Raw genomic sequence first — 57671 nt, forward strand, 5'->3', positions numbered from 1 at the left:
CCGCTCGGCCGGAACGTCGGGGTGGCCGATGGTGTACGCGTGCAGCTGCCGTGCCTGGTCGCGCAGTGCCTCTTCGCTCTTCGCCGACAACAGCCAGGGGAGAGCGGGGAGTTCGGCTTCCGCCGGTTCGGGTGCGTCCGGGGCCTGCTCGATGACGACGTGCGCGTTCGTCCCGCTGATCCCGAAGGAGGACACACCCGCACGGCGCGGTGTGTCGTCCGCGAGCCACGGACGGTCCTCGGTCAGCAGACGTACCGTGCCGTCCGACCAGTCGACGTGCTCCGTGCGCCGTTCGGCGTGCAGGGTCCTCGGCAGCCGGCCGTGGCGCAGCGCCATCACCATCTTGATGACGCCGCCGACTCCGGCCGCCGCCTGCGCGTGGCCGATGTTCGACTTCAACGAGCCGAGCCAGAGCGGGCGCTCCGCGTCGTGCTCCCGGCCGTAGGTGTTGAGCAGGGCCTGCGCCTCGATGGGGTCGCCCAGCCGCGTGCCCGTGCCGTGCGCCTCGACGGCGTCGACCTCACCTGCCGTCAGGTCCGCGTCCGCCAGGGCCTGGCGGATCACGGCCTCCTGGGAGGGGCCGTTGGGGGCCGTGAGACCGTTGCTCGCGCCGTCCTGGTTGACGGCCGAACCCCGGACCACCGCCAGCACCGGGTGCCCGTTGCGTATCGCGTCCGAGAGCCGCTCCACCAGCAGCAGGCCGACGCCCTCGCTCCAGCCGGTTCCGTCGGCCTCGGCCGAGAACGCCTTGCAGCGGCCGTCGGGGGACAGCCCTCGCTGACGGCTGAACTCCACGAACATGCCAGGGCTCGCCATGACGGCCGCGCCGCCCGCCAGTGCCAGCGAGCAGTCCCCCTGCCGCAGAGCCCGCGCTGCCAGGTGCAGGGCGACCAACGACGAGGAGCAGGCGGTGTCCACGGAGATCGCCGGGCCTTCGAGGCCGAGGGAGTAGGCGATGCGGCCGGAGGCGACGCTGCTGAGCTGTCCGGTCAACAGGTAGCCGTCGACTCCCTCGGTGGCTTCCGCGAGCCGAGGACCGTATTCGAGACCGTACGTGCCGGCGAAGACGCCGGTGTCGCTGCCGCGCAGCGATGTCGGGTCGATGCCGGCCCGCTCGAACGTCTCCCAGGCCGTCTCGAGCAGGAGACGCTGCTGCGGGTCCATCGCCGTCGCCTCGCGCGGGCTGATCCCGAAGAAGCCCGCGTCGAACTCGCCCGCCCCGTGCAGGAACCCGCCGCGTGCGGTGGTCGACCTGCCGACGGCCTCCGGGTCGGGGTCGTACAGGTCCTCGTCCCATCCGCGGTTGTCCGGGAACGGGCCGATGGCGTCGGTCCCCTCGGTGACGAGGCGCCACAAGTCCTCGGGCGAGGCGACCCCGCCGGGGTAGCGGCACGCCATGCCGATGATCGCGACCGGCTCGCCGGGGTCGGCCGGCGCCCGCCGTGCGGTCTCCCGCGGAGTTCCCGTCTCGTAGAGCAGCGCGTGCAGATGTGTGGCCAGCGTCTCCGGCGTGGGGTGGTCGAAGGCGACGGCCACCGGCAGGCGTACGCCCAGGGCCTGGGCCAGGCGGTTCCGCAGCCCCACGGCGGCCGAGGACTCCATGCCGAGGTCACGGAAGGTGCCACCGGGCGATCCGGCCGTGCTGCCGGCGGCGGCCCCGAGCACGCCCGCCGTCTGCTCCCGTACGACTTCATGCAGGCGCCGGAGGCGCTCGGTGGGTGCCAACCCGTCCAGCTCCGCCCGGAGTTCGGTCACCCGGCCGGTGGCACCGGCGGCGTCACCGGTGGTGTCGTAGGCGGGAAGCTCCAGCCGTACAGGCCCGGCTGTGCCCGCGTCCACGTCGTCGCTGACGCCCGCCGCAGCCTTCGTCCCGGGGGCCAGGGGCCCCGCCACGCCGCCGGTCGCCCGTGCCAGGTCGACGGGCAGGCCGTGCGCCCACAGCTCGGCGAACGCCGCCGACATGGCCCGGACGCCGTCCCGGTCGCGTACCAGCGACCCCGTCACCACGGTGCTGTCCACCAGGCCCGCGTCCTCGACGATGTCCTCGACAGCCATCTTGAGCACCGGGTGCGGGCCGGCCTCCAGGAAGGCCGTGTGGCCGTCGGCCAGCAGCGCGCGCACCGCCGCCTCGAAGAGCACCGGACGGCGCAACTGGCCCGCCCAGTACGGGCCGTCCAGCTCCAGGGTGTCCAGCAGGGCGCCGCGCGCCGAGGAGTAGAACGGGATCCCGGACGGGGCGGGGCACACCGTCCGCAGTCCCGCGAGCAGCCGGTCCGCGATCGTTTCCACCTGGCCGACGTGGACGGGGAAGTCGGCCCGGATCCGCCGGGTCCGCACCCCTTCGTCCGCGAGTGCGGCCAGCAACTCGGCCAGCGCGTCCTCGTCGCCCGACACGGTCACCGAACCCGGTCCGTTGACCGCGGCAAGGCCGAGCCGGTCACCCCACGGAGCCAGCCTCGCCCGCATCTCCTCGGCGGGCAGCAGCACGGCCACGATGCCGTGGCGGCCCGAGAGCTCCTCGGTCAGAGCCGCACCCCAGACCGCCGCGATCCGTAGCGCCTCGGACCGGGGCAACGCCCCGCAGGCGTGCGCGGCCGCCATCTCGCCGATGCTGTGCCCTACCACCGCGACCGGCTCGACGCCGCGGGAGCGCCACTCGGCGGTCAGCGAGATCATCACGGCCACCAGCGCCGGCATCACCACCGCCGCGGACTCCAGCGGCGGAGCGCCCTCGACGCCTCGCAGGACATCGGTCAGATCCCAGTCCACCAGCGGGCGCAGCTCCTCGGCGCAGGCCTCGACGCTCTCCCGGAACACCTCGGAGCCGTCCAGCAGATCGACGGCCATTCCGTCCCAGTGCGCGCCGAAACCGGGGTAGACGAAGACGGCGCCCGGCGCGCCGCCCGCCTGCGGTACCCGGCCCTCGTGCAGCCCTTCGGCAGCCTCCTCGACGCGGCCGACGGCGACCGCCCGCAGAGCCGCGAGCAGCTCGTCGCGGTCCCGGCCGACCAGCACGGCACGGTACGCGGCCGCTTCGTCGGCGGCCCTCAGCGCTGTGGCGGCCGACGCCGGCGTCAGGCCGGGGAGAGCGTCGAGCCGCTCCGCCGCGGCGGCGGCACGCGCCCGCAGCGAGGCCGGTCCGGGCGCCGAGACCGGCCACAGTACGACGGGGTGGGGTGCAGCAGTCATCGTCTACCGTCTCCGAGTTTCGGTTGCGCGGGATTCAGGTGGAACAGGTCGTACGAAGGGGAGATGAGCGCCGGACGCCGAGGCGCGGCAGGAGCGGGGCGTCGCCCTCCACCGCCCCGACGGGGTCGCGGTGCGGCCCTCAGGACCGGGCGGCGTACTCGGCGGCGAGCAGCGAGGAGATGAGCCTGAGCATGATCGTGGGCGCCGACCGGTGGAAGAAGTGCCCGCCGGGCAGGTTGAACACCCTGAAGTCAGCCGAGGTGTGGCGCGCCCATCCGGCAGCCAGCCCGGGCGTCACCAGCGGGTCGCTCGACCCGGCGAACACCCGGATCGGGACCGGCAGCGGCTCCTCCCCGGGGCCGGGGCCGGGCGCGCGGCCGTGCGCCAGGCGCAGGTCGTCCCGGAGTACGGCGACGGCGAGCCGGAGCCACTCCGGATAGCGCAGCACGAGCTCCGGCAGCCCGCCCAGACCGGTCATCCAGGCCGTGAGTTCCTCGTCCGTGACCCGGTCGGGCGCGATGTCGCCGCGAGGCGCGTGCGGTGGCGGGCAGGCTCCGACCAGCAGCTGGCGGGGCGGTGTCCGGCCCTGGGCGAACCGCCGCCGGGCCATCTCGTAGGCGACGATGCCGCCCATGCTGTGCCCGTAGAAGGCGTAGGGCGCGTCCATCAGCGGGTCGAGCGCCTCGTCCAGTTCGTCGAGGAGCCGAGCGAAGTCGTGCAGCCGGGGCTCGCGGGCCCGGTGCTCCCTGCCGGGCAGCTGCACCGGTACGACCGTGACACCGCCGCCCAGGCGCGGCTGCCAGCCGGAGAACGAGGAGGCCGACCCACCCGCGTGGTGGAAGCAGAACAGCCGCAGCGGCGCGCCGGCCGGATCCGCCTGCCGGGGCAGCAGATACGGCGAGGGGGTGCCACCCGCGGTGGTCTCGCCCGGCCGGCGGCCGCGCGGGCCACCCGGGCCCCCGGCGGCCGGATCCGCCGGGGTGCTCATGGCTCGACCGTCTGCGCCGTGAGCGCGTAGATGTCGCGCAGGCTGGTCGACTCCAGAACCTGCGCCATCGGCACTCTTCGTCCGGTCTCCCGTTCGATCGCGGTGAGCAGGGTCAGCAGGAGAAGCGAGTCCCAGCCGGGCAGTTCGTCGAAATCGGCGCCCACCGTGCTGGGTGTGAGCGACAGACCTGTCTCGGAGTGGACGAGGGAGAGGAAGTCGTCGAGGCTCTTCACTGGTGCAGCCCTCCCAGGCTCAGGGTCAGCCGGATGTGATCCGGCGGCGCGGGGATCTCCGCCAGGTCATGGCGGTAGAGGGTGGGGGCACCGTCGGTGCCGCCGCCGGCCGGCCGGAAGCCGTTGCCGGGGTAGAAGTCCTGGACCTTGCCGTTCTTGGCCGACGGCCGGTAACCGGCACGGACCGAGCGCAGGCCCTGGTCCCGGGCGTGGCCGAGGACGGCCGACAGACAGGCCTGCTCGATGCCGCGGGCGAACACCCGGCAGCTGAGCAGGAAGTTGTCGATGACGAGTTCGTCGCCCTCGCGGTGGGCGAGGACGGCGCCGACGACGCCGTTGTCGCCGAACCGGTCGCCGGAGCGGATGGTGAGGACCAGGGAACCTGGAGCGGCGGCCCGCTCGGCCACCTCGGACTGCTGGAGACGCTCCGTCGTCAGGTTGAACTGGTTTGTCCGCAGCGTCAGTTGGGAAACCCGGGCCAGCTCCGCCGGAGAGGCGTCGGCGAAGCGCACCTGGACGTCCAGTTCGCGCAGGTAGTCGTCGAGCGAGGAGAAGCCGTGCAGGAAGTCCTTGCGGTCCAGCTCCTCCCGGTACCGCTCGGGACGCTTCAGATCGTCCACGGTGATGTCCCGTACGTCGAACCAGCCGTCCCGCAGCAGCTTTTCGACGTGCAGTGCCGGCTCCTCGTCCAGTGCCACCACGGCGACGTCCGGGAGTTCGCGGACGACGAGCCCGCACTCGTACGGACTGTCGTCCGCGAACACGAAACTGTCCACCCCGAGATTGAGTTCGGCGGCCAGCTCGCGCAGATTGTCGTGCTTGGGACGCCAGTTGGCGACGACCCGGACGAAGTCGTCCTCGCGTAGCGTCATGTCGGGGTGCGACCGCAGTACCTCACGCACCGGATCCAGGTCGTTCTTGCTGACCGCGGCGAGCAGCACCCCCTGTGAGGCGACCTGGCGGGCGGTCCGCTGCAGTCGGCGGAACGCCTCGCCCCGGTAGGAACCGGCGACCTCGATGCCCTCGATCCCGTCGTCCCCGAGGATTCCGCCCCACACGGTGTTGTCCAGGTCGAGGACCAGGCACTTCTTCGCGCGGCCGGTGGCCGCGCGGAGCAGGTGGGCCACGTCGCGCGCATAGGCCGCGTGCGCCTCGGGCGAGAACTCCGTGTGCGTGTAGACGCCGAGCCGGTCGTCACGGAGCGGCAGGTCCGCTCCGAGCAGCGGGTCGAAGTCGAGCACGGTCAGGGCGGGATGGCGGTCCATCAGGCGGAGCAGGCGCGCGTTGGCCTCCCGCCACACCGCCCCGAGCCGGGCCCGGTCGCGTACGCCGATCAGCTGCGCCGTCCACTCGCGCGGCAGCGGCAGGGTGTTGAACACCAGCGTTCCCTGTCCCGCGCCGGCGAAGGACGTCGCGAGACCGTCGAGCAGCGTCAGCTTCTCGTCGAAGATCCGGCGCACGTCCTCCGGCTCCCAGGGCACAGGCACCTCGTCGAAGACCACGGAGGCGTCCAGCAGGCACACCACCGCGTCCGGCTTCGCCGAGTACAGCTCGCTCGCGGTGTCCGACAGGTCGAAGACGTAGCCGTCGAAGTCGGACACGTGCGGGCGGAGCAGCAGACCGTGGCGCGCCAGCTCGGCCGTGACCGGCGCGACCAGTCCGGACACGGTGCTGTGGCCGGTGAAGGCCACCGACACGACCGGGGTGTCGGGGTGTTCGGCGAGTACGGCGTCCGCGCCGATGCGGGCCAGCAGGTTCCCGGCCCAGCGTGTCTCGGCGACGCCGGCCCCGCGGACCAGGCCCCGCACCCGCGGATACTCGGCGGCCACACGGCCCCGCTCGTGGAGCGACCGCAGTGTGTCGTCCGTCTTCTCGACCATTCCCAGCTCTCCCCGTGCGTCGGGTACGACGCGGCCATGCTTGGCGAGCCGTCTAAAGCGGCCCTAACAGCCGCCTAGAGCCCGGAGACGCGGGAGGCACAGGGGCGGCGGGGCCCTTCGGCCCCGGGAATTAGGGCCCCTTAAGGGGCGGTTTGGAAGGCCCCCCTAGATCTTCCTCCGCACCACGGCGTGATCGGTGACCGGCGGACCCGGCCACCGCAGCGACCGCGATTCCACGGAGGAACAGCATGACAACAGCCCTCACCGCAGAGACGGATTTCGACCTCGACCTGGACCTGGAGGTCGTGATCCAGGATTCGCCCGCGATGGAGGCCAAGTCCTTCACGGGCACCGGCACCTGTCTCTCCTGCCCGGTCACCTCCTGGCACTGCTGATCGCCCGTGAGGCCGATCGGCTGACCCGCTGACCGGGCGCCGGGCGGCGCGGCCCTGACCGGCTGTGCCGCCCGGCGCACCCATGCCACCACCACGCACAGAACGGACCGGGGACGGACACGTGACGGACAGCGACATCTTCGACGCCGCCGATGTGGTGCTGCTGCGCGCCGCGGCTTCCCGCATGCCGCCCGCGGCCGGCGCACCCGTGGGACCGCCCACCGGTCCCACCTCCGAGACGGCGTTGAGGACCGAGGTGGGACGGCTCGCGGCGGACCCCGCGTTCCTGGCCGCTGTCCGACTGGCCAGCCCCAGCCTGGCCGACGAGGTGGAGAAGGTGCGGACGGGCGTCCCGCTCAAGCGCAGGCGACTGAACCGGGTGCTCGTCTCCCTGACCAAGTACCACCTTCGGATGACGTATCGGCCCACCCCTTTCGGACTCTTCGCAGGTGCCGCCCTGGCAGGTACGGGCCCGGCGCCCGTAAGGGAGCTGGGCGGCGCGCACCGGAGCCTGAGCCGCCCCGACGCGGCCTGGCTGCACGGCGTCCTCGAGGACGAAGTGGTCACCACCCCCGGCCTCCGGGAGCGCGCGGCCCTGACCGCCAACCCGCTGCGCACCGTCCGGGACGGCCGCGTGGTCCTCGTGGACCACCACGACCCGTCCGGGAAGCGGCAACTGGCACACTCGGTACGGCTCACCGCAGTCGTGGCGTACGTCCTCGAGCGAGCTGCCGAGCCGGTCACCTGGGACGAACTGGCCGAAGCGATGGCCGACCGGTTTCCCGGGGCTCCGGCCACGACCGTGGAGCGGACCGTGGCACAACTGGTCGGCAGTGGTTTCCTCCTGAGCGACCTGGTTCCGGCACCCGACCACACCGCCCCCCTCGACCACGTGCTGAAGCGGCTGGCCGGCACCGGCCACCCCGTGACCCGTGCCCTCGTCGCGGTACGCGACGGACTCGCCGCCCTGGACGACTCCCCGCCCGCCACCCGGGGCCGGGCGCTCGCCGAGGCCACCACCCGTATGGGGGAACTGCGCCGGGCCGACGACGTGATCCAGTCCGACCTGCGGCTCGACGCGCGCCTCGTCCTGCCCGTCGAGGTCGCCCGGGAGGCCGCGCGGGCAGCGGCCGCCCTGTGGCGGACGACGGCCACCCCGTCGGGCATGCCGCACATGCGGGCGTACCACCTGGCCTTCCTGGAGCGGTACGGCACCGACCGGCCCGTGCCGTTGCTCGAACTCCTCGACGAGGCACGGGGCCTGGGCCTCCCGGAGAGCTACCGCGGGCCCGTCGGCGCGGACGGCGCGCCGACCGCGCCGACGGACGCGGACCGGCGCCGTGACCAGTTCCTCGGGGAGCTGGTGCACGGCGCCCGGCCGCACACGGGCGTCGGCGAAGTCGTGCTCGACGAGGAGACCTTGAACGCCCTCGACGCCACGGTGGCCACCGGGCCCGCCAGGCCCGCTCCGCCCGGCGGAGCTGACCTTGCGGGCAGGGGGGACGGGGCCGGCGGCCCGGGTTCCCCCCGCCGAGTCCCGGCGTCCCTGGAACTGGGCGCCGAGCTCGTCGCCGGCAGCTGGGAAGCGCTGTGCGCAGGGGAGTTCAGCCTCGTCCTCGGCGCGAACCCGGGCTCCCCCCGCGCCGGTGCCACCTTCGGCCGCTTCGCACCGCTCCTGGGCGGGGACACCGGGCCGGTCGGCGCGGTGGTCGCGCGCGCCGAGGAAGCGGCCCACGCCGTGGCGGCGGCCGGGGAGGTGACGGCCACGGTGGCCTACCGTCCCCGGGTGGCCCGCTCCGCGAACGTGGCCACCGTGCCCCAGTGGCTCCCGTACCGCATTCCGCTGGGCGTCCCGCGGGCCGCCCGCGACGGTGTCACGGACCTGTGTCCCGAGGACCTCGCCGTCCAGGCGGACCTGGACCGCCTGCGGGTCGTGCACACACCGACCGGCCGCCCGGTACGACCGGTCTCGTACTCCATGCTGAACCCCGGCAGCGGTCATCTCCCGTACGTGGCACGCTTCCTGCTCGACCTCGGCTACGAGGGCCAGGACTGGTGCACTCCCTGGAACTGGGGATCCTGGGCCTCCGCGCCCGCACTGCCCCGGGTCCGTACGGGCCGCACGGTGCTGGCACCCGCCCGCTGGCTCCCGGACCGCACGCTCCGAGAGGGTGCCGCGGAATCCGACGGCACCGGTCCGGGCTGGCGCGCCGCGGTCGCCGCATGGCGCCGGCGCCGGTGTGTTCCCCGCTACACACTGCTCACACGGGTGGACAACCGGGTGACCGTCGACCTCGACGATCCGCTCCATCTCCTGGTTCTGCACGACGAGGTGAAGCGGCCCCAGGGCCTGGTGATCACCGAGTGGTACGGCGGCCCCGAAGGAGCCGGCTGGTTCGCCGACGCCGGCGGCCCGCACGCCTGCGAACTGGTCTTCCCCCTCTTCGCCCGGCACCCGGCCACCACGGTGCCCCCGGCGCCGGCGGCAGCCCCGGGGGCGGCCACCCCAGCCCCCAACGCCTCCCCGGCACCGGTGGGCACGACGGCCGCCGGTGGGCCGGACCGCGCACGGTGGGCGGCTCTGCCCGGGGGCGAGTGGCTGTACGCCAAGGTGTACGTCCCCGACGCCCTGCACCAGCAGGTCCTCGGCCGGCACCTGGCGCGGCTCGTCGATTCCCCGGTACTGCGCGCGGCAGGCGCCGACCGATGGTTCTTCCTGCGTTATGCCGACCCCGACGCACACCTGCGCCTGCGTTTCCACGGCAAGCCGGAGAGCCTGTGGCCGGTGCTGCTGCCTGCCGTACGGGAATGGGCCGAGGAACTGCGGGAGGCAGGGCTCACCGACCGGCTGGTGCTGGACACGTACGACCCCGAGATCGAGCGCTACGGCGGACCGGCTGCCATCGAGCACGCCGAGCGGGTCTTCCACACCGACAGCGCCGTCGTCCTCGCACAACTCGCCGCGCCCGCCGACCCCGCCGTCCCGCCGGTCACCCGGGCGGCGCTCGGGATACTCGACCTCCTCACCGGGCTGGGCACCCCGCAGGAGACCCTCCGCTGGCTCGGCGACCCCCGGTTCCTCGCCCGCCGCTCCGAGGTGGCGCGCGCTACGAAGGAGGCGGTCGCGGACCGGCTGGACGGGCGCCCCGCGGGCGGCCGCGCCCCGGCGCGAGCGCCCGGACCCGCCGCCCCGTCGGCCGGGCGCAGTGCCGCGCTGGCAGCACTGCGCGAGATCCTGGCCCCCGGCCCGGCCGGAACCGGGGGGTCGGGAGACAGGCGGGCCGCGGTCGCGATGAGCCTCGCCCACATGCACTGCAACAGGCTCCTCGGTCCCCGCCGCGAGGAGGAGATCCTCGCCCATGTGACGGCCCGCGAGGGTCTCGCTCTCAGTCTCAGCAGGAAGAGGCACGGCCGATGAATCCCGTCCACGACGCCCGGGTCGCGGCGCTGGAGACCGCTCACACCGTGGCGGAGCGGCTCCGCGACCCCGCCCGGGTCGCCCGGATCACGGCCGACGCGTTCGCCGAGGTGCCCGCCGACCTGATGCTGCCCGGCTGGCAGCCGGCGTCCGTGCTCCTCGGCCACCCGGGCGTGGGCCTGCTGCACGCCGTCTGCGCGGAGGACGACGAACAGTGGTCCGAGCCTGCCCACGCGCATCTGGCCGCCGCCGCCGCCACGGCCCCACAGGCAGGGCCGGCGGCCGTCGGGAACCTCGTTCTGCCCGCTCTGGTACGGGCCGAGGGCACCGGCGGGTACGCACGGCTGCTGGACCGGAGCACCGGCGTACTCGCCGACCACAGCCGCGCACGCGTCGCCGCCCTCCGGGACCGCCGTGACGCAGGGCTTTCCTACCTCGACTACGACGTCGTCGCGGGCCTCACCGGCCAGGGCAGGACGCTGCTGGCCGTGGCGGCCCGGGGCGACGAACGGGCGGCGGACGCGCTGACGGAGATCCTCGCCCTGCTGATCGAGCTCACCCGGCCGTCACGGGTGCACGGCGTGGACGTCCCCGGATGGTGGTGCGCGCCGGACCGCTATCCGGTTCCCCAGGACCGCACCGCCTACCCGCGCGGTGACTTCAATGTGGGCGTCGCCCACGGCGTCTGCGGCCCGCTCGCGCTGCTGTCGCTGGCGCACCGGGCCGGCCACCGGGTGCCCGGCACCCTGGACGCGGTCCGGAGGCTCACCGAATGGCTGCGAGGTCACGCGTACGACGACGGGCGGGGCGGCGTGTCCTGGCCCGCGCGGGTGGCCTTCGACGAGGAGACCGGCGAAGTCTCGCCCGTCCGGAACACGGCCGCGCGGGCAGGCTGGTGTTACGGCACCTCCGGGATCGCGGGTGCCCTCCACCTGGCCGGCACGGCGCTCGACGACGAGGCGACCTCGCAGCTGGCCGTGTCCGCGCTGTCCGCCCTCCTGCGCCGGCCGGTATCCGAACTCGTCCGAGGCGACCCGGGTTTCTGCCACGGTCTCGCGGGCGTCCTGCACGCCGGGGTCCGTCTGGCGGCGCGGACGGGCGACGCGGAACTGTGGCGCGGCGCCGACCGCCTGGCGGTGGGGCTGACCGCCCTGTACGACGCCGGCTCCGCCTTCGGCTACCACCAGCTGGTCCGCACCTCCACCGGCCCGGTCATGCTGGAGAGTCCCGCCCTCATCGACGGCGCGGCCGGGGTGGCGTTGGCCCTCCTCACGTATGCGAGGACCCGCGACGCGGCCGCACGGGAATCGCCGCGCACGCAATGGGACGCGGTCTTCCTGACCTCGTGACCGGCCGATGCCGTTCTCGTCTCGAACGGCATCCAACGCGTGCCACGACGGGCCCTCCCGCACGTCGGCGGACCGGTACGGACTGCGGATCGGCCACCGCTGCCGGCGTTCTCGGGTGCCGCAGGCCCTACCAGTCATGCCCTTCCGGCAGGTCGGGCAGTCCGGGTGCGGACAGGTGCAGCACCTCGTATCGCTCGGTGGCTTCCTCGTCAGGGTCTGCTCCGTCCGCCCACAGGACGAACCGCATCAACTGCCAGTCGTGCGGGTCGAGGCCCAGGGCGACGGTGTGCACGTCCTTCCGGTGGGCGATCCGGCGAAGCTCCTCGACTTCCCGTCCGATCAGCGCGGTCAGGCCCAGCCCGGTGCCGTCGGGGTCGGAGCCGGCGGGAATCGGGGTGAGGCGACGCGAGGCCGTCCGGGGGGACGTCGCGCGGGCGCGTCCGGCGTGGCAGGCGATGCCGGTCCAGTGACGTGCGGCCGGACGCCCGAAGTCCCGGATGATGTTCTGGAACCCTCCGCCGCCGACCAGGAAGTGGGCCATCGCACCGGTGTCGTTCCAGAGGTAGAAGGGTGCGTACTCGTTGACCGGCGAGCCGTCCACGCCGCGTTCGCGGATGACGTACGCCTTCAGCCCCAGTCCGGCGCGGTCGTCGAGCACATGCCCGCCGTCGGCCACTCGCGTGCGGATGACCTGCATGTCGTAGTCGGCGGGCAGGGTGATCTCGTACTGCTTGGCGTACACGAAGGGGCTGCCTTTCCCGATGGACCGCCGAAGAGCCGACGGTGGTGAATGGACGAGGTGCGTGGTGCGTGCGGTGCCCGGCCCCGAGAAGGCGGTGCCACCCGGTGCGGACCCGGGCACGAAGTGGACGTCCTCGACCCGGACGGGCGGAGGACCCTCGGCTTTCCGTCCGATCCACGGGGCGCAGCCGGTCTGCTCCGGGCGGCGGACCGTGGAACGCGTGACACGCGCACGGAGGCCCCGGGTCCCCTCTACCCGCGGGCGGTTGACGCGTGTGCGGACAGCAGGCTCAGCACACCGGTGATCGCCTGGTCGAACGGGGCCACGGAGTCGACGGCGCGGGCCAGCACATAGCCGCCCTGCACGACCGCGACCACCGTCGCGGCGGTGGCTCGTGCGTCCAGCGCGGCATCCAGTTCGCCGGACTCGCGTCCCTCGGCCAGGATTCCCGCGAGGCGATCGCACAGCCAGGCGAAAGACTCCTCGACCGGTGCCCGGAGCGTCGGGTCGGCCATGACGTCCGGGTCCTGGGTGAGGCGCCCCACCGGGCAGCCCTTGAGCACCTCCCGCTCGCGGCGCAGGTACGCGGTGATCCGCTCGACGGCGGTCCCGGGCGCGGAGAACTGTGTCTCCGCCGCGGCCCGCATCTCCTCGACCGTGCGACTGATCGCGGCGAGCGCCAGATCCGGTTTGCCCGCGAAGTGGTGGTACATGCTGCCCTGCCCGGCTCCGGCCCGCTGCTGGATGGCCTTGGGACTCGTGCCGGTGTAGCCGCGTTCCCACAGCAGTTCCCGAGTGCTCTCGATGAGGCGGTCCGCAGTACTCATGCCACCTAGTGTACATACTGGTAGGTACAGAAGTTCGCTGCCGCTCGACCAGCCGGGACCTTCCTCCGTTCGGACAGCCGCCCCGTCGAAGAAGCCCGGCCTCCTGTGTGTCCGGTCGCGTGCCCTGGAGCATCACACCGACCGGGGTGGGTGTGCACGGCGGGCCCGCCACACCGTGCGTACGGAAGACACGCCGGCCGGCCCACTCCGCCCCTGACGCCCGGCACATGGCTCTCCGTCATGGCGGACCCCGACCTCTTGCTTCGACGCCAGGCCGGGGGGCGGGCGCACCCCCCGCTTGACCTGCGGCTCCGGAGGGGACGCGCCGTCCACGGCGACACCGGTGCGGCTCCGGGCCCGGCCCGCATAAAGGCTCCCATCGCGGGAATCCGACGGGTCCAGCACTTGGAGGAAACATGACCATGACTGAGCAGCGGACCGGCCCGGGGACGGGGGAGAAGCTCTGCGTTGCCTGCGCGTCAGCAGAGACGGGCTCCGAGCCGGAACGTCCGGAGACTGCTCGGGAGCGGGTCAACCGCCGGTGGAACGAGCTCCTCCAGGAGACGCGGGTTGCCCAGACGGGTGTGCAGATCCTGTTCGGCTTCCTGCTGAGTGTGGCCTTCACACCTCTGTTCCAGGACCTGGGCACGTTCGAGCGCGCCGTCTACGTCACGACCGTCGTGCTCGGGGCGACGGCCACCGCCTCGCTGATAGCCCCGGTGTCCATCCACCGCTTCCTGTCCGGGCAGCGCATGAAGGACGAGGTGGTCGAGGCCGCCGGCAGGCTGATGATCTGCGGGATGGTGCTGCTGGCCCTCACCATCGGATGCACCCTCCTGCTCATCCTTCACGTGGTGGTGCCGGGCCCGCTCGCGGTGGTCCTGGTCGGCAGCGTCATGCTCTGGTTCTGTCTGTGCTGGTACGTCCTCCCTCTGCGGCTGCGCCGCCGGGGCGCCCGGCGTCCGCACTCGCGGCGCGTGACCCGCACGACCCACGTGACCAAGAAGTAGGACAGCGTCCGGGCGGACGTGCCTCCGGACCTGCGGGTGGCGCCCCTGTCTGCGTATCAGAATCCGCTAACGCTGCCGAACTCGGCGAAATGCGGCGCCGGGGGGTGCTGTGATCGTGTTCGGAGCGAGGTCACGAGGGCCTGTCGGTGGATCGCCGGCAGCTGACCCGTCAGGGCTGTGGGCTACCCGGCGGGCCGGGGAATAGGTTGTCGGAAACGCTCCGGGCAGCCGGACTCGTGATGGGGGCGAGCATGACCATGCAAAAGGGAACCAATGTCCCGGTGCCGGCTCCGGCCGTGCGGGTCGAACTGGGCTGGCGTGCCTCTCCCGGGGCACCCGACGTGGATGCCTCGGCGCTCCTCCTCGTGTCGGGAAAGGTGCGCAGCGACGCGGACTTCGTCTTCTACAACCAACCGGCGCACCGCTCCGGCGCGGTGCGCCACGAGGGCAAGCAGACGACCGGCGGCGCCGTCACGGACACCCTCGCCGTCGATTTCGCGCGGATGGAGCCCACGGTCGACCGTGTCGTCGTCGCGGCCTCCGCCGACGGCGGCACCTTCGGACGGGTGACCGGCCTCTACGTGAGAATCGTGGACCCGGCGAACGGCTCCGAGATCGCGCGCTTCGAGAGCGCGGACGCGACCGTCGAGACCGCGTTCATCCTCGGTGAGCTCTACCTGCGCCAGGGCGCCTGGAAATTCAGGGCTGTGGGACAGGGGTACGACACGGGGCTGGCAGGTCTCGCGACGGACTTCGGTATCTCCGTCGACGAACCGCGGCAGGCGCCGCCGTCCCAGCGGTCGCCGGCGGCTCCTCAGCCCTCCGCACGCCCCGCCGCCCCGCGGACCGCTCCCACTCCGCCGCCCGCACCCCCTGTCGTACAGGCCGTGAGGCTGACCAAGGTCACGCTGACGAAGGAAGCCCCCTCGGTGTCGCTGTCGAAACAGGGCGGCACCTCCGGTGCGCTGCGCGTCAATCTCAACTGGGAGGTGCGCAAGCAGTTCAAGGGCTGGGGTGCGAAGCTCGGCAGGGCCGTCGCCATGCACGCCGACCTGGATCTCGATCTGTGCGCACTGTACGAACTCACCGACGGGAGCAAGGGAGTCGTGCAGGCGCTCGGGAACGCCTTCGGTTCGCTCCGGCAGCCGCCGTACATCCACCTCGACGGAGACGACCGTACCGGCGCGCTCTCCACCGGCGAGAACCTCACGGTCAACCTCGACCACAAGGACCGGCTGCGTCGTGTGCTGATCTTCGTCACCGTCTACGAAGGCGCCCGGAGTTTCGCAGATCTGCATGCCACGGTCACACTCCAGCCGCAGAACGGTGCGGCGATCGACTTCTCCCTCGACGAGTGCACCGTGCCCTCCACCGTGTGCGCGCTCGCGCTGATCACGCGCAACGGGGGAGACCTCACCGTGCAGCGCGAGGCGCGCTACCTCGTCCCCCAGCGTGGGGTCAGCCCTCAGCGGACCATCGACGCCGCATACGGGTGGGGCATGAACTGGACACCCGGACGCAAGTGAGGCGGCAGCGGTGACCGTGGCCGCCCGGGCCGGCCGCGGCTCAGGGTTCCGGTGCGGCCTCGGGGCGGGCGTACGTTCGCCCCTTCCAGGCCGCACCGAGCCCCCGGTGGTGCTGAACCGCGGAGTCCACCGTCATCAGGAGGTAGAGGACCGCGGTGAAGGGCAGCAGCGGGGCCAGCCACAGCGACTGCCGGTAGTAGCCGAGCATGGGCATGTAGGTCCCGGCCATCACCGCCCAGGCCGCCCCGCCCGCGACCGCGGCCGTCGCATCGCCCGTCAGCAGCCCGGCGCACAGAGTGGCGGGCGGCGCGACATAGACGAGGCCGAGACCGAGGACCGTGCCGGCGAGCAGGATCGGGCTGTGCCGCAGTTGCGCGTACGCACTCCGCGCGACCATGTGCCAGAGGTCCGCCAGCCGCGGGTAGGGGCGCACGCTGTCCACCCGGTCGGCGAGTCCCAGCCAGATACGGCCGCCGCTGCGCCGCACCGCGCGCGCCAGGGAGACGTCGTCGATCACCGCCTGGCGGATGGACTCGGGGATCCGCGCCCGCTCGGCTGCTCCGGCACGGAGCAGCACACAGCCGCCCGCCGCCGCGGCCGTCCGCGATTCCCCTCCGTTGATCCGGCGGAAGGGGTAGAGCTGCCCGAAGAAGTAGACGAAGGCCGGCACGACCAGCCGCTCCCAGGTGCTGGTCACCCGCAACCTGGCCATCTGCGAGACCAGGTCGAAACCGTCCGCGCCCTCGGTCCCGGCCGCGGCGACGAGTTCTCGCAAGCTGTCCGGCTCATGAGCGATGTCGGCGTCCGTCAGCAGCAGGAATTCGGGCTTACGCTGCCGGGCCAGCGCCATCCCGTGCCGCAGCGCCCAGAGTTTGCCCGTCCAGCCCGGCTCGGGCTCACCGGGCGTCACCACGGTCAGTGGCAGTCCGCCGCACCGTTCGGACAGCGCCCGGGCGAGCTCACCGGTGCCGTCGCCGCTGCAGTCGTCGACCAGGTAGACCTCCGCATCACCCGGATAGTCCTGGGCGAGCAGTGACGGCAGGCTCATCGGCAGGACCTCGGCCTCGTCCCGCGCGGGCACGACCACGGCCACCGAGGGCCAGCGCGCCGGGTCCCGGCGAGCCGGGAGCCGCTGGTCGGTCCGCCAGAAGAAGCCCTGGCCGAGCAACAGCCACACCCACACGATCAGTGAACCCACGGCGATCCAGGCAACGGCGCTCATCCGTCGAAGTGTGCCCCACTCCAGCGGCGCCGCAAGGGCGGTCGACTATGGTGACCGGGTGAAGATCGCACTCATGGACTCGGGAATCGGCCTGCTCGCGGCAGCGGCCGCGGTACGCCGAATGCGGCCGGACGCTGATCTGGTGCTGTCCTCGGACCCCGGTTCGATGCCCTGGGGGCCCCGCACGCCCGAGGACGTGACCCGTCGCGCCCTCTCCGTGGCGCAGGCGGCCGCCGCCCACCGGCCGGACGCGCTGATCATCGCCTGCAACACCGCGTCCGTCCACGCCCTGCCCACCCTGCGGGCCGAGCTGGAGCCCGGGCTGCCGGTCATCGGCACGGTGCCCGCGATCAAGCCGGCGGCCGCGGGCGGCGGCCCCTTCGCCATCTGGGCCACTCCCGCGACCACCGGAAGCCCGTACCAGCGTGGGCTGATCGGCGAGTTCGCGCGGGCTGTGGACGTGACGGAAGTGCCCTGCCCGGGGCTCGCCGACGCGGTGGAGCACGCCGACGAGGAGGCGATCGACCGCGCGGTGGACGCTGCCGCAGCCCTCACCCCGGCCGGTGTCACGGACGTCGTCCTCGGCTGCACCCACTACGAGCTGGTGGCCGAACGCATCCGTGCCGCGGTCGAGCGCGACCGGCCCGGCCGCCCCCCGCTCGTGCTGCACGGCTCCGCCGAGGCCGTGGCCGCCCAGGCGCTGCGCCGTATCGGGGCGGTCCCCGCTCCGTCGGCCGAACCGGTCGGCACCCTTACCGTTCTCCTCGGCGGGCAGACCGCTGATCTGACAGAACCCGCTCTGGCCTACGCAGAGGGCCTGCTGCTCAAGGCCGTCACCCCTGTGATCTGACCGTTCGCGGGGCCTCGCCGGGCCCACGCACCCCTCCTCGCGGCACGGAACCTGGGTACGCTGCTTGGCATGACGGACCACCCCGGCAACGCGCGGCACGGTTCGAGCCAGGCCCCGAGCACGGTCTGGACCGGACGGGCCACCAACCGCTTCCAGTGGCTGCTCGCCGCTGCCGGAGCGGGGTGCCTGGCGCTCGGTATCGAACTAGCTGTCGACTCGGCCTGGGAGGCCGGGTTCGCTCCGCTGCTCATGTCCGTCATCGGCTGCGTGGCCGCCGGACTCCTGATCCTCTTCGGGACCCTCGCCTTCGTGCACGTGGCCGTCAAGGTCGACGGCGACGCCCTCGAGGTGCGCTGCGGTCACGCCGGGCTCCCCAGGCGCCGGATCCTGCTCACCCATGTGGTGGGCGCGGAGTTCGCCCCCAAGGTCACCCCGCGCCAGTGGGGCGGATGGGGCTACCGCTGGCGCCCCGACCAGGGAACGGCCGTGGTGGTACGCCGAGGGGAGGCGCTGGTGCTTCGGCTGGGGGACGGCAGGACCTTCACCGTCACGGTGGACGACGCGGAGGCCGCCGTACGCTTCATCCGCGACCGCCTGCGCCTCACGGCCGACGGGAAGCCCTCGGGGCCCTGAGCGTGGCCCGGCTCCGGTGCTCCGCGTGACCGGAGCCACTGCCGCCCGCACAGTCGCCCACCGTAGACTCCGGCAGGTGAGCGCCACCATCACCACCGCCGAACCGCCGTCCGCCCCCGTGTCCCGCAGCAGGAAGCTGTGGCCGCGGCTCGTCCGGCCGGCCGCAGCCGTGCTGTCCGGTGCGCTGCTCTACGCGAGTTTCCCGCCCCGGCCCCTGTGGTGGCTGGTGCTTCCCGGCTTCGCGCTGCTGGGCTGGGTCCTGACCGGACGCGGGCTGCGTGCGGCGCTGGGCCTGGGTCTCCTCGCGGGCCTCGGTTTCATGCTGCCGCTGCTGCACTGGACGGGGGAGGAGGTCGGCCCTGTTCCGTGGCTCGCGCTCGCGCTGGTCGAGGCACTGTTCATCGCCGTCGGCTGCGTCGGTATCTCCGCGGTCTCCCGGCTTCCCTACTGGCCCGTCTGGGCCGCTGCCGTGTGGACTCTGGACGAGGCTCTGCGGTCCCGCGTGCCGTTCGGCGGCTTCCCCTGGGGCAAGATCGCCTTCGGCCAGGCCGAGAGTGCCTTCCTGCCGCTCGCCGCACTGGGGGGAACCCCGCTGCTCTCGTTCGCCGTCGTGCTGTGCGGCTTCGGACTCCTGGAAGCGGTCAGGCAGGTCCGCCGCTACCGCATCACCGGTGCCGTGCCGCGCTCCGCCGTCGTCGCGGCGGCCGTCACCGTGGCCGCCCCCGTCGCTGCGGCGCTGGCGGCTCTCCCGCTCGTGGACGACTCACCCGAGGACGGCACGGCCACGGTCGCCGCGATCCAGGGCAACGTGCCGCGCCTGGGACTCGACTTCAACTCCCAGCGCCGGGCCGTCCTGGACAACCACGCGGAGCGCACGGTACAGCTCGCCCGGGACGTCGAGGCGGGAAAGGTACCGCAGCCCGACTTCGTCCTCTGGCCGGAGAACTCCTCGGACCTCGATCCGTACCGCAACGCAGATGCCCGCGAGGCCATCGACCGGGCCGTGCGGGCCATCGGCGCCCCCACCGTCATCGGTGCCGTCCTCACCCCCGACAGCGGACCCCTCCGCAACACCCTGATCGAGTGGGACCCGGAGAGCGGCCCTGTGGACACCTACGACAAGCGGCACATCCAGCCGTTCGGCGAGTACATGCCCATGCGGTCCGTCGCACGCGTCTTCAGCGAGGACGTCGACCGGGTGCAGCGGGACTTCGGCCCCGGCGGCAAGGTCGGCGTGTTCGACCTGGCGGGCACGAAGGTCGGGCTCGTGACCTGCTACGAGGCCGCGTTCGACGGTGCCGTACGCGACACCGTCAAGGACGGCGGACAGATGATCGCCGTACCGAGCAACAACGCGACCTTCGGGCGCAGCGAGATGACCTACCAGCAGCTGGCGATGAGCCAGGTCCGGGCGGTCGAGCACGGGCGCTCCGTCGTCGTACCCGTCACCAGCGGCGTCAGCGCGGTGATCCGGCCGGACGGCACGATCGTGCAGAAGACGGAGATGTTCACCCCGGACGCCCTGGTCGACGAGGTGCCGCTGCGGTCCACGCTCACCCCCGCCACCCGGCTGGGAACCCTGCCGGAGGGCGTCCTGACGCTGCTCGCGGTGGCCGGCCTCGGCTGGGCCGTGGCGCGGTCGGTGCGCGCGAGGAAGGCGCGTGAGGACGTGACGGCCGGTACGGAGAACGCCCCGGCCGCGACGTAGTCTCGTCGCATGGCTACTCCAGACTTCATCCGCGACATCCGTGCCACCGCCGGGCACCAGCTGCTTCTGCTGCCGGGAATCAGTGCGGTCGTCTTCGACGACGCGGGCAGGGTGCTGCTGGGCCGGAGGTCGGACACCGGCAAGTGGTCGGTCATCGGTGGTATCGCCGAGCCGGGTGAAGAGCCGGCGGTGACAGCCGAGCGTGAGGTCCACGAGGAGACGGCGGTGCACTGCGTCGCGGAACGGGTCGTGCTGGTCCAGGCGCTCAAGCCGGTGCAGTACGCCAACGGCGACCGGTGCCAGTATCTGGACATCACCTTCCGCTGCCGGGCCACGGGAGGTGAGGCGCGGGTGAACGACGACGAGTCGCTGGAGGTGGCGTGGTTCGACGTCGACGCGCTGCCGCCGCTGAGCGAGTTCGCCCTGCTCCGGATCAAGCAGTCCCTGACGGACGAGCCCACCTGGTTCGAGCGCACCCAGGAGGCCTGACGGGCCCGGCTCCCCCTGTCGACGGCGGAGGCGGGCCCTTCGCACGGCCGGTTCAGACGGTGCCGGCGTCGGCGGGCAGCGTCGAGGGTTCCGCGGCCTTCCGGCCGTCCGGCTCGACGTCCGTGAGGTCCCGGCTCCTGGTCTCCTTGGCGCAGACGATCGCCAGCACCGTGAGAAGGGCGGCGGCGATCACGTACAACGAGATCGGTGTCGAACTGCCGAAGTCGGCGAGCAGCGCGGTGGCGATGAGGGGAGCCGGGGCGCCGGCCGCGACCGACGAGAACTGGGCGCCGATCGAAGCGCCCGAGTAGCGCATCCTCGTGGCGAACATCTCCGCGAAGAACGCCGCCTGCGGAGCGTACATGGCACCGTGGAAGATCAGCCCGACCGTCACGGCGAGCAGCAGACTGCCGAAGCTCCTGCTGTCGATCAGCATGAAGAACGGGAACATCCACAGCGCGACACCGATGGCGCCGACCAGATAGACGGGCCTGCGCTCCACCCGGTCGGACAGCGCCCCCCACAGCGGGATCACGGCGAAGTGCACGGCGGAGGCGATGAGCACGGCGTTGAGGGCCGTCTGCTTGCTCAGCTCCGCGGACGTCGTCGCGTACACGAGGATGAACGCGGTGATCACGTAGTAGCTGATGTTCTCGGCCATCCGCGCGCCCATGGCGATCAGCACGTCGCGCCAGTGGTGCCGCAGCACGGCGACCAGAGGCATCTTCTCGGCGGGCGAGTCGTCCGCCGTGCGCTGTTCGGCCTGGGCGAGGGCGGCCTTGAAGACAGGCGATTCATCGACAGAGAGACGAATCCACAGCCCCAGGATCACGAGCACGCCGGAGAGGAGGAAGGGGATGCGCCAGCCCCATGACTCGAAGGCGGACTCCGACATGAGAGCGGTGAGGGCGGACAGCACCCCGGTCGCGAGCAACTGCCCCGCGGGCACCCCCGTCTGAGGCCACGACGCCCAGAACCCGCGCCTCTTCGCATCGCCGTGCTCGGACACGAGCAGGACGGCGCCGCCCCACTCGCCACCGAGGGCGAATCCCTGCACCAGGCGCAGGACGGTGAGGAGTACGGGTGCGGCCGAACCGATGGTGGCGTGCGTGGGGAGGAGCCCGATGGCGAAGGTGGCGGCACCCATCATCAACAGGCTCAGGACCAGGAGCTTCTTGCGTCCGAGCCGGTCTCCGTAGTGCCCGAACACCAGGGCCCCGACCGGGCGTGCGGCGAAGCCCACGGCATAGGTGAGGAAGGAGAGGAGGGTGCCGACGAGCGGGTCGGACTCGGGGAAGAACAGCTTGTTGAAGACCAGGGCGGCAGCGGAGCCGTAGAGGAAGAAGTCGTACCACTCCACAGTGGTCCCGACGAGGCTCGCCGCGACGATGCGGCGAAGGTTCGACGGGGGTGGGGGAGCGGTTGCTGGGGCGGCCATGGATACCACTTCCGGACAGTTGGCGGGGACGTTTCCGTGTCGCCATACCGTAGGAAGGGGCAGGTCAGGGGCGTATGTGGCGGGACACCATAGTTCGGGTGGCGGGTGTGCGGGCGGGCGCTACGGGGCGGCCTCCCGGGCCCACGCGTGGCGTGCGGCGGAGAGCGCGGCGAGTGTCCGAGCCGCACCGTTCGCGGGACAGGCGTCAGGGCCGGCGGAGTGAAGGCAAGAGGCCGAACGGCCGCGCGACGAGTTCGCGGGCCCGGAACGGTCTACCCACGTAGTGAACGCAACGAATCAGGCGATACATCGCGAAGGCGACGAAAGCTCGCCATCAGGAGGCCGGCACGATGACCGAACGTCTGGGCAGGGTGACCTGCGACCTCTCGATCTCCGTCGACGGGTACTCGGCCGGGCTCCACCAGACCGAGCAGCGTCCGTTCGGCGACGACGCCGGCGATGGCTGGGGCAACAGGCTGCACGCCTGGATGTTCGAGACCCCGGAGCAGCGGCAGGTCGAACTCGACCGGCTGACAGCGGCCGGCGCCTTCATCATGGGGCGCAACATGTTCGGCCCCGTACGCGGCGCGTGGGATCGCCGGTGGAAGGGCTGGTGGGGCGACGATCCGCCGTACCACGCACCGGTCTTCGTCCTCACCCACCACCCGCGCGACCCGCAACCGATGGACGGCGGCACCACGTTCCACTTCGTCACGGACGGCGTCGAATCCGCCCTGCGGCAGGCCCGCGAGGCGGCCGGGGACCGCAACGTGTCGGTCCACGGAGGCGCGACCACCATCAACCAGTACCTGGCCGCGGGCCTGATCGACGAGCTGCGGCTGCACATCGTGCCGTTCACGCTCGGCGCCGGCACACGGCTGTTCGACGGCGTGCCGGCACTGAATCTCGAGCAGGTGGAGTCCCGGGCGGTGAACTCGGTCACACACGTGACGTATCGCGTGCTGCCCTGAGGGGAGGACGGCGTGGTCACACGTACCGCTACGCCGACGACGGGCGTCCGCCGTCGTCGACAGCCCGCTCCCGCCCGACGACGGCCCCCTCCGCCGTGCTCTGGCCCTCTGGCACTCTGCTCCCCGAGTCGCCCCGCGGTTCGGGGAGCAGAAGGTCAGGACGGCTCCGACTCCAGGTGGTACGTCGTGTCGACCCAGAAGCCGTTCGTGGCCCTGGCCTTGATCTCCAGTACGTACTGGCCGGGAAGCAGCGGCATCATCCCGCCCCATATGCCCCACGCGTAGCGTTGCGTCAGCCCCGTCCTGAACGGCGCGGTGAACTCCTGCAGCGGCAGGACGATGCCGTTGAGGGATGACGTCGCCTCTGCCACCGACATGGCGAGGGGCACCCTCGAATGCGAGCGGGTGTGCTGCATGTTGAGCACAGGGAAGAACACCGGCCGGTCCGAGGGGACCGCGCAGCGCCGTACGACCCGGCCGCCGTAGGTACCCGCCAGGAACCACAGGTCGTCCGGCTGGTTCCAGGCGGCGTGCTCGCCCGTCGTGTCCTCGACCGGACTGCGGCCCTCGGGTGCGGACATGGCCCACTTCCACCACCGGCCCGCGAGCCTCCCGCCCGCTTCCCCGCTCAGCTTCCACCCGCTGTCGATCGATCCCGCACCGCTCATGACGCCCCTCCCGCGCAGCCCCTGGTCCGGGGCTCGTGTCGAACGAGCAGACAGTACCCGGGGTGCGCGACCGGCCCGGCGGCGACCTGGCGTCGGCCACGGGCCCTGCCGCTGGAAGACGAAGCTGGAGGCCCTGCAGGCCGATGGTGGCCGGGATCGTCGAGCCCTGCAGCGGGCGGGCACCTACGCCTGGGACTCCGACGGCAACGGTACGACCGCCTCGACGGAGGTCGGCCCCAAGTTGCTGTGTTACTCGAAGAGTTGGGGGCACTCGTAGGGTAGGCCGGTCCACGTCGGATCGGGTCTCAGGGCGATAGCTCGAAGGAGAGGCAGATGACCACGCAGTATGGCAACCGACCGACCGGGCAGCAGCCCCACGGTGCACCGCAGGGCACGGCCCGGCACGAGCGGCTGGCCGTGGCCGCCATAGTTGTCAGCGCTGTCGGCCTCGTGGGCGGCATGGTCCTCGGCGCTCTGCTGGCCTAGCGCATGGTCTGAGCCGGCGCCCTCATTCCGGCCGGTTGCTGCGACCCGCAGCAACCGGCCGGAATGACGTCGTCGGATTCTTGCTGCGCAGCCACCCCCGGGTGACGGGGGCCGAGAAACATCGGAACGGAAGCGGCGCCAGACTTCGTTCTGGAGACGGGCCACCGGGGCGCGTGCGCCGCCCGGCTGCTGCCCCGCCCGCTCAAGGGCCGTACGCGCGGGCGGGCTAGTGCATCAGCTCGGAGTGGGGGTGCTCCGGCGCTGCCGGACAGACGTAGAGCTGCTGGTCGTAGCCGCTGCCGATCTGGACGGCGGTCGGTTTCCTCGGAACAGGGCCGGTGCCGAGGGGCGCGACGCGGACATCGCGGGCGACGCGGCCGCGGTTGCGCACCTCGATGCCTTGGGCGTGGAAGAAGTCGATCACGGCCTGACCCTCCGGCCCGGTGCTGCTGGACGAGGGACTGGAGTGTTCTCGTCCTTCGCAGACTTCGTTCGGGAGCCAGCTGCTGTCGTCGTCGGCCTCGAACGTGGCGATGGTCAGCAGGGCATCCATGTCGCTGCCGCAGGCAGGACAGAGCCGGGGCGTGGGGTCCGTGGCGCCCCAGCGAGGCCAGCCGCCGGCCTTCCAGCCGGGTGCGCCCGCCAACTCGAGGTCGTAGAACTCCTGCGGGTACGACGCGTAGGCGCTGTCCACATCCGTGTCCGCTGCCTGCCACACGCTCCAGTTTCCGAGCTGCTCCTGGATCTCCTTGCTCAACTCCAGGTGGTCGGGGTATTCGGTGACCTGCTCCGGGTTGAGCAGGCACGGCTCGGGAAGGTAGCCGTCGAACTGCATCGCGGGCGGTTCGGGGGGCGCGGTGAGGATGTCGGTGACCGTGGCGGCCGACCGCCAGAACAGCGCGGTCCTGGGCATGATCGGGTGATCGAAGGGACACCACAGGACTTGGAGCAGGTCTGCTCCTCCAGGCGCGTGCAGATCGGGCACGTCCCGCAGGTACAACTGTGCGACCGGCAGCATCGCTATGGACCCCTCGTACGGCGCGATGGCCACCCTCAGCGGAAGTTCCCGAGGCGGGCGGATCCGCTCCAGGGCCTCTCGCTCGCGCGGGGTCGGGCCCCTGCCGCTCGAGGCCGCATGAATCTGCCGCTCCAGCCTCACGTCCGCCGGGGACAGAGCCTCGTTCATTCCGTCCACCACATGAGGTCCGTCGCAGTGCGGCCACGGCTCGTCGGCGGGCCACAGCAGCGGTCCGCCGATGGAACTGTCCTGCGGTGACGGAGACCCGGGGCGGGGGTGCAGCCTGGTCGCCGTGCGCGCCAGCGGAGCCAGCTGAGGGAATACCGAGGTGACGTCGAACGGCCGCGGTGGCGTGGTCGGAGTGCTGTTCATAGCCGGGATCCTGCCAACTCACTCTGACAACGCGCTCAGCCACCTCGGAGCAACCCTCCCCAGGTGAGCCTCGCAGGGTTGACCTGAACGTCTGAGGTACTCATCGCGAAGGCACTCGGCTCCCACGACAGGACGACTACCCGCCTGGTAACCGCAGCAGCATCTCGATACTTCTCATCCGCGGAGGCTACTGCCTGGAGGACTCGAAGACCGCTGGCCCGGCGATCAAGAACTCGAAGCTGCAACCGGACTGCGGGACGGGGCACTCACTGGTGTGCTGAACGGTGGCTCCATCGCTCAACGTGATCGACTGCCATCGGCCGACGCATACGCGACACCGGAACATATGACCTCACCGGTGCAACGCCCGTGACGCGCAGCCGTCGCACCGGGCGCTCTGCTGTTCCGCCGCCCGTGTGACCGGTGTGCCGGGGCGGATCGGGGGCAGAAGCCGTGACGTTCACCCCTGCGATCAGGGGTGAAGGGGCGCGCCTGAAACCTGGGGAGGTCGAGGGCGCGCCCTCGCGTTCGGCGCACCGAAGGACGGATGGGCCCGGCGACCCGATCCGGCCGGTCCGGTTCGGGCGTGGCCGGCCGGTGCTCGATGCTTGCCGCGCCCCACCCGTGCGGTCGTTCCGCCACCCCGGCGGGCAAGGAGTTCACGATCCGTGCGGACGTGCGGGACCCGGACGGCGACCCGGTGACGTACAAGATCTTCCTGAGCGGCACTACGCCAGTGGCGACAGGGGGCTCGTCGAGGCCCGGTGGCGGTCGACCGGTAACGGCACCTTCGCCGTCGCCGCCACGGGGCGGCCGGGCCCTGCCCCCGCACGTACGCTCCGGACCGGACGGGAACGACGCGAAGGGCGTCCGGACCGGACGTGACGCAGAGCCCTCTCTCCTGCGCGGCCGGGGAGGCCCCGGCGCGCGTCTCACCGGTGCGCCGCCCGGTCCTGCAGCGTCGTCTGCCACACCGGGGCCTGTTCCTGGGGGCCTGCCTCCTCCTGCCGGCCTCCGCGCTCGAAGAAGTCGGCGAGCGGCAGGGCGGCCGCCCCCACGGTGACGGCGTCCGGCCCCAGGGTGCCGAGGCCGATCTGCACGTGGGCGGCCGGATACGCGAGTGCGTACGAGGTCGCGTGGGCCCGGACCGAATCCAGGAACCGGGTGCCGAGCTGGAGCCCCGCCCAGCCCCCGACGAGGATGCGCTCGGGCTGGAAGAGATTGATCAGGTCGGAGAAGCCCGCGCCGAGGTACTCCGCGGTCTCCTCCAGGACGGCCAGGGCCGTGGCGTCGGAGCCCGGTCCGGCCTCGTCGCCCTGTCCGGCCGGATACGCCGCGGCCAGCATGGCCGTGAGCGCGGTCTCCTCGTCGACGTCCGCGAGAGGCTCTCCTCCCGCCTCCCTCCAGCGCTCCAGCAGCGCCTCCGCGCCCGCATAGGCCTCCAGGCAGCCGAGCGCGCCGCAGCGGCAGCGCCGGCCTCGCACCCGCACGGTCAGGTGCCCCCATTCGACGGCCCGGCCCGGGCTCATGTCGTCGGTGACCACGCAGGCCCCCACACCTGAGCCGAACAGCACGACCACGGCGCTCTGCGCCCCGCGCCCGGCACCGAACCACATCTCGGCCTGGCCGAGCGTCTTGGCACCGTTGTCGATGTAGTACAGCACGTTCGCCGGGAGCGGCACCGACTCACGCAGCAGACGCTCCAGCGGCACCGCGTCCCAGCCGATGGTCTGGCCGTGCACCACGGCGCCGTCCTCGGGCGTCCTGGAGACGATGCCCGGCACACCGACGCCGACTCCGAGGAGCCGGTCGGCCGCGATCCCGGCGCGTTCCAGGACCTCGGTGACGCCCGCGCGTACATGCCCCACCACGACACCGACGTCGTAGCGGTCGACGCGCCGCGGTCCGTCGAGCGACAGGGGCTTCTCGACGCGTGCGAGCTCCGTGAGGGCGAGGTCGAAGAGTTCGACTCTCACCCGGGTCTCGCCGATGTCGACACCGATCATGTACCGGCTCTGGGGCCGGATACGCAGAAGGGTGCGAGGCCGCCCGCCCGCGGAGTCGACGCTGCCGGCCTCCTCCACCAGCCCTTCGGTGACCAGTTCGGCCACCACGTTGCTCACGCTGCCGGAACTCAGCCCGGTGAGCGGGCCGAGCGAGAAACGGCTCAACGGGCCATCGAAATACAAACGTTGCAATACGGCGGTGCGGTTCTCGCGCCGCAGGTCACGCACCGTTCGGCCGCTGCGTACTTTCACCCTGCCCCCTCTTCCTGAAGCTCACCTCTGCAACATACCGCCGCGACACCTCTTGACGCGACCTTCACTTGGGGTTTAACTCACACCCTAAATTAAGCCGTGTGGGTTTGAGGTCGAACATGGAACGTCGTTCCGACCCGGTCCGCGGCGGACATCCGTCACTTCTGAAAGGCCCCTGGAGTCATGCGCAGAATCCGAGCCGCGGCCGTCGGTGCCGTCACCCTCTCGCTCGTACTCACCGCGGCTGCCTGCGGCGGCGGATCGTCCGGGTCGGGCGGATCCAACGACCAGCCGAAGACGCTCACGTACTGGGCCTCGAACCAGGGCGCCAGCCTCGAGGTGGACAAGAAGGTCCTGCAGCCCGAGCTCGACAAGTTCGAGAAGGAGACAGGGATCAAGGTCAAGCTGGAGGTGGTGCCCTGGGGGGACCTGCTGAACCGCATCCTCACCGCCACCACCTCCGGGCAGGGGCCGGACGTCCTGAACATCGGGAACACCTGGAGCGCTTCGCTTCAGGCCACCGGTGCGCTGCTGCCCTGGGACGAGAAGAACTTCGAGGCGATAGGCGGCAAGGACCGCTTCGTCGAGTCCGCCCTCGGCTCGACCGGTGTCCAGGGCGAGGACCCGGCCGCCGTCCCGCTGTACTCCATGGCCTACGCGCTCTACTACAACAAGAAGATGTTCGCCGACGCCGGCATCCAGAAGCCGCCCAGGACGTGGGACGAGGTGGCCGAGGCCGGGAAGAAGCTGTCCAAGGACGGCAAGTGGGGGCTCGGCGCCGAGGGCTCCAACCTCTCCAACAACATCCACCAGGTCTTCGTCCTGGCCAAGCAGCACGGGGCCGACTTCTTCACCGCCGAAGGCAAGGCGGACTTCACGTCCGACGGGGCGGTGGCGGCCGTCAAGCAGTACGTCGACCTCATGGCCAAGGACAAGATCATCGCACCCGGCAACGCCGAGTACGCGCAGAACCAGTCCCTGAGCGACTTCGCCAAGGACAAGACGGCCATGGTGCTCTGGCAGACCGCGGCCGCCACCTTCGAGTCCCAGGGCATGAAGAAGGAGGAGTGGGACGTGGTGCCCGCCCCGGTCCAGTCGGGGAAGCCCGGCACGGGCAAGGGCACGAACTCCATGGTCGCCGGCATCAACATGGCCGTCTTCAACAACACCAAGAACATCGACGGCGCCAAGAAGTTCGTGAAGTTCATGACCAGCGACGAGGAGCAGACGGTCCTGAACAAGGCCTACGGCTCCATCCCGCCGGTCAAGGCCGCCCAGGAGGACGACGCGTTCAACACCTTCGCCCTGTCGCCCCTGCGGGAGACCCTCGCCACGAGTGCCGCCGCCCTGCCCCAGGTCCCCGAGGAGTCGCAGTTCGAGACCGTCGTCGGCACGGCGGTCAAGGAACTCTTCGCCGACGCGGCCGCGGGCCGGCCGGTGACGACCGCATCGGTCAAGGCGAAGCTCGAGAAGGCCCAGCAGCAGATGCCCAAGAAGTGAGCACGGACACCACCATGACCACGACCGCCGCCCCGATCCCCGGCGAGCGGACAGCAGAGAAGAAGAACCCCGGAGCGGCGCCGCGCAGACGCCGCTCCGGGCGGCTGCGCAAGATCGGCCTGCCCTACCTGCTGCTGCTCCCCGCCCTGCTCCTCGAACTGCTGGTCCACCTGGTGCCCATGATCATCGGCATCGTCGTCAGCTTCCGGCAGCTCACCCAGTTCTACATCCGGGACTGGGCCACCGCGCCCTGGGCCGGTTTCGACAACTACGCCGTCTCGGTCGACTTCGACGCCCCGGTGGGCGAGGCGCTGGTGCAGTCGTTCCTGACGACGTGCCTGTTCACCCTGCTGTCGGTGAGCCTGTGCTGGTTCCTCGGAACCGCCGCCGCGGTCTTCATGCAGGAGACCTTCCGCGGCAGAGGCTTCCTGCGCACGCTCTTCCTCGTGCCGTACGCCCTGCCCGTGTACGCGGCCGTCATCACCTGGGCGTTCATGTTCCAGCGTGACAACGGAATCATCAACCACGTCATCCACGACCAGCTCGGCCTCACCGACAGCCCTCCGTTCTGGCTCATCGGTGACAACGCCTTCGTCACCCTGCTCGTCGTCTCGGTGTGGAAGGGCTGGCCCTTCGCCTTCCTCATCATGATGGCCGGCCTCCAGAACATCCCCCGGGACATCTACGAAGCGGCAGCGCTCGACGGCGCCGGGGTGTGGCAGCAGATCCGCCGCATCACCCTGCCGTCACTGCGGCCCGTCAACCAGGTCCTCGTCCTCGTGCTGTTCCTCTGGACCTTCAACGACTTCAACACGCCGTTCGTCCTCTTCGGCAAGGCGGCACCGGCGTCGGCGGACCTGATCTCCATCCACATCTACCAGTCGTCCTTCCAGACCTGGAACTTCGGCACGGGCTCCGCGATGTCGGTCCTGCTGCTGCTGTTCCTGCTCGTCGTGACCGGCCTCTACCTCCTGTTCACGTCCCGAGGAAAGCAGGCCACCGATGCCTAGGACCGCACAGCGCAAGGCCCCCCCTTCCCCGATGGCGCCCCCGCAGTCGTTCCTGTGGGCGCGGCGGACCTTCCTGACACTCCTCACCGTCTTCGTGGTCCTGCCGGTGTTCGTCATGATCACCAGCTCCCTCAAACCGCTGGAAGACGTCACCGGGAAGTTCCAGTGGATCCCCTCGGGTCTGACCATCAGTCCCTACTTCGACATCTGGGACACGGTCCCCCTCGCCGACTACTTCATGAACTCCCTGATCGTCGCCGGGGCGGCGACCGTCTGTTCCGTGGTGATCGCGGTGTTCGCGGCCTACGCCGTCAGCCGCTACAACTTCCGCGGCAAGCGCGTGTTCACGGTGACCGTCCTCTCGACGCAGATGTTCCCCGGCATCCTCTTCCTCCTGCCGCTGTTCCTCATCTACGTGAACATCGGCAACGCCACCGGCATCGCGCTGTTCGGGTCGCGGGCCGGCCTCATCATCACGTACCTCACCTTCTCCCTCCCCTTCTCCATCTGGATGCTGATCGGGTACTTCGACTCGGTGCCCAGGGATCTGGACGAGGCGGCCAAGGTGGACGGCTGCGGGCCGCTCGGCGCGCTGTTCCGGGTCATCGTCCCGGCGGCGATCCCCGGCATCGTCGCCGTCGCCGTCTACGCGTTCATGACGGCCTGGGGCGAAGTGCTCTTCGCCTCCGTCATGACCAACGACACCACCCGCACCCTCGCCGTCGGCCTGCAGGGCTACTCCACGCAGAACGACGTGTACTGGAACCAGGTCATGGCCGCCTCCCTCGTGGTGAGCCTGCCCGTCGTCGCCGGGTTCCTGCTCCTCCAGCGCTACCTCGTCGCCGGCCTCACCGCCGGCGCCGTCAAGTAGCCGCACTCACCGACCGTTCCGCCCACCCCCGCCTGCTCGAATTCTGCGAGGTACCTTGTGTCCGAACCGATAGATCTCGCCGCCTTCCCCCGCGACTTCGTCTGGGGCACGGCCACGGCCGCGTACCAGATCGAAGGTGGCGTCGCCGAGGACGGGCGATCCCCTTCGATCTGGGACACCTTCTCCCACACCCCGGGAAAGGTCGCCAACGGTGACCACGGCGACGAGGCCTGCGACCACTACCACCGGTGGCCGGAGGACGTCGCCCTGATGAAGCGGCTGGGCGTCGACTCGTATCGCATGTCGACGGCATGGCCCCGCGTCGTGCCGGGCGGGGACGGGCCGGTCAACGCCCCGGGGCTCGACTTCTACGACCGACTGGTGGACGGCCTCCTGGACGCGGGCATCACCCCCAACATCACCCTCTACCACTGGGACCTGCCCCAGGCACTTCAGGACCGGGGCGGATGGACGGTGCGTGACACGGCCGAACACCTCGCCGCGTACGCGGCCGTCGTGGCCGAACGGCTGGGGGACCGGGTCACCCGGTGGGCCACCCTGAACGAACCACTGTGCTCAGGATGGATCGGGCACCTGGAAGGCCGGATGGCCCCCGGCCTGACCGATCTGCCCGCAGCGGTCCGGGCCTCCTACCACCTGCTGCTGGGCCACGGTCTGGCCACACAGGCGATCCGGGCCGCCGCCCCCGGGGCGCAGGTCGGACTCGTGACCAACCACTCCACGGTGGAGGCCGCGTCCTCGAGGCCCGAGGACCTCGCGGCAGCCGTCCGCATGGACGGTCACACCAACCGCTGGTGGCTGGACCCCGTGTACGGCCGCGGCTTCCCCACGGACATGCGGGAGCTCTACGGAGTCGAACTGCCCGAGTGCGCGGGGGACCTGGAGACCATTGCCACCCCCCTGGACTGGCACGGTCTCAACTACTACTTCCCGGTCACCGTCGCCGACGACCCCGAAGGTCCCGTCCCGCACGCCAGGGAGGTCCGGCTGCCAGACGTGCCGCGGACCGGCATGGACTGGCAGATCGATGCCGGCGGTCTCGAAGCGCTGCTCATGCGCCTGACCGACGACTACGGCGTAGGCCGCCTCTACGTCACCGAGAACGGCTCCGCCTTCCCCGACACCGTCGGCCCCGACGGCGCGGTGGACGACCACGAACGGACCCGCTACCTGGAGCAGCACCTGGCAGCGTGCGCCCAGGCCGTCCGCAAGGGTGCGCCCGTGGCCGGGTACTACGCCTGGTCGCTGCTGGACAACTTCGAGTGGGCCTACGGCTACGACAAGCGCTTCGGCCTTGTCCATGTCGACTACCCGACGCAGACACGCACCATCAAGAGCAGTGGCCACCGGTACGCGGACGTCATCCGTACGCACCGCGGCACTCATGCCTGACGGCGCTTCGTAGCACGGTGTGTCTCCTGCCGGGGCTGCCATGGATCCGGTCCCACCTCGCACGGTGATCACCACCGACGGGGGTGGATCGCGGCCTGGGGCCCGAAGCGGAGCCGCTGGTCAGGGCCCCGGGCGTGAGAAGCGGGACGGCGATGCGCAGGAGGAAGTCATGTGTGCCGGAGGTGACGAACAGACCGATCACCTCCGGCAGGCGTGCGGCCCGTTCCCGGAAGCCCTCGATGACGGGGCGGGCCGGGGGCCGGATGCGCACCGGGATGAGTGCCTCGACGGGCCGGCCGGCCCGTCGAGGCCCAGGGAGGAAGGAAACGTTCCACCCGGCCGGGCCGCCGACGCCGCCGTTCGCGCCGCGGCCCGTAGCGGCGAAGCGCTCAGAACGGCATGCGGCCCCGGGCCCGTCGTCCGGCCGAGCCGCTGTTGCCCACGGCCTTGGAGCTGCTGCGGAACGGCTTGCTGAAGATTCGGCCCAGGACACCCGGAGCCTTGCCGCCGGCGCGTGATCCGGCCCCGAGGGTTCGCTGGGTGCCACGTTCGGGGTGGCGGGACAGGCGCGGTACGAAGAACGCGAGGACGGCCAGTACGACACAGACGGCGACGATGCCGACAATCATCATGAGGAGCTCCCTGGGTTGGTGTGTCCTGCCGTCTGCCCCGGCGGACCACCGGTATGCACCGCCACTCCGGAGGGTGCTGCCGTACGGGGCGAGCACCGGCCGCTGCGGGAGGCAGACCCTCGCTGTCCTCTTGATCGACCCGTGTCGAGGGGCGCGTCCGCCCGAGGAGTCTGGGGCCCGTGAGGCCGATCAGGGCGTCGAAGGGCTCAGACGTGCAGGGCCGGCCTGTAGGTGAGCTCTTGGATGTGGCCGTCGAGCGTCCGGTGCCCGATCAACTCGAGGTCGAAGTCGGCCGCACCCCGGAAGACCGGGTCCAGCCCGGTCCGACCTGTGATCACGGGGAAGAGAGTCACCTGGACGCGGTCGACCAGTCCGGCGGCCATCAACGCCCGGTTCATCGACAGGCTGCCGTGGGAGCGCAGCGGTACCTCGGACTCCTCCTTGAGCCGGGCGACGACGTCGACGGCATCGCCGTGCACGACCGCCGCGTCCGGCCAGTCGAGCGGTCCCTCCAGCGTGTTCGACACCACCGTGGCCGGGAGGCTCCTCATCCGTGTGACCCATGGGTCGCGCACATCGGCCTCCTCGGTGCTCGACGCGAGCATCCGGGCGAACGCCCGATACGTCTGGGCCCCGAAGACCATCCGCTGCTCGCCGTCGTACAGGGCGAGGCGGTGGTCGAGGAGCTCGGGGCCCTGCCTGCCCCAGTAGCCGGTCCAGTTGCCGCCGGCGGCGCCGAACCCGTCGAGGCTCGAGAAGACGTCGAACGTGTAGGTGGCGGTCATGATGCTCTCCTCGAGTCGATGGATCGCGTGTCGGCAGTACGGACCGGTGACCACGGAGGGACTCATCGTCCTCGGAGCGTGGAGCCGGACCACTCCGGAGACGACCCGGGGGCTCGACCAAGGCCGAGGACGGGGGGAGAGGGCGTGATCGGCGACACGGCGGGCGAGAGGAAGAGCGTGGCACGCCGATACACGGATCCGGGCCATTCCCGGGGCAGCGCGTGTTGCGCGACCCGGCCTCGGGACGGCCGGACGGGTCCTCGCCGCGCCCGGGGCCCCGTACACCGTCGGTCTCCTCGCCCCCCTGACCCCACCGAGCGGGGCACCCCGCCCGCCGGTCACAACCTGCGGTGGAGCAGGAACCCGAGCAGCACGTCGATCTCTCGCGCCGCGCGCGGCGCGAGGGGCACGCTCCGCAGGCAGGCGCGGGCCGCGTCGAGGTGGTGGCCCGCCTCGGCCACGGTGGCGGTGCGGCCGCCGCACGCTTCCACGAGTGCGGCCGCACGGACCGCGCCGGCGTCGTCGAGTCCGAGCGGGGAGTTCAGAAGACCTGCCAGCTCCCCGGCACGGCGGCCGTCACCGGCGAGAGCGGCCAGAACGGGGTACGTCTTCTTCCGCTGCCGCAGATCGCTGTGCACGGGCTTGCCCGTGACGGCAGGGTCACCCCAGATGCCGAGCAGGTCGTCGATGACCTGAAAGGCCACCCCGAGGTGGCGCCCGGCACGGTCCAGCGCGGCGACGGTGCGGGCAGGAGCCCCGCCCAGGAGGCCGCCCAGTGCTGCGGCGCAGCCCAGCAGGGTGCCGGTCTTGAGTTCCGCCATGGCACGGTATTCGTCGGGCCGGACGGCCTCGGGTCCCGTCCACGGGCGGGCCGCGAAGAGAAGGTCCTCCGCCTGACCGTGCACGAGGCCGCCCAGTGTCCCGGACAGCCGCCCGACGGCCGCGGCCGTGTGCGGTCCCGGTGTCTCGGCGAGCGTCTGCACCGCGAGGGCGAAGAGCGCGTCCCCGGCGAGCACGGCGGGCCCGGTGCCGTACGCCTTCCACACGGTCTGCCGCTGCCGCCGGGTCCCGTCCCCGTCCATGATGTCGTCGTGCAGCAGCGAGAAGGTGTGGATCAGCTCGACGGCCACCGCGCCGGCCACGGCGCTCTCCCCGGGCGCCTCCGCGGCCTCGGCGCACAGGACGGCGAGGGCCTGGCGCACGCCCTTGCCCTCGAACGACCCGTCAGCCGGCGTACCGCCGACCTCGCACCAGCCGAGGGAGTACGCGGCCATCTCGCCCGGCCAGGGATGGAGCCGCCCGACGGCGGCCGACAAGGACGGGCGCACCAGATCGCGACAGCGGGCGAGTATGCCGGGAGCGGTGGCCGAGGGCTCGGACGACGCGGAGTCCGAAGGCGTGACGTCCCCGGCCGGCGCGGCCTTCCGGGCGGATCCGGCGGGCGCGGCGTCGCGTACGGTGCCGGCCGACGCGGTCACGGGGGAGGTCATCGCGTCACCGCCTCCCCCGTGCGGTGGCCGACGCCGGGCAGCGGGCCGACTCCCAGCTCCACCGCCGCCTTGTCGACCATGTCCCGGGCGTGCTTCAGGCCGATGCGGTCCAGGGTCCGGCGGAGCCCGGCCAGTTCCACGACCGTTTCCGCCGGGTTCCGTCCGAGCCGGGCCAGCGACTTGGCGAGCCCCAGCCGGGACAGCGCGGTGCCCCGCGGCTCGTTCATCTCCTCGAACTCCGCGAGCGCCTGTGCGTAGGTGTCACGGGCCTGCGGGTACTGCCCCGCGCGGTAGTGCACGTTGGCCCGCATCTTGTGGTTGTACGCCAGCGCACTGGACAACTTCATCTCGCGGCACACGGATTCTGCCTCGGTGAGCAGCGCCAGCGCACGCTCCACGTCACCGTCGCGTACGGACACGACGTCGGCTATGCCGCGCAGCGCCCAGGCCCGGCCTCGCCGGTCATCGGCTCGGAGCGCGGTCTCGGCCGCCTCCTCGAAGAGGGCGAGTGCCCTGTCGTACGACCCGGTGTTCCGGTGCATCTGGGCTATGCCTTCCAGCGCCCAGACCGTGTGCCGGGCCTCTCCGCGCCTGCGGGCTTCCGCGAGGAGTCGTTCGTGCAGCTCGCCGACGGCCTGGTAGTCGCCCTGGATGCGCCCCGTCTCCGCGAGACCGGCGAGCGAGTAGCCGCGTACGACCACGTCGCCCCCGCGTTCACCCATCTCGGCAGCGAGCCCGAGGAGCCGGTACGCGAGTGCCAGCGAACCCCGTTGGCGGGCGAGCGTGCCACCGCTCCACAACGCCCATGCCATGGCCCCGACGTCCTGCGCCGAACGTGCCGCACGGTAACTCGACTTCCACGCGGCGTCGGCGTCAGCCACGCGCCCCAGCCGCCTGTAAGCCTCCGCCACAGCGAGCCCGCAGCGTGCCATTTCCCGGTGCTCCCCGGCACGTTCGGCAGCCCGTAGTTCTTCGACGCCCTTGGCCAGCACCTCGCTGAGGGAGGAGTTCACCGACAACGAGCCGAGCGCCCCCTGGTATTCGGGAGCGAACGCCTTGCCCTTCGGCCGATCCTGCTGAGTCACCCGTGCCACCTGCTCACTGTCTCGCCTGTCTTCGGAACCGTTGCCCCGACGGCTGTCGGCCGCGGTCTCTGATCAAGACGGTATGAGCCGGCAGGGGTTCCACGAATCCCTCTTCACGTCGGTCACGGGTCATACGTGAGGGCCACAGGAGACACGTGGACTAGTCATCGGGATGGACGCCGCGGACGGAGGGGGCGGCCGCTCACCGTCGTCACCTGGCCGCCGCGTAGGTCCTGCTCGCACGGGCAGGACCGCCGGCGGAGGCTGTGGGCCACGCGCCCGCGGTCCTCCGCGAGAGGGAGGCCGAGGAACCCCGTCCGGACGGTGTGGCGGGCGGGCGCGTCCGTCCGCGGGAAGGATCAGAGGCCTGTGGGTGCGGCCGGGTTCAGTCGTCGGCGACCTGGACGGCTATCGCGTAGTAGGTGCCGTCCGTTCCCGCGATCAGGCTGTCGAAGACCGGTGTGAGCAGGTTGACGGCGCCGCAGTCGGAGTCGTGGTTGGTCCACCAGGTCGCGTCGGACCGGAGCAGCGACACCACACGCGTCGCCGTCCGGGCGGCTACGGCGTGGTCCACGAGGGCGTGGGACGGCCAGACGATGCCGACGGAGGCGACAGACGTGAGGAGACCTGCCGCGGTCCCCACCTCGATGAGCTCCAAACTGCCTTCGACGGCCCCGGCCCCCGGCGGTACCGCGGGAGCGAGGAAGCGCTTCCACGCCGGGTCCTCGAAAACCTGGGTGAGCAACGCGCGGATCTGCGCCGTCAGTTCCGCCATGTCCGGGGCGGACTCCGCGTACCGGCCGGCCCGGACGTACACGCGCCCCTCTGTGGTCAGCGCGGCCATGCTCCGGCGCAGCTCGCTCAGCAGGACGTCGTGGGACCTCATGCAGTCATTGTGGCGACTCCCCGAAAGAGGCATCGGCACGGCGTCCGGTACGGGTGACGCCACCCGGTCGCAGCTCGAGTCCCGGTACCGGTCCGGCAGTCGAGGCTCACCGATCTCGTGGCGGTCGGTTCGGCGGGATGGCGGTCGAGGGTCCGCTCGAACGTCACGTGCAGGTGGTAGCCGTGCGTCGGACTGCGGTGGTCGGCGTGCGGCCGGGGGTGGCGCCAGTTCCCCGGCACCGCCTAGATCTGGTCCGTCGGGTTGCTGCGCAGCTTGCGCCGTTCCCAGCGGCTGGGGTGGCGGATGACCACTCCCGACACGCCGCCGGAGCCCGTGAGCCGGATCAGCGGAGTACCCGGGAGGCGGTCCGGAGTGGTCCTGTCCGTCAGGCCGCCGATGCCGGGGTCCATGCCGCTGGTGTCCGCGGCCCAGGCGTCGGGGATGACGACGGTGACACCGGCCGCCTCCCCGTAGGCCTCCACCGCGATCTCGGTGAGGCGGCACCGGACCCGGCTGAAGTCCAGCTTCACGCCGCCCCATCCTCCGTGAGCTATCACGCGCCCCGGAACCTCCCAACGCCCAGGACCTCGGGACGCGCCGTTCATTCCGCCCTTGAGTACCAGCGGCGGCCGGTTCTCGGAGGAGTTCAGCTGCGGCAGGTCGGCAGTCAGGACGGCCAGCTCCGCGTAGGTCTTGGACGTCAACGCCTGCTCCAGACGCGCATCCAGCTCGTCGAGATCGATACGGCCTTCGGCTGCCGCGTCGCGCAGTCGCTCCACCACCGCTTCCCGGTCGTCATGAGAGGCGCGGAGCTCACTCGGGGCGGCGGGGCGCGGGGAGGGCTCCGGAAGCTGAGCAGTCATGTCCACAGGATAAGTGCCCGGCGGATCGGGGTGCACGGCTACCGCGCCATGGGAGTTGTGCCGCCCGAGGCGTCAACCGGGATCTAGGTGGGTAAGGTTGCGACCGTCAGGTGAAGATAGCCTTACCTAAGTTTTAGGAGTACCGGTGACCAACCCCTTCGAGGACGAGAACGGCACCTATCTGGTGCTCGTCAACGACGAGGGACAGCATTCGCTGTGGCCCGCCTTCGCCGAGGTGCCCGCCGGCTGGACCGTGGCACACCAGGAGGACACCCGCCAGGCCTGCCTCGAGTACGTGGAGCGGAACTGGACCGACCTGCGGCCCAAGAGCCTGATACGGAGCATGGCGGCCGGTCCCGCCTGAGCCGTCCCACGGAGCCGCCCTGCGTGAGCACGCCGCGGGTTCGCCGGCGGAGCCGGGGTGGCGGGCGCTGCCGCCGCCCCGGGCGTCCCGCTCGGCGGCGTCCGCCCCGACGGTCACGGCGCCCCGCCCACGTGCGTGGGGTGCCGTAACCGGGGGCCGGGGAGGCACGGAAACGCCCGGCCGCCCCGGGGTGCATCAGCACGCGGGCACGGCGATCCGCACACGACTGCTTCCGCCGTCGGAAAGGAACGAGGCCAGTTCGCTCCCCTGCTCGGCGACGCTGTCGCGGTCGGGCCGGGAGAGGCCGCGCAGCGGGGTCACCACCACGGTGCCCACGTCCACACTCCAGGTCGCGGCGACCCGGCCGTCGACCAGTACGACGCGCTCGCCGGCGACCGAGAGACCGCGGTGGGCGTCGTCGATGATCCGGCCGCGGTCGTGGTAGCCGAGGATGGCGTTGTCGAACGCCGGGAGGAACCGCACAGGTGCGGGCGTTCCGGGGTCGGGGCGTGGTGCGCCGGGGAGGTCGAGCAGTTCGCGGCCGCGCTCGTCCCGGAAGGAGACGAGTTCCTCGCGCAGCGCCTTCACCGCTGCCGGGAGCCCGGCCAGGCCGCACCACGCGCGCAGGTCCGCCGATGCCGCAGGCCCGAAGGCGGCCAGGTAGCGGCGTACCAAGGTCTGGCCGACCGGGTCGGAGGTGTCGAGGACCGGCGGGTCGATGCTCCGGCCCAGCCAGGAGGAGAGCAGGACGTTGCGCACCCCCGCATCGGTGCGCCACAGCCCCCGAGGCGGGGTCTGTGCGACCGGTACCAGGGCGGCGACCACCATCTCGCCCAGGGCCCGGCGTCCTGGCTTCGGCCAGCGCACGGTGAGCTCGCGTACCAACTCGGCGGCCGAGCGTGGCTTCCCGTCCGCCAGCACCGCCCGTCCGGCCTCGGCGAGTTCGTCGAGATCCGTCCCGTCGAACTCGCGGCGGTATACGCCGAGCACCCGCTGGCGCAGCATGGCGTCGTGGCGAGCCCGCCAGGCGACCGCGTCCTCGGCGGTCACCAGGTGGACGGTGCGCCGCATCAGGTGGATCCGTACCACGCTGCGCCGGACCAGCAGGTCAGACAGGGACGCCGGTTCGAACGTTCGCAACCGCGACCAGAGTCCGACGTACGGCTCCTGCGGCTCCTGCGCCTGGAGGCCGCCCAGGTGGCCGACGGCGTCGAGCACGGGCAGGCCGGCGCGATCGAGGAGCAACTGCCGGGCGAGCGTGGCGCGATTGAGTGCCCGGCTGTCGAGAACGGTCATCGTGTCACCACGGGGGCGGGGCGCCGGAGGTGGGCCGCGTTCCCGGTCCGGCCGGAATCTCGCGTGTTCACGGCGGCTGGGTTCCTTTCGGTCACGTGCATGTCCAGAACCACAGTCGCAGGGGAAGCGGACAGGGGCTGTCCGCTTCTCCGGGGGATACTGCTGACATGGCGAGGACCTCGGCGCGACTGCTGTTTCTGCTCTCCCTGCTCCAGGCGCGTCGTGACTGGCCGGGGCAGGTGCTTGCGGAGCGGTTGGAGGTGAGTCCGCGTACCGTGCGCCGTGACGTCGACCGCCTGCGTGAACTCGGTTACCCCGTAGTGGCCGCCAAGGGGCCCGACGGGGGCTACCGTCTCGACGCCGGCGCGGAACTCCCGCCGCTGCTGTTCGACGACGACCAGGCCGTCGCCCTTGCCGTCGCGCTCCGGACCGCCGCCACCACCGGTGCCGGCATCGAGGAAGCGGCGGCACGTGCGCTGAACACCGTCCGGCAGGTCATGCCGGCGCGGCTGCGCCACCGCGTCGACGCCCTCCACGTCACCGCCGTCGGACCAGCGGAGACGCAGCCCGGTCCGCAGGCGGACCCCCGCGTCCTCGTCGCGCTGAGCGAGGCCGTCCACGCCCGTGAGGTCCTGCGCTTCGACTACACCGGGGCGACTTCGGAGGCCGGGCAAAGCGACGCCGCGAAGCCGCCGCGCCGTGCCGAACCTCACCACCTCGTCACGTGGCGCGGGCGCTGGTACCTCCTGGCCTGGGACCTCGACCGCGACGACTGGCGGACCTTCCGCGCCGACCGCATCGCCCCGCGCACCCCCAGGGGGCCCCGTTTCACCCCGCGTGACGTGCCCGGGGGTGACGTCGCCGAGTTCGTGGCGGGCAGATTCCAGGGATCGGCCGGCGGCGGGGACTGGCCCTGCCGCGGAGAGGTCATCCTTGACCTGCCGGCTCCCGTCGTGTCCCGCTACAGCCGCGACGGAGTCGTCGAGGCACTCGGTCCGGACCGCTGCCGGCTCCTCCTGGGGGCGTGGTCATGGCCCGGACTGGCGGCCACGATCGGCAGGTTCGACGGCGACTTCCAGGTCGTCGGACCTGCCGAACTCAAGGACGCCTGCGCGAACCTGGCACGCCGCTACGCCGATGCCGCGACCGGCGAACCCTCAGGGATATGACCGGGCTCAGCGGGCCGGTCCCGGCTGTGCGCGGGTGCCTTCGTACGGCCGGGGCCGGCCACGGAACGCACGAGGCGTCCGCCCGGGAACCCGGACGGACGCCTTCGAGCCGCGGGACCGCCGGGCTCGGAAAGCCGGGTCAGGACTCCTCGGCGGTCCGTGCCTTCGGCGTGGTACCGGCGGCCACGGGCACCGGCTCGTCGCGCCGTGACCGGTGGGACATCCATGCGGCGACCAGGGCGCCCGAGATGTTGTGCCACACGGAGAACACCGCGGCCGGCAGAGCGGCAAGCGGGCTGAAGTGAGCAGTCGCCAGGGAGGCGGCGAGACCGGAGTTCTGCATGCCGACCTCGAAGGCCATGGCGCGGCTGGCAGGCCGGCCGAGCCCGGAGACCTTGCCCGCGCCGTAACCGAGCGCGAGGCCGAGGCCGTTGTGCAGCACGACGGCGATCAGCACGCTCACAGCGGCCGACTTGATCATACTGGCGCTGCCCGCCACGACGGCGCACACGATCGCGGCGATGGCCAGCGACGACAGCCAGGGCATGAGACCCAGCACGCGGTCGACGAACTTGCCCGCGACGAGGCGAACCACCAGCCCGCCGAGGATCGGGAGCAGCACCGTCTTGAGGATGTCGGTGATCATCGAGCCGGCGTCGACAGGCAGGTAGGCGCCCGCCAGCAGCAGTGTGAGGGGCGGCGTCACCAGCGGGGCGACCAGGGTGGAGACGGTGGCGACGGAGACCGACAGCGCCACGTCACCGCGGGCCAGGAAGGTCACCACGTTCGACGCCGTGCCGCTCGGCGCGCAGCCGACCAGGATGAGCCCGGCCGCCAACTGGGGAGGCAGCTGGAGCAGATGGGCGATGGCCCAGCCGAGGCCCGGCATGATCACGTAGTGCGCGACGAGGCCGATCGCCACGGCCCACGGACGCTTCACCACACCTCTGAAGTCGAGCGGGGTCATCGTCAGCCCCATGCAGAACATGACGATTCCCAGCAGGTACGGAACCGATCCCGTCCAGCCGTCGAACGTGCCGGGGGTGACGAGACCGGCTACGCCCGCCACGAGTACGAGCACGGGGAACACCGTGACGGCGCGCCTCGCCGCTTTGTCGTCGGAGGCCGGCTGATCAGGGCTTATCTGTTCGGTTTGCACAGGCGCGATGGAACGCCGCAGGTGTACGCCTCCGCAAACGCGTCTCGCGATGTGGACACCGTGTCCAGGATGTGTCTGCCCTGAGGGTCCTTTCCGGCGTGGCTACAGGTGTATCCCACGCCCCTGCCAACGGCTCCTCAGCCGGCGGTCGTGGCCGGCGACGACGATCGCTCCAGGGCCCGCACCCATGGCGTCCTCGAGCTCGTCGCAGAGCCGCGGGGACAGGTGGTTCGTGGGCTCGTCGAGGAGCAGCAACTCGGGCGGACGCGCCACCAGCAGGGCCAGCGCGAGCCGGCGGCGCTGACCGACGGACAGGCGTCCCACCTGCTTGCCGAGATCCGCCTCGGCCATCAGGCCGAGCGAGCTCAGCGGGACGGCTTCCGCGCGCTCGTCACCGAGCGCATGTGCGTAGGTGTCCCGGACGGTGCGGTCCGGCCGGTCGAAGACGGTGTCCTGGGCCAGCAGCCCCACCGAGAGCCCGCCCCTGCGCCGGACCTCGCCGGTGTCCGCCGTGAGGTGCCCGGCGAGCACGGCCAGAAGCGTCGACTTCCCCGCACCGTTGTCACCCGTCACGAGCAGACGCTCGGTCGCCGACACGTCGAGGCGGTCGACGGCGAGGCGGTCCCGGACCCGCACGCCTCGCAGGGAGACGAGCGTTCCGTCCCCCGACGGTCCGGCGAGCGCGTCGCGGCGGAAGCGCAGTGGCAGGGGCGGCTGGGCGACCCGGTGCCGCTCCAGTTCGTCGAGTCTGCGTGCGGCGTTACGGACCCGCCGCGAGACCTGGCTCTGTACCCGGCCCGCCCGGACGCCGTATCCCATCTTCTCGTTGTCGCGTGGTCCACGGTCCGGGGCGACGCGACGCGCGGTCGTGCCGGCCGACAGGCGCAGGGCTTCCAGCTCCTCCTGCTCCTCGGCGTAGCGCCGCTCCCAGCGCTCCCGTTCGGCGCGCTTCTCTGCCTGGTAGGCGGAGTAGTTGCCGCCGTAGCGCACAGGTCCGTCGACGGCCGGGTCGAGGTCGACCAGGTCCGTGCACACGGCGTCGAGGAAGGCCCGGTCATGGCTCGCGACGACGACGACCCCGGAGAGGCCGCGGACCTGCTCCTCCAGGAACTCGGCAGCACGGTCGTCGAGGTGGTTGGTCGGCTCGTCCAGCAGCAGCGCCGAAGGTTTGCGGACCAGAAGGGAAGCCAGGGCCAGGCGCCCGCGCTGCCCGCCGGACAGGGAGTCGAGCGCCCGGTCCCGGCCGATCCCGCCGAGGCCGAGGCCCTCGAGCACGATCGTGGCGCGGCGGTCGGCGTCCCAGGCCTCCTGTTCCTGGGCGCGCTCGAGCCGTCGGCCGTAGGCGTCGAGCAGCCCGGCGTAGTCGGGGGAATCCTCCTGTGCGCAGGCGAGTCGGCCGGAGAGGTGTTCGAGCGCGGCGAGCTCGTCGCGGACCTCTCGCAGGGCCTCGTCCAGCACGTCGGCGATCGTGGCCGCCGCGTCGAACGGCATCTCCTGGTGCAGGAAGCCCAGGTCGGCAGGGCGGGTGATGATGCCCGCGTCGGGTTCGTCGGCGCCGGCGAGCAGACGGAGCAATGTCGACTTACCGACACCGTTCTCTCCGATCAGCCCGATGCGGTGGCCGGGGGACGCGGTGAGGGAGAACCCGTCGACCACCCGCCCGGTGCCGAAGGAGCGGACGACGTCGCGTGCGAGCAGGGCTGCAGAGGGGGTGTCGGACACAGGGGTGACCTCGTGTGGCGTGCGGGCAGACGGACTTCTGCCCCGGGTGGGCACGGGAAACGGGAACGACGGGTGCCACGCGGCAACGGTGCTGTCGCGCACCGGCCGACGGGCGGTCACATCCGGGTATCACCCGGAGATGTCGTCGTCTCCCACCATGTCCTGTCTCCTCGCCGAGAGGTCGCTGTCCGGAGGGACCCTAGCAGCCGACGGCCCTCCGGTCCTGAGGTTCCGTCATCCTTGCGCCCGGTCCCTGGGCGCCGCTCGGCACGGGCGATGTGCCGTGCCGTGCCGGGCCGCGCCGAAGCGGACGCACAGGCCCGGTGCCGTGGCTGCCGTCGTCACCGCAGGTGGTGGGGGAGCGGGCCGCCACGAGCGCGGAGGCGATGACCGCGAAGGTCCTCGAAGGGCTGCGAGTCGTCCTGCGGTGAGGTGCCGACTGCTCCGTACGAGCGCTTGTGTGGGTCATGCGTGCAATGTCTCCGTGGCGGATGCGCACCGGGCGGAAGATCAGCGTTCCGCTGCCACCGAAGGCTCGTGCGCGTCAGGAGCCCTGCTCCGCACGCCCGCTCGCGTAGGTCCCGGGGATGCGGAGTACCACGCTTGCGGGCAGCGTGGGGGAGTGCCGCAGTTGCTGAGAACCCAGTGGATCCCCGTAGGCCTCATCGTGCTGGCCGTGGCGGTCGACCTGGTCACACCGCACGATGTGACGTCCGCGCCGCTCCTCATGGCGGCACCCGTCGCCGCCGCGCCGCTCTTCGGCGTGCGGGGGATCATCGGCATCGGCCTCACGGCGATGGTCGTCCACGCGTTTCTCGCGCGGCTCGACGGGACCTTCGGCTGGCGCGCGGGCGTGGCCAACCAGATCACCCTGGCGGCCGTCACCGCGCTCGCCGTGCTGATCCACCGCACGCTGCGCAGACAGGACGCCCGCGCCCGGCGCGCCCAGCACGTAGCGGCCGTCGCCCAGCGGGCCGTGCTGCCCAGGCCCCCGTCACGGCTCGGTGACCTGCACATCGACGCGCGGTACGTACCGGCCGAGAGCGAAGCCCTGATCGGCGGAGACCTGTACGTGGTGCAGAGCACCCCGTACGGAATCCGGGTGATGGTGGGCGACGTACGGGGGAAGGGCCTGGGGGCGGTCAGCGCCGTCAGCGCGGACCTCGGCGCCTTCCGGTACGCGGCGGACGAGTCCGAGGACCTTCCGCAACTGGTGACCCGGCTGGAGAGGGCTCTCCTGCGCGAGGGCGGCCGGCGCGGCGGACAGCAGCAGCAGGAGGGCTTCACGACGGCTCTCATCGCGGAGTTCTCCCCGGACCTGGAGACCGTACGCCTGGTCAACCGCGGGCATCCGCCGCCCGTACTCCTCGACGCGCAGGGCGGCGCCACACTGCTCGAGGCGTCCGAGGAGGCGCCCCCGCTGGGCATGAGCGACCTCGGAGCGTGGTCCGCGCCGCTCGACAGCTTCTCCTTCCCGGCCGGATCCACTCTGCTCTGTTTCACCGACGGGGTCACCGAGTCCCGGGACGCCGACGGGCGCTTCTACGACCCCGTCGCCCGACTGCCGCTCGTGCTGGGCAGGCGGGCGCGTTCCGGCGGGCGCCTCACGCCGGGGCAGATCCTGGACACGCTGATCCAGGACGTACGGCGCCATGCCGGCGGCCGGCCACAGGACGACCAGGCGATGCTGGCCCTGCACCGCGCCCGTGCCGGGCACGGCTCCGCGCCGCCGGACAGGTCCGCTCCGGCCGCCGCCCCGGGCTGACGGCGGGCCGGGGCGCCCAGCACCGCCATCCGCCGTACAGCGGGCGACACCTGATGTGCGGGTGGTCCCCATCCGGTCCACACTCGGACCATGCGCACCGACAGGGTCCCCCCGGGTCCCGGTTCAGGCGCGGACGACCCCTCCGCGGAACGGGGCTCCGCCAACCGGACGCTGGCTCTCGCGGCGATGCTCTTCGCCGTGTCGATGACGTTCATCGACCAGACGATCGTCTCCATCGCGGCCCCGAGCATCATCGACGAGCTCGGCCTCTCGTCCTCCGGGATGCAATGGGTCGTCAACGCCTACCTGCTCGCGCTCGCCGCCTTCTTCGCGTTCGGCGGCCGGCTGTCCGACATCATCGGCCACCGCCGGGTGATGCTGCTCGGCACCCTTCTGTTCGTCGTCTCGTCCGTGCTGTGCGGGTGCGTTCCGGCCGGCGACCTCGCTCAGACATGGCTGATCATCTTCCGCGCCACCCAAGGGCTCGGCGCGGCACTGATGTTCCCCGCCGCGCTCGCCGTGGTCATCGCCGTCTTCCCCGTGGAGAAGCGCGGCCGCGCCCTGGCGCTGTTCTTCGGTCTGTCGGGTGCGCTCACCGCGGTCGGCCCGCTGCTCGGTGGCTGGCTGACGGCCTGGACCTGGCGGGCGATCTTCTGGGTGAACGTGCCCATCGCCGTCATCGCCCTGGTCCTGGCAGCCATGGCCCACATCCCCGGGACCCGCCGGCGCGAGAAGCTCGACGTGCCCGGTGCCGTCCTGGTCGCCGCAGGCATGGGGCTCAGTGTCCTCGGATTCCAGCAGGCGTCCGCATGGGGCTGGAGCAGCGTCGCCACCTGGGCGTGCGTCGTCGGGGGGATCGTCGTCCTGGCGGTGTTCTGCCGCTACGAACTCGGGGTGGCGGAACCGCTCATCAGACTGCAGGTCTTCCGTGACCGGGCGTTCACCGTGGACACGCTCGTCCTCTTCTTCGCGATGCTGGCCTTCGTCCCGGTGTTCTTCTTCGCCTCCGTCTACGCACAGGTCTCGCTGAGCGCCTCACCGAACCAGGCCGCGCTGTACCTGTTGTACTTCTTCATCGGCTTCGGGATCGCGTCCCAGTGGGGTGGCCGGATCCTGGACCGGCGCGGGGCCCGCCCGGCGATGAAACTCGGCACGGCGCTCGGCGCGGTGGGGTTCGCACTGTGGGCGAACAAGCTGACGGACCTGTCGATGCACGACCAGTGGCCGTACGCGGCCCTCGCCGGTGCCGGTATCGGCTTCCTGCTGGCACCGGCCTCCACCGACGCGGTCAACCGGTCGATCGGCGCCTCGTACGGCGAGGTCACCGGCATCACCCAGACCGTGCGCAACTTCGCGGCCAGTATCGGGATCGCCGTCTTCGGGACGGTCCTCACGCACGTCACCACCGACAGGGTCGTGGAGACCCTCACGTCCGGGGGAGTACCGGCGGGCCCGGCGCGTGATGCCGCCCGATCGGTCGCGGAGGCCGTCACCGGGAATCCGGACGCGAGGGAACCGACCGGTGACGGCCGGACCGCCACACTGATGCGGGACTCGATGGACGCGGTCAGGCTGGATTTCGCCGAGGCCAACCAGTGGGTGTTCTACGGGATGGCCATCGCGCTCGGGATCGCCTACCTGTGCGCCCTGCGGCATCCGGGGACGCGGGTGACCGGCGACACGCCCACCGGGAGGCATGTGCGTCCGGAGCGGGGCGCCCCGGGGGACGGCGGCTGAAGAAGCGCCAGGAGCACGGCCGCCCACCCGCCCGGTCCGGCGCCTGCCGCCTCACCCGTGCGACACGGACGCCCCGCGTGTGCGGCGGCTTACGACGGGGAGGCGTGGCGTATGCACTCATGGACTCTCGACGACATGCCCGACCTCTCCGGCACCACCGCGGTGGTCACGGGCGCGAACAGCGGGATCGGAGCGGTGACCGCGCTCGCGCTGGCCCGCTCCGGAGCGCGGACCGTCCTCGCCTGCCGGGACCCCGAGCGTGGCGGGCGCGCGCTGGACGCCGTCCGACGTGCCGCGCCGGGCTCGGACACCCGGCTCGTCGGTCTCGACCTGGCGGACCTGTCCGCCGTGGCCGAGGCCGCGCGCCACATCGCCGAGGAGACCGACGGCAGGCTCGACCTGCTCGTCAACAACGCGGGAGTGATGGCCCTGCCCCTGCTGCGCACGGCCGACGGCTTCGAGACGCAGTTCGGCACCAACCACCTCGGCCACTTCGCGCTCACCCACCACCTGCTGCCCCTGCTCGGGGCGGGAGGCCTGTCGCGGGTCGTCACCGTGTCGTCACTGGCGCACCGCTTCGGCCGTATCGACTTCGGCAACCTGAACGCCGAGCGCGGCTACGACAAGTGGCGAGCCTACGCGCAGTCCAAGCTCGCCAACCTGCTCTTCACCGCGGAACTCCAGCGCCGTGCGGACGCGGCCGGCAAGCAGGTGCTCGCGCTGGCGGCCCATCCGGGCCTGTCGGCGACGGAGCTCGGACAGGCGGGCCCACGGCTGGCCGGACGCGCCTGGGCGGCGAAGCTGGAGCGGGCGACGCGGGTGTACACGCAGCCGGCGTCCGCCGGTGCGCTGCCCACGCTGTACGCGGCGACCCTGCCCGGGGCGCTCGGCGGAAGCTACTACGGCCCGCGGCTGCTGGGCGGGACCAGAGGAGGCCCCGCACCGGCACGCATGGCGGCCCGGGCCCAGGACATGACCACGGCACGGGCCCTGTGGGACGAGTCGGCGCGCCTCACCGGCACGGCCGCCGACGTCAGCTGACACAGGCCGCCCGCGGCGGCGGCCGGGTGAGGCGTGTCTCACCCGGCCGCCGCCGCTTGCTATGCAACCAGTTGCATAGAACGATCGGGGCATGGCGCTCGAACACGCGATCCTCGTCTCCCTGCTGGAGCAGCCGGGCTCAGGCTATGAGCTCGCCCGGCGGTTCGAGCGGTCCATCGGGTACTTCTGGACCGCCACGCACCAGCAGATCTACCGCGTACTCAAGCGCATGGAGAGTGACGGCCTGCTCGACGTCCGCGACGTGCCGCAGGAGCGCCGGCCGGACAAGAAGGAGTACTCCGTCGCCGCCCCCGGCCGCGCCGCCCTCTCCGGCTGGCTGCACGAACCGATCGAACCCGAGAGCCTCCGCCACGATCTCGCGGTCAAGATCCGTGGTGCGGCCTTCGACGACCCGGCCGCGCTGCTCCACGAGGTCGAGCGGCACCACCGGGTGCACAGCGACCGGCTCGCGCACTACCTCGCCGGGGAACTGCGTGACTTCACCGGCCCCGGTGCCCCCGCGCCGCTCGACGCGGGTCAGGAGCTGCAGCACGTCGTGCTGCGCGGCGGCATCGCGTACGAGCGCATGACGGTCGTCTGGCTCGACGACGTACTCGCCACCCTCCGCCGGCTCGGAGCGACCGGCCCCCACATCTGAAGCATCCTGCATCCTCCCGCCCGTAATCCCTCGGAAGGCGTACCACCATGGCAGACCCGCTGCTGTTCAACCCGCGTACCTACGACCCGTCGCACTTCGACCCCGAGACCCGCAGGCTGCTGCGCGCCACCGTCGACTGGTTCGAGGAGCGCGGCAAGCGGCAGCTCATCGAGGACTACCGTTCCCGCGCCTGGCTGGGGGAGTTCCTCGAGTTCGCCGCGGAGGAAGGCCTGTTCGCCACCTTCCTCACCCCCGCCGCCGCCGCGCAGCGGGAGGACCAGCGCTGGGACACGGCCCGGATCGCCGCGCTCAACGAGATCTTCGGGTTCTACGGACTCGACTACTGGTACGCCTGGCAGGTGACCATCCTCGGCCTCGGCCCGGTCTGGCAGAGCGACAACGCCGCCGCCCGCAGCCGTGCGGCCGGTCTGCTCTCCCAGGGCGAGGTGTTCGCCTTCGGCCTGTCGGAGAAGTCGCACGGCGCCGACATCTACTCCACGGACATGCTTCTGGAACCGGATGGCGACGGCGGTTTCCAGGCGACCGGTTCCAAGTACTACATAGGCAACGGCAACGCAGCCGGTCTCGTCTCCGTCTTCGGCCGGCGCACCGACGTCGAAGGCCCGGACGGCTACGTCTTCTTCGCGGCCGACAGCCGTCACCCCGCCTACCACCTCGTGAAGAACGTCGTCGACTCCTCCAAGTACGTCAGCGAGTTCCGTCTCGACGGCTACCCGGTCGGCCCCGACGACGTCCTGCACACCGGCCGCGCCGCTTTCGACGCCGCCCTCAACACCGTCAACGTGGGCAAGTTCAACCTCTGCACCGCCTCGATCGGCATCTGCGAGCACGCGATGTACGAGGCCGTCACCCACGCGCACAACCGGGTCCTCTACGGCCGCCCGGTGACAGCGTTCCCGCACGTCCGCCGTGAGCTGACCGACGCCTACGTCCGGCTCGTCGGCATGAAGCTGTTCAGCGACCGCGCCGTCGACTACTTCCGTTCGGCGGGACCGGACGACCGGCGGTACCTGCTGTTCAACCCGATGACGAAGATGAAGGTGACCACGGAGGGCGAGAAGGTCATCGACCTGATGTGGGACGTGATCGCCGCCAAGGGATTCGAGAAGGACACGTACTTCGCCCAGGCAGCCGTGGAGATCCGCAGTCTGCCCAAGCTGGAGGGCACGGTCCACGTCAATCTGGCTCTCATCCTGAAGTTCATGCGCAACCACCTGCTGGATCCGGCCGGGTACGAGCCGGTGCCGACGCGTCTGGACGCCGCGGACGACACCTTCCTCTTCCAGCAGGGTCCCGCCCGCGGCCTCGGCTCCGTGCGCTTCCACGACTGGCGCCCGGCCTTCGACGCGTACGCCGCGGTGCCCAACGTCGCCCGCTTCCGGGAGCAGGCGGACGCGCTGTGCGAGTTCGTGGCGGATGCCGCGCCCGACGAGCAGCAGAGCCGTGACCTCGACTTCCTGCTCTCCGTCGGCCAGCTCTTCGCCCTAGTGGTCCACGGGCAGCTGATCCTGGAGCAGGCCCGGCTGACCGGCCTGGACGAGGACGTGCTCGACGAGCTGTTCTCCGTACTCGTCCGCGACTTCTCCGCGAACGCCGTCGAGCTGCACGGCAAGGACTCCGCCACCGGGGAACAGCAGCGCTGGGCCCTCGCCGCGGTACGGCGTCCCGTCGTCGACGACGCCCGCGCGGCGCGGGTCTGGGAGCGTGTGGAAGCGCTGTCCGGGGCCTACGAGATGGCTCTGTAGTACCGGCCGGGAGCCCGGGCGGTCCGGCCCGCATCGCCTGCGCTGGAGGGGGCATATGGAAGGTCCGGCGGCCGGATCGGGCCGGCTGCCAGGAGGAGGAGACCATGGAAACGGTCTGGACAGGACCTGCGCGGCTGGACCGCTCGCTCGACGACGACGTGATCGGATACGGCGTGGAAGCACCGGACGGGAGCGTGGGCACCGTCATCAGACTCTCTCCGGTACCGGGCTTCGACCATCTGGTCATCGACGCGGGAGTCTGGAAGTTCGGCAGGAGCGTCGTCGTGCCCGCCGGCATGGTGACCGCCGTCGACGACGCCGAAAGGGTGATCCGGGTCAGGTGCACCAAGGACCAGATCAAGGACGCCCCGCGCTTCGAGCGTGATCAGGACACGGGCGACCTCTTCTACCTGCGGGGGCTCGGTGCGTACTACGAGTCGCTGACCGCCACCCCCGGATGAGAGCGGAACCCACCGGCGCCACCGGCTTCGGCCGGTGGCGCCGGACGGCTGTCCGGACGGGGTGACGGTCGCTATTCCGTGGCGGGGGACATCCGCGTCGGACTCGCGCGGCCGACCGGTCCCTCGCGGGAGGCAGGCCGACGGCCCTGACCTTCGTGGTTCATCCTGGACGGGCCGGTCCCCGGGAGCGGCCGGGGCCGGACGGTACGCGTCACCCTCGCGTCGCACGTGGCCGGCGGTGGCGGCGGGAAGTGGCTGCCGAGATGGCGTCTCCGTCCGGGCGGGCCTGCATCAGGTGAGGACGCGCTCCCGGAGACCCGGACGGGACCGACGCGGGCCGGTGCTCCGCATGCGCCGTGGAGCAGACCGACACGATGCCGGTCCGGGCGGCCCGGCGTGGTGCGCCGGTGCCCGGCACCGAGCTGATGACGGACGACGGCGTGGCGCCGATCATGGACCGCATCCTCTTCCGCCACGGCCGGCTGGAGGCCGCGTGTACGCGTGAGCTCGTGGCGCACGCCCTCGGCAGGCTCTGACCGGGCGGCCCGGTGTGCCGTCGGCGGCCTCAGGCTCCGGAATGTGGGCCGTCGCCCGTGTCGCCGGCGCGCACCACGTTCACCAGCGGTTCGCCGCGCTGGAGGCGGCCGATGTTGTCGGCGATCTCCGCCGCGCGGGCCGCGAAGGTGTCGGTGGTGTGGCCCGAGTTGTGGGGAGTCATGAGCACGTTGGACAGGTCGTGGAAGGGCAGCCGGCTCGGCCGGTCCGGCGGCCCGGACCACCACACGTCCAGGGCGGCGCCGCCGATGACACCGGAGCGGAGTGCCTCGTAGAGAGCCTCCTCCTGTACGACCGGCCCCCGGGCGACGTTGACCAGCAGTGAACCGGGCCCCATGGCCTTCAGCTCGGCCGGTCCGATCATGCCGCGGGTGGAGGGGCTCAGGGGGACCGTCACCACCACGATGTCCGACTCGGCGAGGAGTCCGGGCAGCCGGTCGTTGCCACCGATCCAGTCGGGCCGCAGGTCGGTGGGGACCGGCGCCGTGGGGTCGCGCCGCACGACGCGCACCCGGAGCCCGACCGCCTGGAACAGCCGGGCCACCTCGGTCCCCGTCTCTCCGAAGCCGATGATCCCGGCCCGCCGGCCGCTCAGCGTCGAGCCGAACGGGAGCCCCTGATCGACGGCCACGTTGCGCCAGTGTCCGGCGCGCAGGGCGCGATCGGCCGACAGCACGTCACGGGAGAGCATCAGCGCGGACATCAGCACGTGCTCGGCGATGGAGGGGCCGTGGTGGTGGGTGGTGGCTACCGTCACGCCGGGGCCGAGCGCGTCCAGCGGAACGCCGTCGTAGCCGGCGCCGACGACGTGCACGAGCCGCAGCCGCGCGGCGCGACGGGCATCCTCGGCACCGAGCTTCGTCCCGACGTACACCTCGACGTCCGGGAGGGCGCCGGAGATCCGGTCGGCGTCCCAGTCGCAGGCGTCCAGCCATTCGTGCCCGCCCTCCGCCCGGGACTTGAGCGGTTCGTGGAACCGGCTGAGGATGCGGTGATTGAGCATGATGCGCACGATCGGGTCACCACCGGGGGGTCTTGGCCGGGAACGAGGGGTCGAAACGGCGCATGTAGCCGGTGTCGTCGCGGTCGCGCAGCCCGCAGTCGAGGTACTGGCGGTGGAGCCGTGCGAGTGCGTCCCGGTCCAGGGTCACTCCCAGACCGGGAGCCGTCGGCACGGCGACGCTCCCTTCGCTGAACCTCAGGGCACCGGTGTCCACCACGTCCTCGTCCGGCCGCTTCCAGGGCCAGTGCGTGTCACAGGCGTAGGTCAGGCGGGGGGTGGCCGCCGCCAGGTGGGTCATCGCCGCGAGGCTGATGCCCAGGTGCGAGTTGGAGTGCATCGACATGCCCAGCCCGAAGGCCTCGCAGATCGCGGAGAGCTGCCCGCAGCGCCGCAGTCCGCCCCAGAAGTGGTGGTCGGACAGGACGATGCTCACCGCTCCCTGGGCCACGGCCGGTGCCAGGTCGTCGAAGGAGACCACGCACATGTTGGTCGCCAGTGGCGTCGGTGTGCGCCCGGCCACGGCCGCCATACCGCCGAGGCCCTCGGTGGGGTCCTCCAGGTACTGCAGGATGCCGTCCAGCTCGCGGGCGACGTACAGCGAAGTCTCCGTGCTCCAGGCCGCGTTGGGATCGAGACGCAGGGGAAGGTCCGGGAAGGCCCCGTGCAGCGCCCTGACCGCGGCGATCTCCTCATCCGGCGGGAAGACGCCTCCCTTGAGCTTGATGGACGAGAAGCCGTACGTCTCGATCATGCGGCGGGCCTGGTCGACCAGCCCCGCCGGGTCGAGAGCCGCGCCCCAGTCGTCGTCCTCCTCCCCGGGGTGCCCTGCCCACTTGTAGAAGAGGTACGCGCTGTAGGGGACCGCGGGCCGAACGGCTCCCCCCAGCAGATCGCTGACAGGCCGGCCGACGATCTTGCCCTGGATGTCCAGGCACGCGACGTCGAACGGCGCCATGATCCGGTCCACGGTGCTGCTGCCGGTGACCATCCCCGACATTCCGTCCCCGCCCGCGGTGTCGGCTCCCAGCGCACGCGTGGTGCGGGCGGTCAGGTCTTTGAGACTCCAGACGTCCATGCCGGTCAGCTCGGCGGCGGCGCGGCGCAGACGCTCCAGGTGCACCGTGCCGCCGTAGGTCTCGCCGACCCCGCTGACCCCGCCTTCCGTGGTGATCTCCACGATGGTGCGCAGCGCGTACGGCTCGTGCACACCGACCGTGTTGAGCAACGGGTGGTCCCGGAAGGCCACGGGGGTCACGGTGACATCGACGACGCGTTCGGAGGTGCGTGCCATGCAGGCCATCCTCGTTCGATGATCGACGTTCTCATCTGTGGACAGTATTTGTATGTGTGGACGCGCGGCGATGTCAATGGGCCGGCCGGGAGGCCTCCGGTACCGGGGTGAGGAGGACCCCCTCCGTCATGAAGCGCCGGAGGTTGCGCAGGGCGAGGTCGCCCATCGCCGCACGGGTCTCCCGGGTGGCGCTGGCGATGTGGGGGAGCAGAACCACCCGGTCCGACCCCAGCAGCGCCTGCGGCACGTTCGGTTCGTCGGCGAACACGTCGAGTGCCGCACCCGCGATCCGTTCCGACTCCACCGCGGCGACCAGGGCCCGCTCGTCGACGACGCTGCCCCGTGCGACATTGACCAGGTACCCCTCGGGGCCGAGTGCGTCCAGCACCGCCGCCGAGACCAGCCCTTCGGTGCCCCGCCCTCCCGCGACGGTGACGACGAGCGCGTCGCACGCTTCGGCCAGGGCCTCCGCCGTGGGCACGTGGCGGTAGCCGACTCCGGGGACCGGTGAGCGCGTGCAGTACGAGACCTCCATGCCGAAGCCGTCGAGCCGGCGTGCGACGGCCCGGCCTATTCGGCCCAGCCCGAGGATGCCCACCCGCTTGCCGCTCACCCGGGTGGCGAGCGGGAAGGGTGCGCCGTCCCAGCCGCCGGCGCGCACGTACCGGTCGGCGGCGGACATCCCGCGCATGACGTCGATCAGGGCGCCCACCGCGAGGTCGGCCACGCAGTCGGTGAGCACGTCGGGGGTGTTGCTGACGTCGATGCCCCGCGCCCGGGCCCGGACCACGTCCGTCGTCTCGTAGCCGACACCGAAGTGGACGATCGCCCCCAGTCGCGGCAGCGCGTCCATCAGGGCGTCGCCCACCCCGACCCGTGCGCTCGTCACCGCGGCCACCACGTCACTCCCGTGGTCGCGCAAGTAGCCCGCCGCGTCGGGAAGTTCCGGCAGGCGAACCGTGCGGTAGCGCGCGGACAGCTCCCTCTCGAGGCCGGGCAGAAGGGCGGACACCTGCAGGACGGTGTCCGGGGTGCTCGTCGCGGTGGATGAATTCGGCAAGGTGACACTCCAGTTTCGTCGCCGGTTCCGGTGCCCCGTGGCGCTCGACGGCGTCCGTGCGAGACCTGGCGCGGCAATGTCCGCTCTTCCGCATGTCTTGACGCTGCCGCGGCACCGGTTTAGCTTCGCGTTCACGGATACGGACCGAGTACGCAATTGTAGACAGCTCGCAGTGGTCGGACCTGTACCCCCGTGCTCGGAACGCGACACATCAGCACTTCCCCGGAGACATGTGACGATGAAGTCCTCCGTTTCATCCACCCAGCGCGCCGCTCCAGGACGGCCCCGCAAGCTGACGGCGACACTGCTGGCGGGCGCCCTGCTCACGTCCAGCGGGTGTGCCGTGGCCAACAGCGCGGGCGGCGACACCGGCCGCGCGGACGGCCGCACCCTACGGGTGGTGCTCACCCAGGAACCGCCCACCCTGGAACCCTGTGAGGCATCCCTGACGGGCACCGGCGTCGTCGTCCGGTCGAACATCACCGAACCCCTGGTCGAACGCGACCCCGCGTCCGGCGAGCTGAACCCCTTGCTGGCGACCGGCTGGGAGCGGACCGGCCCCCGCACCTGGACCTTCGACATCCGCTCCGGCGTCACCTTCCAGAACGGCGCGCCGTTCACCGCGGAGGACGCCGCGTTCTCCATCGAACGTGCGGTCAACTCCGACCTCGCCTGCAACGTGGAGGGTTACGTCTTCGGTGACGACGACCTCGAGGTGGAAGCGGCGGACGACCGGACGCTGACCGTCACCACCGAGGAGCCGGACCCCATCCTCCCGCTGCGACTGAGTTTCGTGGAGATCGTGCCCCGTACGACCGACGCCGACGCCAAGGTGCGCACGCCGATCGGTACGGGCCCCTACGCCGTCCGATCCTGGCAGCCGGGAGCGGCGATCTCCCTCAACCGCTTCGGCGACTACTGGGGCGAGGCCCCGCCCTTCGCACGGGCCCGGTACGTCTGGCGCACCGATGCCGGCGTGCGCGCTGCCATGATCGACAAGGGTGAGGCGGAGATCGCCGTGGCGCTGGACCCGATGGAAGCGGAGAAGGACACGACGGCCGCTTACCCCAACAACGAGACGACCGCCCTGCGGCTGGACGGGCGCGAGGCTCCGCTCGACGATCTGAGGGTGCGGCGGGCGATCGATCTGGCCGTGGACCGGCAGGGCATCATCGACGCCCTGCTCGGCGGTCTGGCCGACCCCGCCGGCCAACTGGTCCCGCCCGGGGTGGTGGGACACAGCGACACGATCGAACCCACGCGGCAGGACATCGCCGAAGCCCGCGCCCTGATCGAGGAAGCGTCCGCCGACGGTGTGCCCACCGACCGCCGGATCACCCTGGTCGCCCGCAACGGCATGTTCTCCGGGGTGTCGGAAACGGCGGAGGCGCTTCAGTACCAGATGGAGCGGATCGGGCTGCGCGTACGGGTCCGTATGGCCGACACCGCCACCCAGCTCCAGTACCAGCTCCGCCCACTGCCCGAGAACGTCGGCCCCATCGCCCTGCTGATCATGCACGGCAACCAGGCCGGTGACGCCGCCTTCACCACCAGCCAGTACCTCCTGAGCGATGGCCCCCAGTCCACGTTCGGCACGGAGGCTCTCGACCGGCGCATCGCCGGATCGGCGGCGCTCTCCGGCGAGGAGCGGCAGAAGGCCTATGCCGCCCTGCTCGCGGAACAGAACGAATCCGTCGTCCAGTACACCCACATCGCCCACATGAGCGGACTGCTCGGCCTGTCGTCGTCGATCCGGTACAAGCCCGACTCGGCCAGTGGAGACGAACTGAGGCTGGCCGAGGTCAGCCCGGCCGAGGGGGCGAAGGACTGACATGATCCCGTTTCTGCGCAAACGCGTACTCTCCAGCGCGGTCCCCCTGGTCTGCGTCGTCCTCGGCGTGTTCTTCCTGGCCCGGATGACAGGCAATCCCGTCGATCTCTACCTCCCCCTGAGCGCCACCCCCGAGCAGCGTGCGGAGTTCTCCGCAGCGCAGGGCTTCGACCTCTCGATCGCGGCACAGTTGTGGAACTACCTCGTCGACGCCGCGCATTTCGACTTCGGCACCTCGCTGCGCACCGGGGAGTCGGCGGGCGCGATGGTGACCGACGCCTTTCCTGTCACCCTGCAACTCGCCGGTGTGACCATGCTGCTGGCGATCACAGGTGCGTTGCTGGTCGGCAGCCTGGCCGCCTACCGGCCCAACTCCCTGATCGACAGGATCGCCAGTCTGCTGTCGATGACGGCCGCCAGCATCCCCGACTTCTGGTTCGCCATCATGGGCGTACTGGTCTTCGGTGTGAGCCTCGGGCTGCTGCCGACCTCGGGCACGATCGGCGGCCCCGAGATATGGGTGCTGCCCGTCGCGACCCTGCTGATCCGCCCGTTCGGCGTGCTGGTGCAGGTGGTTCGCGGCAGCAT

Annotated in this window: 50 protein-coding genes and 1 pseudogene (1 of these 51 running past the window's edge); 27 read left to right on the top strand and 24 right to left on the bottom strand. The window is 71.6% G+C overall.

Features of this window, described 5'->3' with window-relative positions; all coding sequences use genetic code 11:
* The 4 genes from OO67_RS38765 to OO67_RS28875 all read right to left on the bottom strand — a co-directional run.
* Positions 1-3189: type I polyketide synthase (locus OO67_RS38765; protein ID WP_157841744.1), on the bottom strand; the 3189-nt coding region annotated here is incomplete at its 3' end.
* 139 nt (positions 3190-3328) lie between these two features.
* Positions 3329-4177 carry a thioesterase II family protein gene (locus tag OO67_RS28865; protein ID WP_051709955.1) on the bottom strand — a complete coding sequence of 283 codons (849 nt, stop codon included), beginning with the start codon at positions 4175-4177 and terminating at the stop codon, positions 3329-3331.
* Positions 4174-4410: an acyl carrier protein gene (locus OO67_RS28870; protein ID WP_033304709.1), complete on the bottom strand. Its 237-nt coding sequence runs from the start codon at positions 4408-4410 to the stop codon at positions 4174-4176. The genes OO67_RS28865 and OO67_RS28870 overlap by 4 nt, the downstream gene beginning before the upstream one ends.
* The gene (locus tag OO67_RS28875; protein ID WP_033304710.1) at positions 4407-6290 is read right to left on the bottom strand and encodes an HAD-IIIC family phosphatase; all 1884 of its coding nucleotides are present in this window, start codon (positions 6288-6290) and stop codon (positions 4407-4409) included. The genes OO67_RS28870 and OO67_RS28875 overlap by 4 nt, the downstream gene beginning before the upstream one ends.
* A 248-nt stretch (positions 6291-6538) precedes the next feature.
* On the opposite strand from OO67_RS28875, the gene OO67_RS38770 reads away from it, so the two are divergent.
* The 3 genes from OO67_RS38770 (at position 6539) to OO67_RS28885 (ending at position 11452) form a co-directional block, all read left to right on the top strand.
* Positions 6539-6685, top strand: coding sequence for a hypothetical protein (locus OO67_RS38770; RefSeq protein ID WP_157841745.1), 147 nt, complete (start codon positions 6539-6541; stop codon positions 6683-6685).
* A gap of 121 nt (positions 6686-6806) precedes the next feature.
* Positions 6807-10103, top strand: coding sequence for a lantibiotic dehydratase (locus OO67_RS28880; protein WP_033304711.1), 3297 nt, complete (start codon positions 6807-6809; stop codon positions 10101-10103).
* Entirely contained in the window at positions 10100-11452 is a 1353-nt protein-coding gene (locus tag OO67_RS28885) for a lanthionine synthetase C family protein (RefSeq protein ID WP_051709958.1), read from the top strand. The genes OO67_RS28880 and OO67_RS28885 overlap by 4 nt, the downstream gene beginning before the upstream one ends.
* Positions 11453-11579: 127 nt before the next feature.
* Here OO67_RS28885 and OO67_RS28890 read toward each other — a convergent pair whose 3' ends face one another.
* Positions 11580-12194 (bottom strand): DUF4865 family protein, encoded by a 615-nt coding sequence (locus tag OO67_RS28890; RefSeq protein ID WP_033304712.1) that lies wholly within the window; start codon positions 12192-12194, stop codon positions 11580-11582.
* Positions 12195-12445: 251 nt separating this feature from the next.
* Complete coding sequence (locus OO67_RS28895; protein WP_033304713.1) at positions 12446-13021, bottom strand: TetR/AcrR family transcriptional regulator; 576 nt, start codon at positions 13019-13021, stop codon at positions 12446-12448.
* Between the two features lie 416 nt (positions 13022-13437).
* Between OO67_RS28895 and OO67_RS28900 the strand changes: the two genes are divergently transcribed.
* Both OO67_RS28900 and OO67_RS28905 read left to right on the top strand, forming a co-directional pair.
* Entirely contained in the window at positions 13438-14031 is a 594-nt protein-coding gene (locus OO67_RS28900) for a DUF6328 family protein (protein ID WP_033304714.1), read from the top strand.
* 239 nt (positions 14032-14270) lie between these two features.
* On the top strand, positions 14271-15557 hold the full coding sequence (locus OO67_RS28905; RefSeq protein ID WP_051709961.1) for a TerD family protein: 1287 nt from the start codon (positions 14271-14273) through the stop codon (positions 15555-15557).
* Between the two features lie 40 nt (positions 15558-15597).
* On the opposite strand, the gene OO67_RS28910 is transcribed toward OO67_RS28905, so the two are convergent.
* The gene (locus OO67_RS28910) at positions 15598-16779 is read right to left on the bottom strand and encodes a glycosyltransferase (RefSeq protein WP_033304716.1); all 1182 of its coding nucleotides are present in this window, start codon (positions 16777-16779) and stop codon (positions 15598-15600) included.
* Between the two features lie 58 nt (positions 16780-16837).
* Here OO67_RS28910 and OO67_RS28915 point away from each other — a divergent pair, with 58 nt between their 5' ends.
* From OO67_RS28915 to OO67_RS28930, 4 genes are all read left to right on the top strand, one after another.
* On the top strand, positions 16838-17629 hold the full coding sequence (locus OO67_RS28915; protein WP_033304717.1) for a glutamate racemase: 792 nt from the start codon (positions 16838-16840) through the stop codon (positions 17627-17629).
* A gap of 69 nt (positions 17630-17698) precedes the next feature.
* A complete protein-coding gene (locus tag OO67_RS28920; RefSeq protein WP_033304718.1) occupies positions 17699-18262 on the top strand; it encodes a lipoprotein in 564 nt (187 codons plus the stop codon).
* A gap of 76 nt (positions 18263-18338) precedes the next feature.
* Complete coding sequence (lnt, locus tag OO67_RS28925) at positions 18339-19970, top strand: apolipoprotein N-acyltransferase (RefSeq protein WP_033304719.1); 1632 nt, start codon at positions 18339-18341, stop codon at positions 19968-19970.
* Between the two features lie 9 nt (positions 19971-19979).
* Positions 19980-20459: an NUDIX hydrolase gene (locus OO67_RS28930; protein ID WP_033304720.1), complete on the top strand. Its 480-nt coding sequence runs from the start codon at positions 19980-19982 to the stop codon at positions 20457-20459.
* A 52-nt stretch (positions 20460-20511) separates the two neighbouring features.
* On the opposite strand, the gene OO67_RS28935 is transcribed toward OO67_RS28930, so the two are convergent.
* Positions 20512-21897 (bottom strand): MFS transporter, encoded by a 1386-nt coding sequence (locus tag OO67_RS28935; RefSeq protein ID WP_033304721.1) that lies wholly within the window; start codon positions 21895-21897, stop codon positions 20512-20514.
* 350 nt (positions 21898-22247) lie between these two features.
* Between OO67_RS28935 and OO67_RS28940 the strand changes: the two genes are divergently transcribed.
* Positions 22248-22868 carry a dihydrofolate reductase family protein gene (locus tag OO67_RS28940; RefSeq protein WP_033304722.1) on the top strand — a complete coding sequence of 207 codons (621 nt, stop codon included), beginning with the start codon at positions 22248-22250 and terminating at the stop codon, positions 22866-22868.
* Positions 22869-23023: 155 nt separating this feature from the next.
* Here the strand turns inward: OO67_RS28940 and OO67_RS40180 are convergent, their stop codons facing one another.
* Complete coding sequence (locus OO67_RS40180) at positions 23024-23536, bottom strand: hypothetical protein (RefSeq protein ID WP_033304723.1); 513 nt, start codon at positions 23534-23536, stop codon at positions 23024-23026.
* 333 nt (positions 23537-23869) lie between these two features.
* Between OO67_RS40180 and OO67_RS39160 the strand changes: the two genes are divergently transcribed.
* The gene (locus OO67_RS39160; protein ID WP_167748681.1) at positions 23870-24022 is read left to right on the top strand and encodes a hypothetical protein; all 153 of its coding nucleotides are present in this window, start codon (positions 23870-23872) and stop codon (positions 24020-24022) included.
* 226 nt (positions 24023-24248) lie between these two features.
* Here the strand turns inward: OO67_RS39160 and OO67_RS28950 are convergent, their stop codons facing one another.
* Positions 24249-25412, bottom strand: coding sequence for a hypothetical protein (locus OO67_RS28950; RefSeq protein WP_033304724.1), 1164 nt, complete (start codon positions 25410-25412; stop codon positions 24249-24251).
* A gap of 634 nt (positions 25413-26046) precedes the next feature.
* On the opposite strand from OO67_RS28950, the pseudogene OO67_RS40925 reads away from it, so the two are divergent.
* A pseudogene (locus OO67_RS40925) lies at positions 26047-26231 on the top strand (hypothetical protein); the annotation flags it as partial.
* A gap of 113 nt (positions 26232-26344) precedes the next feature.
* Here OO67_RS40925 and OO67_RS28955 read toward each other — a convergent pair.
* A complete protein-coding gene (locus OO67_RS28955) occupies positions 26345-27670 on the bottom strand; it encodes an ROK family protein (protein WP_033304725.1) in 1326 nt (441 codons plus the stop codon).
* Between the two features lie 183 nt (positions 27671-27853).
* Here OO67_RS28955 and OO67_RS28960 point away from each other — a divergent pair, with 183 nt between their 5' ends.
* Genes OO67_RS28960 through OO67_RS28975 form a run of 4 tightly spaced genes read left to right on the top strand, consistent with a single transcriptional unit; the run spans position 27854 to position 32464 of the window.
* Positions 27854-29170 carry an ABC transporter substrate-binding protein gene (locus OO67_RS28960; protein WP_033304726.1) on the top strand — a complete coding sequence of 439 codons (1317 nt, stop codon included), beginning with the start codon at positions 27854-27856 and terminating at the stop codon, positions 29168-29170.
* Positions 29171-29184: 14 nt separating this feature from the next.
* Entirely contained in the window at positions 29185-30180 is a 996-nt protein-coding gene (locus OO67_RS28965; RefSeq protein WP_033304988.1) for a carbohydrate ABC transporter permease, read from the top strand.
* Between the two features lie 31 nt (positions 30181-30211).
* Positions 30212-31051: a carbohydrate ABC transporter permease gene (locus tag OO67_RS28970; protein WP_033304727.1), complete on the top strand. Its 840-nt coding sequence runs from the start codon at positions 30212-30214 to the stop codon at positions 31049-31051.
* A gap of 57 nt (positions 31052-31108) precedes the next feature.
* Positions 31109-32464, top strand: a complete 1356-nt coding sequence (locus OO67_RS28975; protein ID WP_033304728.1) for a GH1 family beta-glucosidase — start codon at positions 31109-31111, stop codon at positions 32462-32464.
* Here OO67_RS28975 and OO67_RS41015 read toward each other — a convergent pair.
* From OO67_RS41015 to OO67_RS29010, 7 genes are all read right to left on the bottom strand, one after another.
* Positions 32433-32957, bottom strand: a complete 525-nt coding sequence (locus OO67_RS41015) for an Lrp/AsnC ligand binding domain-containing protein (RefSeq protein ID WP_465269774.1) — start codon at positions 32955-32957, stop codon at positions 32433-32435. The two genes, OO67_RS28975 and OO67_RS41015, sit on opposite strands and share 32 nt — an antisense overlap.
* A complete protein-coding gene (locus OO67_RS28985) occupies positions 32854-33096 on the bottom strand; it encodes a DUF6411 family protein (RefSeq protein WP_033304990.1) in 243 nt (80 codons plus the stop codon). Before OO67_RS28985 ends, OO67_RS41015 begins: the two co-directional genes overlap by 104 nt.
* Before the next feature lie 206 nt (positions 33097-33302).
* Positions 33303-33881, bottom strand: a complete 579-nt coding sequence (locus tag OO67_RS28990; protein WP_033304991.1) for a dihydrofolate reductase family protein — start codon at positions 33879-33881, stop codon at positions 33303-33305.
* 338 nt (positions 33882-34219) lie between these two features.
* Positions 34220-35371, bottom strand: coding sequence for a polyprenyl synthetase family protein (locus tag OO67_RS28995; RefSeq protein ID WP_033304729.1), 1152 nt, complete (start codon positions 35369-35371; stop codon positions 34220-34222).
* Positions 35368-36456 carry a tetratricopeptide repeat protein gene (locus OO67_RS29000; RefSeq protein WP_033304730.1) on the bottom strand — a complete coding sequence of 363 codons (1089 nt, stop codon included), beginning with the start codon at positions 36454-36456 and terminating at the stop codon, positions 35368-35370. The genes OO67_RS28995 and OO67_RS29000 overlap by 4 nt, the downstream gene beginning before the upstream one ends.
* Before the next feature lie 385 nt (positions 36457-36841).
* Positions 36842-37342 (bottom strand): hypothetical protein, encoded by a 501-nt coding sequence (locus OO67_RS29005; protein WP_244300340.1) that lies wholly within the window; start codon positions 37340-37342, stop codon positions 36842-36844.
* A gap of 242 nt (positions 37343-37584) precedes the next feature.
* The gene (locus tag OO67_RS29010) at positions 37585-38205 is read right to left on the bottom strand and encodes a DUF1707 SHOCT-like domain-containing protein (RefSeq protein ID WP_033304731.1); all 621 of its coding nucleotides are present in this window, start codon (positions 38203-38205) and stop codon (positions 37585-37587) included.
* Positions 38206-38350: 145 nt separating this feature from the next.
* On the opposite strand from OO67_RS29010, the gene OO67_RS29015 reads away from it, so the two are divergent.
* Entirely contained in the window at positions 38351-38569 is a 219-nt protein-coding gene (locus OO67_RS29015) for an MbtH family protein (protein ID WP_033304732.1), read from the top strand.
* Between the two features lie 195 nt (positions 38570-38764).
* Here the strand turns inward: OO67_RS29015 and OO67_RS29020 are convergent, their stop codons facing one another.
* Complete coding sequence (locus OO67_RS29020; RefSeq protein ID WP_033304733.1) at positions 38765-39865, bottom strand: winged helix DNA-binding domain-containing protein; 1101 nt, start codon at positions 39863-39865, stop codon at positions 38765-38767.
* Positions 39866-40032: 167 nt separating this feature from the next.
* On the opposite strand from OO67_RS29020, the gene OO67_RS29025 reads away from it, so the two are divergent.
* Positions 40033-41034, top strand: a complete 1002-nt coding sequence (locus OO67_RS29025; RefSeq protein WP_033304734.1) for a helix-turn-helix transcriptional regulator — start codon at positions 40033-40035, stop codon at positions 41032-41034.
* 139 nt (positions 41035-41173) lie between these two features.
* Here OO67_RS29025 and OO67_RS29030 read toward each other — a convergent pair whose 3' ends face one another.
* Positions 41174-42193, bottom strand: a complete 1020-nt coding sequence (locus OO67_RS29030; RefSeq protein WP_106972840.1) for a bile acid:sodium symporter family protein — start codon at positions 42191-42193, stop codon at positions 41174-41176.
* A 102-nt stretch (positions 42194-42295) separates the two neighbouring features.
* Complete coding sequence (locus tag OO67_RS29035) at positions 42296-43915, bottom strand: ABC-F family ATP-binding cassette domain-containing protein (RefSeq protein WP_033304735.1); 1620 nt, start codon at positions 43913-43915, stop codon at positions 42296-42298.
* A gap of 622 nt (positions 43916-44537) precedes the next feature.
* Between OO67_RS29035 and OO67_RS29040 the strand changes: the two genes are divergently transcribed.
* The 7 genes from OO67_RS29040 to OO67_RS29070 all read left to right on the top strand — a co-directional run bounded on the left by OO67_RS29040 (position 44538) and on the right by OO67_RS29070 (position 51879).
* Positions 44538-45680, top strand: a complete 1143-nt coding sequence (locus tag OO67_RS29040) for a PP2C family protein-serine/threonine phosphatase (RefSeq protein WP_033304736.1) — start codon at positions 44538-44540, stop codon at positions 45678-45680.
* A gap of 90 nt (positions 45681-45770) precedes the next feature.
* Positions 45771-47417, top strand: coding sequence for an MFS transporter (locus tag OO67_RS29045; protein WP_051709968.1), 1647 nt, complete (start codon positions 45771-45773; stop codon positions 47415-47417).
* Positions 47418-47528: 111 nt separating this feature from the next.
* Positions 47529-48458 (top strand): oxidoreductase, encoded by a 930-nt coding sequence (locus OO67_RS29050; RefSeq protein WP_033304737.1) that lies wholly within the window; start codon positions 47529-47531, stop codon positions 48456-48458.
* A 91-nt stretch (positions 48459-48549) separates the two neighbouring features.
* Entirely contained in the window at positions 48550-49116 is a 567-nt protein-coding gene (locus tag OO67_RS29055; protein ID WP_033304738.1) for a PadR family transcriptional regulator, read from the top strand.
* A gap of 47 nt (positions 49117-49163) precedes the next feature.
* Positions 49164-50882, top strand: a complete 1719-nt coding sequence (locus OO67_RS29060) for an acyl-CoA dehydrogenase family protein (RefSeq protein ID WP_033304739.1) — start codon at positions 49164-49166, stop codon at positions 50880-50882.
* Positions 50883-50986: 104 nt separating this feature from the next.
* A complete protein-coding gene (locus tag OO67_RS29065) occupies positions 50987-51343 on the top strand; it encodes a hypothetical protein (protein WP_033304740.1) in 357 nt (118 codons plus the stop codon).
* Between the two features lie 356 nt (positions 51344-51699).
* Positions 51700-51879, top strand: coding sequence for a hypothetical protein (locus tag OO67_RS29070; protein ID WP_051709971.1), 180 nt, complete (start codon positions 51700-51702; stop codon positions 51877-51879).
* Between the two features lie 29 nt (positions 51880-51908).
* On the opposite strand, the gene OO67_RS29075 is transcribed toward OO67_RS29070, so the two are convergent.
* The 3 genes from OO67_RS29075 to OO67_RS29085 all read right to left on the bottom strand — a co-directional run bounded on the left by OO67_RS29075 (position 51909) and on the right by OO67_RS29085 (position 55252).
* Positions 51909-52901: a 2-hydroxyacid dehydrogenase gene (locus OO67_RS29075; protein ID WP_033304995.1), complete on the bottom strand. Its 993-nt coding sequence runs from the start codon at positions 52899-52901 to the stop codon at positions 51909-51911.
* 16 nt (positions 52902-52917) lie between these two features.
* Positions 52918-54192: a glucarate dehydratase family protein gene (locus OO67_RS29080; protein ID WP_033304741.1), complete on the bottom strand. Its 1275-nt coding sequence runs from the start codon at positions 54190-54192 to the stop codon at positions 52918-52920.
* 73 nt (positions 54193-54265) lie between these two features.
* Positions 54266-55252 carry a 2-hydroxyacid dehydrogenase gene (locus OO67_RS29085; protein ID WP_033304742.1) on the bottom strand — a complete coding sequence of 329 codons (987 nt, stop codon included), beginning with the start codon at positions 55250-55252 and terminating at the stop codon, positions 54266-54268.
* A 238-nt stretch (positions 55253-55490) separates the two neighbouring features.
* Here OO67_RS29085 and OO67_RS29090 point away from each other — a divergent pair, with 238 nt between their 5' ends.
* Positions 55491-57083 carry an ABC transporter substrate-binding protein gene (locus OO67_RS29090; protein WP_078598341.1) on the top strand — a complete coding sequence of 531 codons (1593 nt, stop codon included), beginning with the start codon at positions 55491-55493 and terminating at the stop codon, positions 57081-57083.
* Position 57084: 1 nt separating this feature from the next.
* A protein-coding gene (locus OO67_RS29095; RefSeq protein ID WP_033304743.1) for an ABC transporter permease crosses the window boundary here: on the top strand, positions 57085-57671 show its 5' portion. Its footprint extends 343 nt past the window's final position; the window shows 587 of its 930 coding nt (coding positions 1-587); its start codon is at positions 57085-57087; its stop codon lies beyond the right edge, outside the window.

The organism is Streptomyces atroolivaceus (genome assembly GCF_000717025.1).
Lineage (GTDB): Bacteria > Actinomycetota > Actinomycetes > Streptomycetales > Streptomycetaceae > Streptomyces > Streptomyces atroolivaceus.

What these genes read in the sequence shown, in the direction of transcription:
- OO67_RS28920 (WP_033304718.1), top strand. Translation starts at nt 17,699, where the DNA reads ATGACGGACCACCCCGGCAACGCGCGGCACGGTTCGAGCCAGGCCCCG.
- OO67_RS28885 (WP_051709958.1), top strand. Translation starts at nt 10,100, where the DNA reads ATGAATCCCGTCCACGACGCCCGGGTCGCGGCGCTGGAGACCGCTCAC.
- OO67_RS28910 (WP_033304716.1), bottom strand. Translation starts at nt 16,779, where the DNA reads ATGAGCGCCGTTGCCTGGATCGCCGTGGGTTCACTGATCGTGTGGGTG.
- OO67_RS28940 (WP_033304722.1), top strand. Translation starts at nt 22,248, where the DNA reads ATGACCGAACGTCTGGGCAGGGTGACCTGCGACCTCTCGATCTCCGTC.
- OO67_RS28990 (WP_033304991.1), bottom strand. Translation starts at nt 33,881, where the DNA reads ATGACCGCCACCTACACGTTCGACGTCTTCTCGAGCCTCGACGGGTTC.
- OO67_RS28985 (WP_033304990.1), bottom strand. Translation starts at nt 33,096, where the DNA reads ATGATGATTGTCGGCATCGTCGCCGTCTGTGTCGTACTGGCCGTCCTC.
- OO67_RS29075 (WP_033304995.1), bottom strand. Translation starts at nt 52,901, where the DNA reads ATGCTCAATCACCGCATCCTCAGCCGGTTCCACGAACCGCTCAAGTCC.
- OO67_RS28905 (WP_051709961.1), top strand. Translation starts at nt 14,271, where the DNA reads ATGGGGGCGAGCATGACCATGCAAAAGGGAACCAATGTCCCGGTGCCG.
- OO67_RS29090 (WP_078598341.1), top strand. Translation starts at nt 55,491, where the DNA reads ATGAAGTCCTCCGTTTCATCCACCCAGCGCGCCGCTCCAGGACGGCCC.
- OO67_RS28960 (WP_033304726.1), top strand. Translation starts at nt 27,854, where the DNA reads ATGCGCAGAATCCGAGCCGCGGCCGTCGGTGCCGTCACCCTCTCGCTC.
- OO67_RS29005 (WP_244300340.1), bottom strand. Translation starts at nt 37,342, where the DNA reads ATGAGGTCCCACGACGTCCTGCTGAGCGAGCTGCGCCGGAGCATGGCC.
- OO67_RS29010 (WP_033304731.1), bottom strand. Translation starts at nt 38,205, where the DNA reads ATGACTGCTCAGCTTCCGGAGCCCTCCCCGCGCCCCGCCGCCCCGAGT.
- OO67_RS29020 (WP_033304733.1), bottom strand. Translation starts at nt 39,865, where the DNA reads ATGACCGTTCTCGACAGCCGGGCACTCAATCGCGCCACGCTCGCCCGG.
- OO67_RS29065 (WP_033304740.1), top strand. Translation starts at nt 50,987, where the DNA reads ATGGAAACGGTCTGGACAGGACCTGCGCGGCTGGACCGCTCGCTCGAC.
- OO67_RS29055 (WP_033304738.1), top strand. Translation starts at nt 48,550, where the DNA reads ATGGCGCTCGAACACGCGATCCTCGTCTCCCTGCTGGAGCAGCCGGGC.
- OO67_RS38770 (WP_157841745.1), top strand. Translation starts at nt 6,539, where the DNA reads ATGACAACAGCCCTCACCGCAGAGACGGATTTCGACCTCGACCTGGAC.
- OO67_RS28895 (WP_033304713.1), bottom strand. Translation starts at nt 13,021, where the DNA reads ATGAGTACTGCGGACCGCCTCATCGAGAGCACTCGGGAACTGCTGTGG.
- OO67_RS29080 (WP_033304741.1), bottom strand. Translation starts at nt 54,192, where the DNA reads ATGGCACGCACCTCCGAACGCGTCGTCGATGTCACCGTGACCCCCGTG.
- OO67_RS28995 (WP_033304729.1), bottom strand. Translation starts at nt 35,371, where the DNA reads ATGACCTCCCCCGTGACCGCGTCGGCCGGCACCGTACGCGACGCCGCG.
- OO67_RS29060 (WP_033304739.1), top strand. Translation starts at nt 49,164, where the DNA reads ATGGCAGACCCGCTGCTGTTCAACCCGCGTACCTACGACCCGTCGCAC.
- OO67_RS29050 (WP_033304737.1), top strand. Translation starts at nt 47,529, where the DNA reads ATGCACTCATGGACTCTCGACGACATGCCCGACCTCTCCGGCACCACC.
- OO67_RS29025 (WP_033304734.1), top strand. Translation starts at nt 40,033, where the DNA reads ATGGCGAGGACCTCGGCGCGACTGCTGTTTCTGCTCTCCCTGCTCCAG.
- OO67_RS28900 (WP_033304714.1), top strand. Translation starts at nt 13,438, where the DNA reads ATGACCATGACTGAGCAGCGGACCGGCCCGGGGACGGGGGAGAAGCTC.
- OO67_RS28930 (WP_033304720.1), top strand. Translation starts at nt 19,980, where the DNA reads ATGGCTACTCCAGACTTCATCCGCGACATCCGTGCCACCGCCGGGCAC.
- OO67_RS28865 (WP_051709955.1), bottom strand. Translation starts at nt 4,177, where the DNA reads ATGAGCACCCCGGCGGATCCGGCCGCCGGGGGCCCGGGTGGCCCGCGC.
- OO67_RS28950 (WP_033304724.1), bottom strand. Translation starts at nt 25,412, where the DNA reads ATGAACAGCACTCCGACCACGCCACCGCGGCCGTTCGACGTCACCTCG.
- OO67_RS28875 (WP_033304710.1), bottom strand. Translation starts at nt 6,290, where the DNA reads ATGGTCGAGAAGACGGACGACACACTGCGGTCGCTCCACGAGCGGGGC.
- OO67_RS39160 (WP_167748681.1), top strand. Translation starts at nt 23,870, where the DNA reads ATGACCACGCAGTATGGCAACCGACCGACCGGGCAGCAGCCCCACGGT.
- OO67_RS40180 (WP_033304723.1), bottom strand. Translation starts at nt 23,536, where the DNA reads ATGAGCGGTGCGGGATCGATCGACAGCGGGTGGAAGCTGAGCGGGGAA.
- OO67_RS28970 (WP_033304727.1), top strand. Translation starts at nt 30,212, where the DNA reads ATGGCGCCCCCGCAGTCGTTCCTGTGGGCGCGGCGGACCTTCCTGACA.
- OO67_RS28965 (WP_033304988.1), top strand. Translation starts at nt 29,185, where the DNA reads ATGACCACGACCGCCGCCCCGATCCCCGGCGAGCGGACAGCAGAGAAG.
- OO67_RS29045 (WP_051709968.1), top strand. Translation starts at nt 45,771, where the DNA reads ATGCGCACCGACAGGGTCCCCCCGGGTCCCGGTTCAGGCGCGGACGAC.
- OO67_RS28935 (WP_033304721.1), bottom strand. Translation starts at nt 21,897, where the DNA reads ATGGCCGCCCCAGCAACCGCTCCCCCACCCCCGTCGAACCTTCGCCGC.